A 57,671-nucleotide genomic window follows, 5' to 3' on the forward strand; every position below is an offset into this window, starting at 1 on the left:
CAAAGAGAAAGTTAATAATAATTTAGAATTCATGAGTAGTTGTAGATCATTAATAAGGGTAATTATGGGGGTTGACCAAAGACAAATATAGAGTATGTAGAATCTTAGTTTGTTAATTAGTAGTTAAAAGGAAAAGATGAAAAGTTAATCTTTCTTGATGTAGTTTTTATTAGTTACTTTTGCCAAAATTTTAAGAGAAATATGTTATCAGTATCTAATTTATCGGTTCAATTTGGAAAGAGGGTTCTTTTTGATGAAGTGAACACTACTTTTACACAGGGCAATTGCTACGGAATTATAGGAGCAAATGGAGCAGGAAAATCTACATTTTTAAAGATACTTTCTAGAAAATCTGAACCTACTTCGGGTCACGTTCATTTAGAACCTGGCAAGCGTATGTCTGTGTTAGAACAAAATCATAATTTATACGATGAGCATCCTGTTTTAGAAACTGTGTTAAAAGGAAATCAGCCTTTATACAAAGTTAAAGCAGAAATGGATGCGCTTTACGCGGATTATACCGATGAAAATGCTGATAGAATAGGGGAGCTACAAGTAACCTTCGAAGAAATGAACGGGTGGAACGCAGAGAGTGATGCAGCTTCTTTACTTTCAAACTTAGGTATTAAAGCAGATTTGCATTATTCCCTTATGAAAGACTTGGATGGTAAGCAAAAGGTACGTGTGTTATTAGCACAAGCACTATTTGGAAATCCAGATGTCTTGATTATGGATGAGCCTACCAATGATCTAGATTATGAAACTATTTCTTGGTTAGAACATTTCTTAGCAAATTATGACAATACGGTAATTGTTGTTTCTCACGACCGTCACTTTTTAGATGCGGTTTGTACTCATATTTCAGATATCGATTTTGGTAAGATCAATCATTTTAGCGGTAACTATTCATTTTGGTATGAGTCTTCACAATTAGCAGCAAGACAACGTTCCCAACAAAACAAAAAAGCCGAAGAGAAAAAGAAGGAACTTCAAGAATTTATTCAGCGTTTTAGTGCCAACGTAGCAAAATCTAAACAAGCTACTTCGCGTAAAAAAATGATTGATAAATTAAATATTGAAGAAATTAAGCCTTCTAGTAGAAGATATCCTGCTATTATTTTTGAAAGAGAAAGAGAAGCTGGAGATCAAATCTTAAATATTGAAGGTTTAGAAGCTTCTATAGAAGGGGAAACCTTATTTAAAAATATAGATATTAATCTTAATAAAGGCGATAAGGTAGTTGTTTTCTCTAGAGATTCTCGTGCTACTACTGCTTTTTATGAAATTATAAATGGTAAACAAGAAGCTGTAAGTGGGAAATTTCAATGGGGAATTACTACAAATCAATCTTACTTACCTTTAGATAATGCAGCATTTTTTGAAGAAGATCTTGCTTTAGTAGATTGGTTAAGACAATATGCAAAAACAGAAGAAGAAAGAGAGGAAGTTCATATTAGAGGTTTCTTAGGTAAGATGCTTTTTAGTGGTGAAGAAGCCTTAAAAACAGCTAAAGTACTTTCTGGAGGAGAAAAAGTGCGTTGTATGTTAAGTAGGATGATGATGATGCGTGCTAACGTATTAATGTTAGACGAGCCTACGAACCACTTAGACTTAGAGTCAATTACAGCTTTTAATAATTCGCTTAAGAACTTTAAAGGTACCATTATGTTTACCACTCACGATCACGAGTTTTCTCAAACAGTTGGTAATAGAGTTGTAGAATTAACTCCAAATGGAGTAATAGATCGTTACCTTACATTTGATGAGTATATGAGTGACCCAAAGATTAAAGAGCAAAGAGGTAAAATGTATAGCGTTAATGCTTAATAATTTATTGATAGACTATAGTTTTATTACAGCGATAATTCCGCGAAAGCGTTATTTGTAGTATAAAGAACATTTTCATCTATAATTTTAAAATATTATAGGTATTAAATAAAAGTCATTTTTTAAAAAACCTTTCTATTCAATTAGAAAGGTTTTTCTATTTTTAGAAAAAATTAAGAAAAATGCAACAGCTACCCAAAGGGAACAAAAAATTATTAAACGCTTGGGCGTTTTATGATTGGGCTAATTCGGTTTACAACTTGGTGATTTCTTCAGCGGTGTTTCCTATTTTTTATGGGGCATTAACTATTCTAAAAGATGAAGATGGAAATGTAATTACAGATCAAGTAAGTTTTTTAGGTTTTGAATGGAACAATGACACGCTTATAAGTTATGTGACTGCTTTTGCTTTTTTGACAGTCTCAATCTTGAGTCCGTTTTTAAGTGGAATTGCAGATTATGTAGGAAATAAGAAAAGCTTTATGAAGTTTTTCTGTTATCTGGGAGCTATCTCTTGTATTGGTTTATTTTGGTTTAATCTTGAGCATTTATGGTTTGGGTTATTGTGTTATTATTTAGCATTGATTGGTTTTTGGGGAAGTATTGTTTTTTACAATTCTTACCTTCCAGATATTGCTTTTCCAAATCAACAAGACAAGATAAGTGCTAAAGGCTATTCTTTAGGATATATAGGAAGCGTTATTTTATTACTGATTTGTTTAGCGATGATCTTAATGTATGAAACTTTTGGTTTCGAAGATAAAGGCTTGCCAACTCGACTTTCTTTTATCCTTACAGGAATATGGTGGATTGGTTTTAGCCAGTATACCTATTACTATCTTCCGCAAGGAAATAAAAAACAAAAACTGACAAGGAATGTAGTTTTTAATGGTTTTAAAGAGCTAAAACAAATCTGGATTAAGATTAAAGAAAATTTACAGTTAAAAAGGTACCTATATGCCTTTTTCATGTATAGCATGGCAGTACAAACGATTATGCTTATAGCCACTTATTTTGGTATTGAAGAATTAGATTGGGGAGCGCAAGATGCAACGACTGGATTAATTATTAGTATTTTACTAATACAACTGGTGGCTGTTCTAGGGGCAACTGTAACTTCGAGATTATCTTCTAAATTAGGGAATATTAAAGTTTTGATTGGTTTAAACCTTATCTGGATAGCCATCTGTGCTTTTGCGTATTTCGTAGAAACTCCTGTTCAATTTTATATTACTGCTGCTTTTGTAGGTTTGGTGATGGGGGGAATACAATCTTTATCTAGATCTACATATTCAAAATTATTACCTGAAAATGCTATAGATACAGCTTCTTATTTTAGTTTTTATGATGTTTCAGAAAAAATAGGAATTGTTATAGGAATGCTTTCTTATGGTTTTATTGCTGAAAAAACAGGAAGTATAAGAACTACCATTCTCTTTTTTATTGTGTTTTTTGTACTTGGAGTAATATTTCTTTTACGAGTTCCAAAACAAAGTGTTAAAATTAAATAATTTTAGTTAAGTTTGTCTTTCCCAAATAAATAATATTAGAATGAAGAATATGACCCTATTTAGACCCCTTTTTTTGCTATTGGCTATTGTATCTTTTGTTAGTTGTGATAATGAACCTCTAGAAGGTGAATTTGAAGCGAGTACACCAAATAATAATAATCCACAAGCAAATTTTCAAGTAGATATTGATGGCGAAACTTTTATAGCAAATCAATCTCAAGTGGTTACTCAAAATGGAGTCACTCTTATAACAGGAATTAAAACTAACGGATCTGCGGTAACTATTACTTTAGCAGGAAATGGAGATGGTACATATACATTAGATTCGGGACTGGCTTCTGCAGGTTATGCTGTAGCTGGAGAAACACCTTATCTTATAGATGATCAGCAAAGCGCTACAGTTGAAATTACTGATTATGATACAACGGTAGGTATTGCTTCTGGAACATTTTCATATACGGTTACTCGTACAATCAATGATGAAAATGGAGAAGAAATTACCGAAACGTTAAATCTAACCAACGGAGAATTTACAAATGTTCCTTTGAGTACAGATGAAAATCCGAATCCAGGGGACACAGAATTTTTTATTAATTTCACTGTAGATGGAGATGATTATTCTTTTGAAGCTTCTACTATAGATTCATTAAAAAGATTGGTAAGTGGTGACAACGAGAACCCAGATGCTTTTAAAGGAATTTCTTTATGGATGCCTTTAGACGTAGCAGAGGGAACATACGATATTATTGATACTACTGGTTCAGACTTGGAAGCTTATACAGCAGAGTACGATTCAGCTTCAGATAATTTATACTTAGATGCAACTGCAGGAACCATAGAAATTACAGAGTTAACTAATGAGTATATTAAAGGAACATTTAATTTTTCTGGAGTAGATGAATCTGGTAACGAAATCGTGATTACAGGTGGTGAATTTACAGCACCTATTCCTTAAAAAATAATATTAATAGATACAAAAAAGCTCCCAATTTGGGAGCTTTTTTTATGAGTCAAATAAAGCTTTCATTAAAGTATTTATGCCTTTAAAAATTAAAAAAATAGCTCCTCCGCAGGCTATAATTCCTAAAATAAGTACGGCGATATATAAAGGGTGTTCTCTATTATTAAATGCGCTATATAAAATAGAAGGACCTAAAAAAATAAGTGGCATTGCGCCAGCCAAATACCTTAAACCTTTAAATAGTACCTCTTTGTTAGTTCTTTTCATTTTCTAATATATTTTCAACAGCTCGTCTCACACTTCCGTGGAAACGTAATTGTTCATTTGCTATTTTATATGTTGCTTGTGTAGCTTCCATAATCATTTTAATCCCTCTTTCAACTAGTTTGTCATTACTAAGTTGCATATCTACCATTTTATTGCCTTTCACACGACCTAATTGAATCATACTGCTAGTAGAGATCATATTTAAAACTAATTTTTGAGCAGTTCCTGCTTTCATTCGAGAGCTTCCTGTGACAAATTCTGGTCCTACTACAACTTCGATAGGGAATTTTGCTACCAAAGATAACGGACTTTTAGCATTACAAGTGATACAGCCGGTAATAATGTTTTGTTGATTACACCATTCAACCGCTCCAATTACGTACGGAGTTGTGCCTGAGGCTGCAATTCCTATAAGAATATCTTTGGAGGAGATTTGATGTTCTTGCAAATCGAGAATTGCTTGTTCTTTACTGTCTTCAGCATTTTCTACAGCATCTCTTATTGCTTTATCGCCACCAGCAATAATACCAACCACCAAATCTTTAGAAACTCCAAAAGTCGGTGGACATTCGCTGGCGTCTAGAATTCCTAATCTACCACTTGTACCTGCACCTATATAAAATAACCTACCTCCATCTTTTAGTTTTAAAACTACCTGTTTAGTAAGTTCCTCTATTTGGGGTAAAGAATTTTCTACTGCTAGTGGGACAGTTTGATCTTCTTGGTTAATTTTAGAAAGCAAATCACCTATTGGCATTTTTTCAAGGTCGTTGTGATTGCTGTTTTTTTCTGTGGTCTTAATGAAATTTTCCATTTTAAGTTTATTAATAAGCTTTACAATTCCTGTTTGTGATAAGGATTTGATTGTAATAAATTTCTATTAATTTGAGAACAAAGATAAGTTTATTGAGTTAGTTAGAAGAGGGGATTTTATTATTATATAAGCTTAAAAATCTATTTCATGAATCATAAAGAAATGATAATTTTAAATGCCTTAAATCTGAAAACTAGAAGAAATTCTGAGTTTAGTTGTAGTGTAAAGCATTAGTTTTATTGAGTTTTTGTTTTTTATGTATCTGTAAATAAGGTTTTTATGTGATTTTTAATTTTTTGGTAAAGTTTAACATTTGGTTTGTTCTGTATTTAATAAATGTTGTATCTTTGCACCGCAAAATTAAAGGCTGTCATAAGACATATACAAGTCCTTTAGAAACAAGTTGATTTGAAGAAAAAAATCGCAAAAATATCAATACTACCAGCAATAGGAGCATTGATTTTTTTAAGTTTTTCGAACAAAGAAGAAGCTATAACTGCAAGTGTAAGCACTACGAATTTACCAGAAGCTTATACTGTAAAAATGAACAATGAAATTTTGAACGAGGTAGAAGAAACAATTTTCTATCCTGTTCTTAAAAAAAGTTACCTAGGTTTTAAAGAAGCTGTAGCTTTTAAAGAATCTAGAGGGGATTACCAAGTGATTAATCAATTTGGTTATCTAGGGAAGTATCAATTTGGTATCGGTACACTCAACCTTATCGGTATTTATGATGCCGAAGCGTTCTTAAACAATCCAGAATTGCAAGAAGCTGCATTTTATGCAAACGCATCTCGAAATAAATGGATTTTACGTAAGGATATTGCAAAATATGTTGGTAAGACCTTAAATGGTATAAAGATTACCGAATCTGGTATTTTAGCAGCAGCACACCTAGCAGGTCCAGGAAGTGTAAAGAAATACTTAAGAAGTGGAGGAGTGCAAGGTTTTTCTGATGCTTTTGGAACCAGTATAAAATACTACCTTAATAAATTTAAAGGTTACGATACTTCTTTTGTTTCTCCTAATAGGAAAGCGAAAGCTAAAGTAAAAAGAAAATTATACGAAGGAGTTTTATAATTATTCCTTTTGAAAAATAAATATAGCCGGTTTTTTATGTAAATCCGGCTTTATTTTTTTCCACTCGGCTATAGTTTTCGTTTTAATATATTCACTTTTTTGAGTTACTTCACAACCAATACATAATTTGGTAGAAGGATGAAGATTCTGTTTTAAATCTTCAAAAAACTTTTCATTTCTATAGGGAGTTTCAATAAAAATTTGCGCCTGATTTTGCTCTAAAGAAATTCTTTCTAAGCGCTTAATATGCTGTTTCTTTTCATTTTTATCTATAGGTAGATATCCGTGAAAGGCAAAATTTTGTCCGTTTAGCCCGCTACTCATCATTGTAAGTAAAATTGATGATGGTCCAACGAGAGGAACCACTTGTATCTCTTTTTCATGTGCAATTCTCACTACTTCTGCACCAGGATCTGCTATACCAGGACATCCAGCTTCGCTTAATAACCCCATATTAATTCCGTCAAGGCAAGCGTTTAAAAAACTAGGAATCTCAGAAGATTCAGTATGTTTATTTAAAATCCAAAATTTAAGATTAGGCTGAGATTTATTCGGACTTATTTGTTTTATATATCGTCTTGCTGTTTTTTCATTTTCGGCAATAAAATAATCTAATTCTTCTATTTTGTCCTTTACGGAAATAGGCATGGTTTCGGCGTGAGCATTTTCACCTAATGGAGCAGGAATTAAAAATATTTTACCTTTTTGAGTATTTGTCATTGTATATTATTGAACGATAAATTTATTTACTTGATGCTTACCGTCGAGGTAAGTAGATTTTATAAAGTAAGCTCCAGAAGCGAACTCTACAGATAATCTTGTGTTTTTCTTGTTAGAGTATATGGTTTTGATAACTTTTCCTGTAAAGGAAATAACCTCAATTTTTTTAATTATTTCCTGCGCTTCAATATTTATAACACCTTGTGTAGGAATAGGGTAAATGTTTATTCTCTTTTGATGAGAAATGTCTACGGAAAGGTTGTCATCAACTATTTTGTAAATGGTACCTGTACTTAATCCTGCGATATAGAGGTTGGATTGACGGTCGGTTCCAAAAGTAGAAAAGCCATTTCCTGAGAATGGGCCAAAATAGGTGATATTCCCCGTGGTGTCTACCGTTCCTATTTCGTCGCTACAAAAATCAGCGAAAAGAAATTTTCCGGTTAAGTTAGGAAACTCACTTCCTCTGTATACATAACCTCCTGTAACGGAGCATTTACTTAGGCTGGTGGCTGTATGAGAATATTCAGCGAAAGGAAACTCCATCGTGCTCTGGGGATCACATCCTGTTGTATTGAAATTGCTTGAAGCCTCGTAGCATCGCCATCCGTAATTTATCGCTTCCGCGGAAGCAGACTTATTAATTTCTTCAAATTGATTTTGTCCAACATCAGCAATCCAAATATCTCCTGTAGTTTCGTCAAAAGAAAATTTCCAAGGATTTCGTAATCCGTAGGCATAAATTTCATCCATGACATTGGGATCATTTACGTAGGGATTATTAGAAGGAATATAAGGTGCTGCAACATCTACATCAAATCTTAAAATTTTACCCAATAGAGAATTTAAATTTTGTGCATTCCCGTTGGGATCGCCACTGCTTCCACCGTCGCCAGTAGCAACATATAAAAAACCATCATCTCCAAAAGCAATACAACCCCCATTATGATTACTAAAAGGCTGTGTAATTACTAGCATTACATTTTCTGAAGCAGGAATAGCTTCATCGGGATCTATAGAGCTTGTTTCAAATTGAGAAAGCACCGAATCCCCAGAAGGATTGGTGTAATAAATATAAAACAATCTATTATTTTGGTAGTTGGGGTGAAACGCTAAACCTAAAAGTCCGCGTTCTCCTCCCGAAGAAATTTGCGAGGAAATATCTAAAAATGGATTTGAATTTGTGGATCCGTCGTCATTCAAAATTTTAATAACTCCGTTTTGCTCTACAATAAAAAGTCTGTCGTCCCCTGCATTTTGAATATTTACGGGAGAGTTAAAGCCTGTAGCTATTTGTTGAATATTAACATCTTCTTGTGCAGCAACCCAACCAAAAGATAACACGATAAAAAATAAGTAAAATTTTTTCATGATAAAGGTTTTATGGTTTGCTTAAATTTACGAAAAAAGAAACCTATTATTAACTAATTTCTTTAGCAATAATAGAAGTTGCTTCGTCGAGCATTTCGTAAACATTCTTAAAACCGTGCTCCCCTCCGTAATAAGGATCAGGAACATCTACATTTTCATGAGGGAAAATTTTGTTGAGGATAAGCTCTACTTTTCGCTTGTCTTCATCATTGCGAGCTAATTTGATAACATCATCATAATTAGAATTATCCATAACGAAGATATAGTCGAAAGTGTCAAAATCTTCTTTAGTAAACTGTCTTCCTTTTTGTTGAGAAATATCTAATTTATTAGTGCTGGCAATGGCTATAGAGCGCTTGTCTGGACTATGACCTATGTGATAATCTGAGGTTCCTGCAGAATCTACTTGAATCTTTTCTTGATCTACTTTAGAAGCCAGAAGTCCTTCTGCAAGTGGAGACCTGCAAATATTCCCTAAGCAAACCATCAACACTCTAGTTTTCATTTTACAACGTAAGTTTTTTATTAAGATCTTCTACAAACTTTTTAAACTGCTTATCTGTAGTAGAAAGATTATTTACAGTTTTACACGCATGTAATACGGTAGCGTGGTCTCTTTTTCCTATTTGTGTGCCAATACTAGCTAAAGAAGCTTTAGTTAATTTTTTTGCAAAGAACATAGCTAACTGTCTAGCTTGAACAATATGTCTCTTTCTTGTTTTTGACTGAAGCGTTTCTACATCCATTTGAAAATAGTCACTAACTACTTTTTGAATGTATTCTATAGAAACTTCTTTTTTGGTGTTCTTAACGTAATTCTCAACGATTTTTCTAGCCAAATCGATGGTGATATCTTTCTTGTTAAAAGAAGAGTGAGCGATTAATGAAATTATAGCTCCTTCTAGCTCTCTAATATTCGTTTTAATATTATTAGCTAAATACTCTACAATATCTTCAGGCATTTCTACACCATCACGGTAGAGTTTGTTTTTAATAATAGAAACACGTGTTTCAAAATCTGGATGTTGTAATTCCGCCGAAAGGCCCCATTTAAAACGAGATAATAAGCGTTGCTCAATATCTTGCATATCTACGGGTGCTTTATCACTCGTTAAAATAACTTGCTTACCATTTTGGTGCAAATGGTTGAAAATGTGAAAAAAGACATCTTGTGTTCCTGCTTTACCAGATAATAATTGAATGTCATCTACGATAAGAACATCTATAATTTGATAGAAGTGAATAAAATCATTTCTATTATTTTTCTTTACGGATTCTATGTATTGCTGCGTAAACTTTTCTGCAGAAATATATAAAACAGTTTTCTCTGGATATTTGTCTTTTACTTCAACACCAATGGCGTGAGCTAAATGAGTTTTACCTAATCCTACACCTCCAAAAATTAATAAAGGATTAAATGATGTTCCTCCTGGCTTGTTAGAGACAGCCATACCAGCATTTCTAGCCAATCGGTTAGAATCTCCTTCTAGAAAGTTATCAAAACTATAATTAGGATTAAGTTGAGAGTCAATTTTTACATTTCTTATTCCCGGAATAATAAATGGATTTTTTAACTCTGGACTTTTATTTCTTAACGGACTGTCAATATCTTGTGAAGAAATTTGTGTACGTTGTGAACTAGGAATCTTTTCGGTAAAAGGTTGTTTATTACCGTAAGTATTTTCCATTCTAATCACATAGACTAGTTTGGCATTTTCACCGAGTTCTCTAGTAAGAGAAACTTTTAAAAGTTTTACATAATGCTCTTCTAACCACTCGTAAAAAAACTTAGAAGGTACTTGAATACTTAACGCATTATCAGTTAATTTAACCGCTTTAATAGGTTCAAACCACGTTTTGTAGGCTTGTGGAGTAATATTATCTTGAATAAATGAAAGACAATTTACCCAAACTGATTGCGCAGTTTCACCCATAGTTTTTTTTAATTTTATTAGTTAGTGTATATAAATAATGAAAATGAATACTTCTTTAATAAGTTTTAAAGACTCTCATTTTGGAGGAACAAATATGTGAACAAAAAAGGTAATAAAAAAACAAAATAGCTCTTGAATTTACCGTTTTTTTTTCTCATACTTAAATTCTTTTTAAACTTACAAAAACTAATTCACTTAATTCGAAAATTAACATGAAAAGCCATTCAACACATATAAGAGTTCGTTACGCAGAAACAGATCAAATGGGGGTAGTGCATCACGGTAATTATGCGCAATACCTAGAGTTAGCAAGGTGTGACTGGTTAGAGCAATTTGGCACTTCTTATAAATCGATGGAAGAAAGCGGAGTAATGCTGCCGGTTTATGAGATGAATTTTAAGTTTAAACGTCCTGCAAAATTTGACGATATTTTAAGGGTAGAAACTACCTTGATAAAGATGCCCGAGGTGAAGATTGAGTTTAACTATAAAATCTATAATCAACATCAAGAATTGTTATCAACAGCGTATACAGTTTTAGTATTTGTAGATATTAATTCTAGAAAACCTATGATGTGTCCAAATTATATTTTAGAAAAATTAAAAGCTTAAAAATTATTCTACTTCTTTAATTTTAATTCCGTAAATACTATCAAATTTTTTAAATATTGCTTCGGCTTCTTTTTCTCTTATTAAAAGATAGATTTTACAGTCAAGTTCTAAGATTTGATTTTTTACGTGCAGGCCTTTTTCTTTAATTACTCGCATGACTTTATTCATATTGGGATAATCAAAAGAGATTTCATATTCCACATCTATGGTTTTGGTTAAAATGTTCGAATTTTCCAAAGCCATTTGAGCGGTGGTTTTGTAAGCATTGATTAGTCCGCCAACACCTAGCTTGGTACCACCAAAATAACGTACCACAACAACTAAAATATTGGTGACTTCAAAAGATTGTAATTGTCCGTAAATAGGCATTCCTGCAGAGTTTCCCGGCTCGCCGTCATCATTAGCTCTATAATGTTCATAGTTTTTGCCTAATTGCCAAGCATAACACCAATGTCTAGCTTGGTGATGTTTTGTTTTAAGATCCTCGATATGTAGTTTTACCTCTTCTTCGGTTTTAACCGGAAAAGCATATCCGAAAAATTTACTGCCCTTGTCTTTAAATAAAACTTCTTCGCTTGGTTGGTGAATGGTTTTGTAAACGTCTTTTTCCAAATCTATTGTGTTGTTAAGGCTACTAAAATAATACTAACAACTGCCAAGGCAATGCCAATCCAGTTTTTTCTTAAAATCTTCTCTTTAAATAAAGCAATTCCTAATAAAGTAGAAAGCATTACAATGGCGACATTATTGATTAAAAACACTGTCGAGCTGTCTAAATTTCCGCGTAAAGCTTGTATGAAAAAGTAGACTGAATAGTAATTAGGGATTCCTAAAGCTATTCCGCCAAGAATTTCTTTATAAGTGAACTTAATTTTCTTTATGAAAAAATGGTAAATAGAAATAAGAATCCCCAACGATGCAGCAACAATAAATAAGGTCATTGAGAAAAGCGCCACATCATCATGAGCAACATAGTTTTGCTCTAAATACTTAATTCCTGTTTCTATAATACCGCTTCCAAAAAATACCAATACAGGAAAAATTAAAGTATTTTTTTTAAATGTAATTCCCTTCCTTGTTTTTACTGATGCAAGGTAGACCGCTACTAATGCCAGAATAATTGCTAAAATTTTTAAAACACTTGCAGATTCTTTATAGTAGAAAATAACAAAAATAATGGGGATAGATAAACTCATTTTACTCGCCACCGAAACAGCCGAAAGTCCGTTAATCTTAGTCGTTAATGCCATAAGATTAAAAACTACAATAAAGAGAAAACCTAAAATAAGTGCACCCCAAAACCAATCGGCATTAATGATGGTTTGTGCATCAAAACTTTTAGAATGCCCCAAATATCCAGCAACGACCGCAGTTAAGTAATTGATCACAATCGCATAAGAAATGCGAATATCGAACTTGTCTAATAACTTAAAAGCAACATAAATGAGGCTTGAGGATAAAATACTTAATAAAAGATATATCAAAATAAATGTTGATTAGTTTTGAATAGAGAGGTTACATCTTCTGTCTCAGGATTGATATTCCACACATGAAAACCTAGAGATTTTGCTGCATCTGTATTCTCTTTGGTGTCGTCAATAAATAAAACTTCTTCAGGTTTTAATTGATGTTGGTCTAAAACAAATTCATAAATATTGGCATTTGGTTTTCTCAAGTTGATTTCGTGAGACAAATAAAATGCATCAAAGTAGCTTTTAAATTCTTCGTAAAAATTCACGTGTTCTTTAATCCACGAAATATGTAGCTCATTGGTGTTGCTCAATAATATTAATTGAAATTCTCCTTTTTTCTTCAGTTCTTTAAGAAACTCTAATCGCTGTAAAGGAAAGTCTAATAAAATAGAATTCCATGCCGTTGTTATCGCTTCCGCGGAAGCGTTATTATCCTTAAGGTTAGTGTGGTAGTAAGAAATAAAATCTTGTGAAGATAATTTCCCGACTTCATAAGCTTTGTTTTTTTCAATTTGTTCAGGCGATAACTTCGTTATTCCAAATTGTGCTAAATGCTTTAAAGTAGCAGGTTTATCTAAATTGATAAATACGTCGCCAAAATCGAAAAGTAGCGTTTTAATCTGCTTCATAAAAAGTTACTGTATTGTCTTGTAAGTTTATTTTATTATTGATTTTACCATTTATTTTTGGCGCAGAAATTCCGTTTTCCCAAGAATTTAAATTTTTGGTAACTCTTGCTTCATCCCAGTAATTTTTATTGATGAATTCCTGTAGAGTTTTGGCGCCGCCTTCAACAATAAGACTCTGAATTTCCTTACGATATAAAAAATCACAGATTTGCGAAATAAGAGGTTGATTAAAATCTAAGGTCTCAAACTCAATAAATTTCTTGTTTTCTTTTTTTAAAGCTGTGAAAAATACGGTAGGTGTTTCTTGAAGGTATAAATGACTTTGAGTAGGGATTTTTAAATCTTTATCAATAACCAATCTTAAAGGAGATTTTCCTTTCCAAAGTCGGGTGTCTAATTTTGGATTGTCTTTAATAGCGGTTTGCGTTCCTATGAGAATAGCTTGTTCTTCGCTTCGCCATTTATGCACCAACTGTTTATTGTAGCGATTACTTATCCAAACAGGCTCTCTTTGATTTTGAATTAAAGGAGCTAAGAAACCATTTGATGTTTGTGCCCATTTTAAAATGATAAAAGGACGCTTTTGTTGGTGAAATGTAAAGAAGCGCTTATTTAAATCTTGGCATTCTTTTTCTAAAACCCCAACAACTACATTGCAACCTGCTTGTATTAATTTTTGAATTCCTCTTCCCGCAACTTTTGCAAAAGGATCTATCGTCCCAATAACTACGTTTTTAATACCGTGAGCAATGATCAAATCGCTACACGGAGGAGTTTTACCAAAATGGCTACAAGGCTCTAGACTTACATAAATCGTTGCTTTTTTAAGTAAGGATTTATCTTTAACAGAATCTACCGCATTTACTTCGGCGTGAGGTTCTCCAGCTTTTTGATGCCAACCTTCTCCAATAATCTGATCTTTATAAACAATTACGCTACCTACCATTGGGTTGGGATAGGTGTTCCCTAGTCCATTTTTAGCCAGCTGAATGCAGCGTTTTATATATTTTTCGTGTATTTTCACGTTTCAAAAATAGCATGAAAAATCAAGAATGGAACACCTAAAAATAAGACCTATACAAAAAGAGGACAATCCCTTTGTAGCAGAGATGATTAGAGCGGTGTTAATAGAAAATAATGCTCCTAAAACAGGAACCGCTTACGAGGATGAAAATCTTGATATCTTGTATGGAACTTATCAAAATGAAAAATCTGTTTATTTTGTTTTAACCGATGGTGTTAAAATTTATGGAAGTGCAGGAATTGGTTCTTTAGAAGGAAGCAACGAAATTTGCGAACTTCAAAAAATGTATTTTCTGCAAGAGGTGAGAGGTAAGGGTTTGGGAAGTGAAATGATAAAATCTTGCTTAAACTTTGCTGAGGAAGTGGGTTATAAAAAATGCTACTTAGAAACCCTGCCTACCATGCAAGCTGCTCAAAAACTTTATAAAAAAAGTGGCTTCAAATATTTAGATACACGTTTAGGGAATACAGGTCACTTTAGTTGTACCACTTGGATGCTTAAAGAATTCTAAAATGACTTTACAAGAATTAAAATTAAATTTCTTTACGGAATTAAACACATTGTACCCTGCTACTGAAATTGAAAGTTTCTTTTATTGGCTTACACAAGCTTACTTAAAGCTTTCGCGATTAGAAGTGGCATTACAGCCCGAATATAAAATTGAGGAAATCGCTATAAAGAATTTTCAGCAAGCGACGCTACAGTTAAAAAAATTCGAGCCAATTCAATACATTGTTGGAGAGACAGAGTTTTTTGGTTTTCCGTTTAGGGTAAATCCTTCAGTTTTAATTCCGCGCCCAGAGACTGAAGAATTAGTGGCTTGGATTGTTGAAGATTTTAAAAACAACAAGAATTCATTAAAATTATTAGATGTAGGAACAGGAAGCGGTTGTATTCCTATAAGTTTAGCTAAAAGTTTGCGGCAGTTAGAAGTTACTTCAATAGATGTTTCCGCGAAAGCGATAGAAACCGCCAAAGAGAATGCAGAGGTAAATGAGGTAGAAATTACTTTTTTAGAACAAGACATCTTAAAAGTAGAAAAATTAGAAGAAAATTTTGATATTATAGTCTCTAATCCGCCTTACGTGCGTGAATTAGAAAAGGAAATGATGCAAGAAAATGTTTTGGAACACGAACCAGGTTTGGCCTTATTTGTATCGAATGAAGATCCTTTAATTTTTTACCGAAAAATAAGTGAACTGGCTTTTGATTCATTGTCTGAGGAAGGGATTTTATACTTAGAAATAAATGAATATTTGGCAAAGGAAACGGTGCAATTAATAAACGAGATTGGATTTTCGTTTGTAGAAGTAAAAAATGATATTTTTGGAAAAGCAAGAATGATTAAAGCTAGTCGTACTAGTAATTAAAAGTTTAAAGTATGGGAACTTCGAACAGTTCAAAATCAAATAATTTTATAAAAAGTATTGCTGTTTTTTGCGGAAGTAGTGATAGCAATGACGAATTTATTTATAGTCAAGCCTATGAATTAGGTAGATCTTTAGCTAACAAGGATATAGATTTGGTTTTTGGCGGAAGCAAACTAGGGCTTATGGGACAGGTCGCTAAAGGAGCTTTAGAATATGAAGGAATTGTTTTTGGAGTAATTCCAGAGTTTTTGAAAACCAAAGAGATTGTACACCGCAACTTAACCGAGCTTATAACGACAAAAGATATGCATGAGCGTAAGCTTAAGATGCATGAAATGAGCGACGGTTTTATTATGTTGCCTGGTGGTTTTGGAACTCTAGAAGAGTTTTTTGAAATTGTGACTTGGGCACAATTAGGCTTGCATAAAAAACCCATAGGAATATTAAATACCGAAGGTTATTATAATGATCTTCTTATGATGTTTAATGCCATGGTGACCAAAGGTTTACTGAAAAAAGAAAATTTAGATTTGATTATCGTATCAGATGCGGTAGAGGTGCTTTTAGATAAAATGCATAAATATCAATCCACACACGAAGCAAATTGGCTAACTAAGGAAGATCAAACTTAAAATAAAATTCATTTACGCATTTACATATATTTTTAATTAGCATTTTTATGAGCACCACCGAACAGCAAATAAATGAATTAAGGCTAGCCTTACATCAACATAATTATAATTACTACACTTTGGATAAGCCAGAAATTAGTGATTATGAATTTGATCAACTGCTAGAAAAACTGCAAGAGCTAGAAACAGCTCATCCAGAGCTTATGGATGAAAATTCACCTACTCAACGTGTAGGAGGTGCTATAACTAAGAATTTTCCTACGATCGTTCATGAAAATAGAATGTATTCATTAGCCAACTCATATTCTAAAGAAGATCTAGAAGATTGGGAAAAACGAATAGAAAAACTAAGTGATGGAGAAGTAGAATATACTTGTGAGCTTAAATATGACGGGGCGTCAATTAGTTTAACTTATGAGAACGGTGAATTGCTTAGAGCAGTAACGAGAGGTGATGGAAATCAGGGAGATGAGATTACAAATAATATTAAAACCATAAAATCTGTTCCGTTAAAACTGAAAGGGGATTATCCGCAAAAATTTGAAATTAGAGGAGAAGTAGTTTTACCTTACGAAGGTTTTGCACAATTGAATGCAGAACGAGTAGAAAACGGGGAAGAACCATATGCCAACCCTAGAAATACAGCCTCTGGAAGTTTAAAGCTACAAGATAGTAGTGAGACAGCAAAAAGACCGTTAGACTGCTTATTATATAGTGTTATTGGAGAAGATTTGCCTTTTACATCTCAATTTGAAAGTTTACAGAAAGCGAGAGAATGGGGGTTTAAAGTTCCTCAAGAGGCTATTTTGGCTTCTAGTATGCAAGGTGTAGATGAATTTCTTCAATATTGGGATATTCATCGTCACGAATTACCTTATGAAACCGATGGGGTAGTGATTAAAGTCAATAATTTGCGTCAACAAGAAGAGCTAGGCTTTACTTCTAAAGCGCCAAGATGGGCAATGGCTTATAAGTTTAAGACAGAGCAAGAAGAAACCATTTTAGAAAGTATTACTTATCAAGTAGGAAGAACAGGAGCTATCACTCCAGTTGCAAATTTAAAACCCGTGCAATTGGCGGGAACTACTGTTAAAAGGGCATCTTTACATAATGCCGATCAAATAGAAAAATTAGATATAAGAGTTGGAGATGCGGTATATGTTGAGAAAGGCGGAGAAATTATTCCTAAAATCGTAGGAGTAAACTTTAATAAGCGTGATGCATCTTCCAACCCTACGCAATATGCTACAAATTGCCCTGAATGTGAAACAGAATTGGTTCGTCAAGAAGGTGAGGCACAACATTATTGTCCGAATGCTACAGGTTGTCCTCCGCAGATTGTAGGTCGTATTCAACATTTTATTTCGCGCAAAGCGATGGATATTGAAGGACTTGGTGGAGAAACCGTGGCGTTATTAGTGAAAGAAGGTTTAATCGAGAATTACGCCGATTTATACGACTTAAAGAAAGAAGAAGTTCTTCCGTTAGAACGTATGGCAGAAAAATCTGCAATAAATTTAATCAACGGGATTCAGCAATCAAAAGAAGTTGTCTTTGAACGCGTTTTATTTGCACTCGGAATTAGGTATGTGGGCGAAACTGTAGCTAAAAAGTTGGCTAAATACTTTAAAACAATTGACGCTTTAGCGGAAGCTTCGCAAGAAACGCTGGTGAATGTAGAAGAAATAGGGGAGAAGATCGCAGAAAGTGTGGTTCATTTCTTTGAAGTTGAGGAAAATAGAAATACTATTGAAAGGCTTAAGTCTTTTGGAGTTCAGTTAGCCATCTCTGAAGAAGAGTTAGAAGGATTAACCGATAAATTACAAGGAAATACTTTTGTAATTTCTGGAGTATTCCAAAAAGTTTCCCGGAAAGAGCTTAAAAAGTTAATAGAAGACAACGGTGGGAAAGTGACGGGTTCAATTTCGGCTAAAACCAATTACTTAGTAGCCGGAGAAAATATGGGTCCGAGTAAGCTCGCTAAAGCGGAAAAAGTTGGCACTCAAATCATTTCTGAAGATGATTTTTTAGAAATGGTTCATTAGATATTTTCAGCATTATGCAGACTGCTTTTCTTTTATCAGAAAAGCAGTGAATAGAACACCTATTCCAAGTCCATTGATAAGACCTTTTACTATATCTGAAAAATTAAAGTACTGAGCTAAAATTTGTGAGATTGCCATAATTAAGATTCCGGCTACGATCACAAAAATTTTTTTTCTTTTGATTGGCATGAGGATAATTATTAAATATGTTTAAAATTAAAAATTTATACTAAAATACTAGCTCCTTTTCCGTTAATTTTATTGGAGTGGTCAAGATAAAAATCTATTCTGCCTAAATTAATCCCAGCCCAGCCTACTTGATTAACAAGTACGTCTTTACCTTCAGCGTTTTTAGTTACGGTAGGTTTATCTAAAAATGTATGGGTGTGACCACCAATAATAAGATCGATATTTTTAGTTTTAGAGGCAAGCTTTAAATCATCAATTTTATCGTGGATGTAGTGATAACCTAAATGCGAAAGACAAATCACCAAGTCACATTTTTCATTTTCTTTAAGCTGTTTTACGATATCTTGAGAGATTGAAACGGGATCATTATATTCTGTTTCTTTATACATTTTTTTATTGACCAAACCTTCTAATTGTATTCCTACACCAAAAACCCCAATTTTCACTCCGTCTTTAATAAAAACTTGATATGGTTTTATTTGTCCGTCAAGGACAGTATTAGAAAAATTATAATTAGCATTAAGTAAACTAAACTCAGCATTTGGGAGTTGGGCATTTAAGCCATCAATACCATTATCAAAATCATGATTTCCTATGGTTGCAGCATCGTAACCTAATTTGCTCATCAATTTAAACTCTAATTCTCCACCGTAAAAATTAAAATAAGGAGTACCTTGAAAAATATCTCCAGCATCTAAAAGTAAGGTATTAGGATTCTCTTTTTTTATCTTTTGAATAAGTGTATAACGCTTAGCGACACCTCCTTGTCCAGGATTCTTGTCATCATCTAAAGGAAAAGGGTCGATATGACTGTGAACATCGTTGGTGTGAAGAATGGTGATGTGTTTCGCTTCCGCGGAAGCGAAAGAACTACTAAGTAAAGCCGTACCTGCAATTCCAGTAAACACTCCCGCAGCAGTAGTTTTTTGTATAAAATCTCTTCTTTTCATGTGATTTACTCTTTTATGAAACGTTCATCACGAACGGGTTGAATGGTGTCGTACTTTTTGAAATAATCTATAAAAATATTACGTAATTTATAGTCTATAAAAGTCTCGCTTTCTCTCTGTGAGAAAAACTTCATATTATCTCCACCTTCCATTAAATAATCATTCGTAACAATGTAATAGGTTTTACTAGGATCTATTTTTTTTCCCTGTACTCGAGCAGTTTTAATTTGATTTTTAAAATTTAAGATCAATTGCATTCCAGAAATAGGATGTGCTCTTTTACTGCGAGACAGGTATTCAAACATTTTTAAAACTTGCCTTCCTTTTAACGCTACGACTACAGCTTCATTTTCAAACGGCATAATATTATAAGCAGTTTGGGTGGTGATATCGCCGCGATTAATTTTAGAACGTATTCCGCCGTGATTTAACAATACACCATCTATCGTGTTTCCTGTACGTGTTTTGAATATAGGATTAGCAAACTCCATCACGGCATCTGCCATCATATTTCCAATGGCGGTGTTGTATTCTCCATCAGATTTTGATAGTGTTTCTCCAGTATAGGATAAAACCATATTCATTTCACCTTTAATCCTATTTTTATAAGGATCGATAAAAGACTTAATCTCTTCGTCTTCGGTTAAAGATTTTTTTACAGAAAGTTGCTTTCCTTCAATTTTAGAAACCTGTAGTGGGTCGGAAGAATTGTTTTTTTCTTCTCCACAAGAGGAAAAAGATAAAAGAGTGATTCCGTAAAGGAGTAAAAGAAAATTTTTCATCTATAATTTTTTACAAATATAAAGATAGCATTTAAAGCTAAAGTTAATTTAAAGGTTCCTTTTTATAAAAATATTAAAGAATAGATGTAACATTTGAAAATAAGTGAAGTCTTATTAACAAAACCATACTACATGAAAAAAATGATTTATACTGCGGCTTTGGCTTTTGCACTCTTCTCGTGTAAAAGTACAGCAGTAAAGACTTCTGAGAATGAAACTATTGTGACTAATATCGACTTAGTAGATGTACAAGACGATAAAGTGATGGTAAGTGTTAATCCTGGAAAAATTGATAAGGAGAGCATTGTATTTTACATTCCTAAAACTGTTCCTGGTACTTATTCTACCGATAACTATGGGAAGTTTATAGAAAATGTAAAAGCTTACAATTATAAGGGAGAGGAATTAACAGTTACAAGTATAGACGAAAATTCTTGGCAAATAGCAAATGCGACGAGCTTAGATAAAATTACCTATTGGGTAAATGACTCTTTTGATATCGCAGGTGAAGAAGGAGTTTTTTCTCCAGCAGGAACAAACATTGCTGCTAATGAAAACTTTATGCTTAACCTTCACGCATTTGTAGGTTATTTTGACGGAATGACAGAAACACCGTATCAATTAACGGTAAAAAGACCTAATAATTTAGTGTCGGGTACTTCTTTAAAATCTAGCATCGTTTCAAAACCTGAAGGTGATGCTACGATAGATGAATACTCTGCAGCACGTTATTTTGAAATTACCGATAATCCAATTATGTATTCTACTCCCAATCAAGTAGATTTTCAGTTAGGAGATATGAAGGTGATTTTAGATGTGTATTCTCCTAATGGGGTTTATACTGCCGAACAAATTAAACCTAATATGTCTAAAATCTTAGAAGCTCAAAAAAGCTTTTTAGGAGATATAGACAATACCAATATGTATGCTATTTTATTGTATTTAGCAGACATGCAAAAAACCGATGCTAAAGGTTTTGGCGCTTTAGAACATCATACTTCAACTACGGTAGTTTTGCCCGAAACAATGCCTCTACAAGCGTTAAACGAATCGATGAAAGATGTAGTTTCACATGAGTTCTTTCATATTATCACTCCGTTAAGTGTACACTCAAATGAAGTGCATTATTTTGATTATAACAACCCAAAAATGTCTAAGCATTTATGGATGTATGAGGGAGTTACTGAGTATTTTGCTAATTTATTTCAGGTAAATCAAGGATTGATCGAAGATGCAGCTTTCTATGAAAGAATGGTAGAAAAAATAGCTAGTTCTAAAAATTTTGATGATACCATGCCTTTTACGGTAATGAGTGAAAATATTTTAGATGAAAAGTATGAAAAGAGCTATTACAACGTATACCAAAAAGGAGCTTTAATAGGAATGGCTTTAGACATTCGTTTAAGAGAATTAAGTAATGGAGAGTCTGGTATTTTAGACTTGATGAAAAAATTGAGTGCGAAATACGGAAAGGAAAAACCATTTAATGACGATGAGTTGTTTAATGATATTGTAGAGTTAACTTATCCAGAGGTAAGAACATTTTTAACTACGTACATTAGCGGAACGACTCCAATCCCTTACGAAGATTTCTTTGCTAAAGTAGGAGTAGAGAAAAAAGAGCAAGAGGTAAAATCGGGTTATTTCCTTAACGGACAAGTTCCTTTTATTGATGGAGATGCAGAAACCAAAGAACTTTTTATTCGTAAAAATATAGCTCTTAACTCATTTCTTGAAGAGATGAAGTTAGAAGGTGGTGATATCATTAAATCAATTAATGGTACTGCTTATACTATAGATAATGCATATGCATTAATTATGACTTCTCAAGCTTGGAAAGATGGTGAAGAGCTTAAAATGGTTATAGATAGAGACGGGGAAGAAATGACTTTAACAGGGACAGTGAAACCAGCAACGATGATGAAAACTTCTTATGAATCTTTAGATTTACCAGACTCAGATGCTCGTAAGCAATTACGTGAAGCTTGGTTAAGAGGATAATAAATATTAGAAATTGATAAAAGCGGTAGAAATACCGCTTTTTTTGACCATAAATTTGAGCAAACAAAGAATAAATTTACCTTTGCAAACAGTTATTGCACAAGGTGAGAATATGGAGCTCTGTGCGTCTTTGTATGATAAAAGGAATAAAAAAGTTTAATGTAAAAAAAAATATAGAGAAGCATTTTTCTTTACGGAAAAATGAACCTTTAATAAACCTTAATCGTATAGGTTTAATAGTAGATGCCAATTTTAATGAGCAGCGTCTTATAAAAGTATTATCCACTACTTTTTCTTTAAATTCTAACCAATTGAGCACTATAGTTTTTAAAGAAAATAAGGGCAAAGAAATTGAGGGTGCTTTTTTTACAGAAAAAGATATTGATTGGCGAGGAGTTTTTAAAAAAGAGAGTGAAGTAAAATCGTTTTTAGCACAAGATTTTGATTTACTAATTAATTATTTCTCTAGAGATAATTTAGCATTACTTTTGGTTGCAGCTTCCGCGGAAGCAAAATTAAAAGCAGGTTTTTCTCATCAAGAAAAAAGATTGAATGATATGGAGATTTTGGTGCAAGAAGAGGAACCAGGTTTATTTGTCAAAGAATTAAAAAAGTATACAGATATAATTATTAAATAATGGAAAAGTTTGTAGGAACAGGAGTTGCATTAATCACCCCTTTTAAAGAAGATAAGTCGGTAGATGTTGAGGCTTTAAAAAAGGTGGTGAAGTTTCAAATAGAGAATAGTGTAGATTATATTGTTGTTTTAGGGACAACAGCAGAAAGTGCGACACTAACCAATGAAGAAAAAACCTTAGTAAAACAAACGATAATTGAAGCTAATAATGGTGAATTGCCATTGGTTTTAGGAGTAGGAGGAAACAATACTACTGCGTTAGTTGAGCAGCTTAAAAACGAAAACTTAGAAGGTTTTGATGCTATACTTTCGGTTTCTCCATTTTATAATAAACCCACTCAAGAAGGAATTTATCAGCATTTTAAACACGTAGCAGAAAACTCTCCTTTGCCTATAATTTTATACAATGTCCCAGGAAGAACGGCGAGTAATATGTTGCCTTACACCGTGGCAAGATTAGCCAGTGATTTTGATAATATTATTGCGATTAAAGAGGCGGCAGGAGATATTGTACAGGCGATGGAAATGATACAGCAAACACCAAAAGATTTCTTAGTGATTTCTGGAGATGATATGATTACGCTTCCTATGATTTTAGCAGGAGGAGCGGGAGTAATTTCGGTGATAGCCGAAGGGTTTCCAGAAGATTTTTCTAATATGGTCGCATTAGGGTTAGATAGAAAAGTAGATGAAGCTTATGAAATTCATTATAAAATAGCACCTGCAATAGATATGATTTTTGAAGAAGGTAACCCAGCAGGAATCAAATCGGTTTTCAAAAAATTAGGCTTAACTACCGATGAGGTAAGACTTCCGTTAGTGAAAGCTTCAGAAAGTTTACAGTTAAGATTAGCTGAATTTATAGATAATAATTAATAATTAGCGCAAAACAATATTTCTGATAAATTAGAGTTTTTTTAATACGTTAGAAAGCAGTACTTTTGCAAGATGTTTTATAGACTTATGAGAAAATTAATGTTCCTTTTACTTTTGGTATCTAGTTTCTACTCTTGTAGTGAATACCAAAAAGCCTTAAAAAACGATGATGTTAAAACCAAATATGATATGGCTGTAAAGTTGTATGATGAAGGGGTTGAACAGGGTAAAAAAGGAAAAATTAAAAAATCTCTTAGGTTAACAGAGCAAATTTTACCACAATATAGAGGAAAGCCGCAAGGAGAAAAAATTTCTTATATGCACGCTAACTCTTATTATTTGTTAGAGGCTTATTTTGATTCGGGGTACCAATTTGAGCGTTTCACTAAATCTTATCCTAAAAGCGAAAAGATAGATGAAGCTTATTTTAAAAGTGCGAAGAGTTATTACTATGTTTCTCCTAGGTTTAGTTTAGATCAAACTGAAACATATAAAGCAATTGATAAGTTTCAAGATTACATCACGCGTTTCCCTGACGGAGAAAATTTAGGAAATGCAAATGAGTTATCATCAGAGTTAAGAGAAAAGTTAGAGAAAAAATCATACGAGATATCTAAACAATATCATCATACTGAAGATTATAAAGCAGCAATGGCCTCTTTTGATAATTTTATAGAAGCTAATCCAGGTTCTATATTTAGAGAAAAAGCTTATTTCTATAAAATGGAATCTGCTTATTTATTAGCGATCAACAGTTACAAGTACCTTATTAAGGAACGTTTGTTGACGGCTAAAGAATACCACGAAAATTATAAAAAATATTTTCCTCAAGGAGAGCTTTCTGAAGAAGCGAATATAATTCTTGAAGATATTAATAACAGATTAGAAAACTATAACAGTTAATACTTTAACAAATGGATATAAAAAATGTAAATGCACCCGTAAGTACAACTACTATCGATAAAAATTTAGTAGATGCGCCTACAGATAATATCTATGAGGCAATTGCTATCATGTCTAAAAGAGCAACTCAAATTAATACTGAAATTAAAAAAGAGCTTTTAGAGAAGTTAGACGAATTTGCTACTTACAACGATAGTTTAGATGAAATTTTTGAAAACAAAGAGCAAATCGAAGTTTCAAAATTTTATGAAAAATTACCAAAACCACATTCATTAGCTGTACAAGAGTGGTTAGATGATAAAGTTTATTACAGAGATACCAAGAGCGATAACGCATAATCTATGATATCCTTAAACGATAAAAAAGTACTCATAGGGGTAACTGCAGGAATTGCAGCCTATAAAATAGCTTTTTTAGTCCGTTTATTTATAAAAGAAGGAGCAGAGGTTAAAGTGGTTATGACTCCAAAAGCTAAGGAGTTTGTAACCCCTTTAACCTTATCTACGCTCTCAAAAAATGACGTTATAATTTCCTTTACAGATAAAGAATCTGAGGTTTGGAATAATCACGTAGATTTGGGTTTATGGGCAGACTTTATGCTCATAGCTCCTGCCACAGCCAATACACTTTCAAAAATGGCTCATGGGCAAAGCAATAACTTTTTATTAGCGACTTACCTTTCAGCTAAATGTCCGGTTTATGTTGCTCCTGCAATGGATTTGGATATGTATAGACATCCATCCACCAAAAAATCTTTAGAAAAATTGAATATCTTTGGTAATGTAGTAATTCCTGTAGGGAATGGTGAACTAGCTAGTGGCTTGAGTGGAGAAGGAAGAATGGCAGAACCAGAAGAAATCATTAGTTTTATAAAAAGAGATATTGCAAAACAACTTCCGTTAAACGGAAAAAAAATATTGATTACCGCCGGTCCTACATACGAAGCTATAGATCCTGTACGTTTTATAGGCAATCATTCTAGCGGAAAAATGGGGTATGCCATAGCTGAAGAAGCAGCAAAGCTAGGAGCAGAGGTAATTTTAGTTAGCGGGCCTAGCTCACTCCAGTTGAAGAATGATGGTATAAATAGGGTAGATGTGGTTTCTGCTAAAGAAATGTATGATGCAGTACATTTATATTATAAAGAAGTAGATGTGGCTATTGCTGCAGCAGCAGTTTCTGACTATAGGCCAATAACTAAGGCTACTCAAAAAATAAAAAAATCTGATCCTAAACTTACATTAGAATTAGAGAAAACTCAAGATATTCTATTGTCTATGGGGGAGAAAAAACAACATCAGTTTTTAATAGGTTTTGCATTAGAAACAGAAAATGAGGTAGAAAACGCTAAAAAGAAATTACAAAAAAAGAATTTAGACTTTATTGTATTAAATTCGTTACAAGATAAAGGTGCGGGGTTTCAACAGGAAACTAATAAGGTTAGAATTATAGACAAAGATAAAGTCCAATCTTACGAGTTAAAGTCAAAAGAGAAAGTGGCTAAAGATATTCTCAAAGAATTAGTAGATAGATTAGTATGAAAAATATTTTAATATATTCTTTATTGATGTTGTTTTCTTGTGTGTTAAGTGCGCAAGAACTTAATTGCTCGGTTACTGTAAATGCAGAGCAAACTGGGAAAACGCAATTATCTATATTTAAAACTTTAGAAACTTCGGTGAAAGAGTTTATGAACCAGAGTTGGACAGATCTAGATTTGGATGACGATGAGAGAATACAATGCAGTATTTTTATTACCATAAAAGAATATAATTCAGATAACTTTACCGCTACAGTTCAAGTTCAATCTTCGAGACCTGTATATGGAAGTTTGTATTCTACTCCTGTCTTAAATTTTAAAGACAACGATTTCAATTTTAATTATACAGAGTATCAGCCATTGCGATATAGTGAAAATACCTTCAATTCTAATCTAATTTCTAATTTAAGCTTCTATGCTTTTACTATTTTAGGTTTAGACGCAGATACTTATGCGTTACAAGGAGGAGAAGATTATCATCAAGAAGCTAAGCAAATTGTGAATATTTCTGCACAAACAGCAGGTGGTGGTTGGACAGCAAATGATGGAAATCAATCTAAATACAAGCTTAACGCGGATATTATATCGAGTAACTTCACTAAATATAGAGAAGCATTATATGTATATCACCGTCTAGGATTAGATGTGATGCATAGTGATGTAGAGGCAGGGAAGAATAGTATTGTAGATGCTATTCAGTTATTAAGAGACGTTAACAATAACCGACCAAATTCTGCCCCTATGCGAGCTTTCTTTGATGCTAAATCATCAGAAATTGAAAGTGTATTTACTGGTGGGCCTTCGGTAGAAGTAAATAAGGTTGTTGAAAATTTGCGAAGAATATCTCCGCTTTATAATAAAAACTGGAATAAGATTAAATTCTAAAATTCTGTTTTGTTTTTGATGTATCTCATCAATTTCTCTTGTATATTTACCCTAAAATTAAAGAGGATTTGTTAACTAATTTATCGATTAAAAACTTTGCTTTAATTGAAGATGTTTCTCTACAGCTTCAAGATGATTTTACTATAATCACAGGGGAAACCGGTGCTGGAAAATCAATACTATTAGGTGCTTTGTCTCTACTTATTGGGAAACGTGCAGACATTACTTCTGTAAGAAACCCTGATAAAAAATGTGTGGTTGAAGGGCATTTTAAAATATCTGTTTATCAATTAGAGAACTTCTTTGTAGATAATGATTTGGACTATGAGCCAGAAACTATTATTAGAAGAGAGATCTTACCTTCTGGTAAATCTAGAGCTTTCATAAATGACACTCCCGTTACCTTGCAAAAATTAGTATTGTTGGGAAATCAACTCATAGATATTCACAGTCAGCATGAAACTCTGTCTTTAGGAGAGGTGAATTATCAATTTAAAATTATAGACGATTTAGCAAACCACAAGACGACATTAGTTAGTTATAAGCAAAAATTAAATTCTTATAAAACACTTTTAAAGCAATTAGAAGAATTGAAAGCTTCCCAAAAAGAGGCCAAAGCAGCTTACGATTATAACCTTTTTCTGGTTTCAGAACTTCAAGAAGCTAATCTTAAAGAAGGAATTCAAGAAGAATTAGAAGAAAAGTTTACAGAACTTAATAATGTAGAAGAGTTAAAGGAAAACCTTTCGGCTTCTTCTTTTCATTTAGAACAAGAAGAAATTGGAGTTTTAGCTGTATTAAGAGATGTGAAAAATAAACTTTCACGTTTAGAAAATTTCAGCGAAAGCTATAAAGAAATTTTTCAGCGAGTAGAGAGCAGTTTATTGGAGTTGGAAGATGTTACGGAAGAGATTGTTAGATTAGAAGGTAAGATTGAAGATGATCCAGAAGAGTTAACTTTGGTTAATCAAAAACTTCAGCAAATTTATAATCTTCAGCGTAAGCACGACGTAGAAACAGTTGAAGAGTTACTTGCCTTACAAAATGATTTGGAGAAGAAAGTAGCAAGCTCTGAAAATGCAGATGAAGAGTTAAATGTATTGGAACAAAAAATTGAAGCTTCCAAGCAAGAAGCTTTAGCTTTAGCTCAACAGCTTTATAAAACTAGAAAAAAGGAAATTCCTACTTTTATAAGCAAGATGCAAGCTATTTTGGCAGAAATAGGAATGCCAGATGCAAAGCTAAAAATTGAAATCTCACTTCAAGAAGAATTTAACGCTCACGGAATAGATAAAATGAACTGGCTATTAGCAGCCAATAAAGGAGGAAGTTTTAAAGATATTAAAAAAGCAGCTTCAGGCGGAGAGCTTTCTAGAATTACTTTGGCAGTAAAAAGTATATTAGCATTTTATGGTAAATTACCAACCATAATATTTGATGAAATAGACACGGGAGTTTCGGGAGATGTAGCTCAAAAAATGGGTAATATTATGCTAAAAATGAGTCAGGAGATGCAAGTCATCGCTATAACGCATTTGCCACAAATTGCAGCAAAAGGAAAACAGCATTTAAAAGTTTATAAAGAAACTAAAAAGAAAATAACCACAACTAATATTGAGCAGTTAAGCGAAGAAAATAGAATTTTAGAGCTTGCAGAGATGCTTGGCGGAAAAGAAAAGTCTAATTCGGCAATTGCTCACGCAAAACAATTATTGAACTAATCTAGTTTTTATATATTTACCACCACTAAGAAAAAACAAAATCATGTCATATAACTTATTAAAAGGAAAAAGAGGAATCATATTCGGAGCATTAGATGAAAATTCAATCGCTTGGAAAACCGCTGAAAAAATAAACGAGCAAGGAGGAACTTTTGTATTGACAAATGCGCCAATTGCTATGAGAATGGGAAAAATTAAAGATCTTGCAGAAAAGACGGGATCAGAAATTATTCCTGCTGATGCTACAAAAGTAGAAGACTTAGAAAACTTAGTAGAAAAGGCAACAGAAATTTTAGGAGGTAAATTAGATTTTGTACTTCACTCTATAGGGATGTCTGTAAACGTGCGTAAAGGAAATCATTATACAGATATGAATTATGATTTTACCACTAAAGGTTGGGATGTTTCGGCAGTCTCATTTCATAAAACCATGCAGGTTCTTTATAAAAAAGACGCTATGAATGAGTGGGGAAGTATAGTAGCTTTAACTTATATGGCTGCACAACGTGTCTTCCCAGATTATAATGATATGGCAGACAATAAAGCATATTTAGAATCTATTGCGAGAAGCTTTGGTTACTTCTTCGGTAAAGACAAAAAGGTAAGGGTAAATACAATTTCTCAATCTCCAACACCAACTACTGCGGGACAAGGAGTGAAAGGTTTTGATGGTTTTATCGCTTACGCGGAAAAAATGTCTCCTTTAGGAAATGCCACTGCAGATGAGTGTGCCGATTACACGTTAACACTATTCTCAGATCTTACTAAAAAGGTTACGCTTCAAAATTTATTCCACGACGGAGGATTTTCGAATATGGGTGTAAGTCAGCAAGTAATGGAGGCATTTGTAGAGAAAGAATAAGAAAATATAAAATATTTTAAAAAAAAACCGCTTTTAAGCGGTTTTTTTTGCTTTTAACCTAATATCTATTTAATTTATTAACAAGTGAACACTTATTTAACATTAGTTTTGTATTTTAGAGAGTTGTTTAACTAAAATTATATTTATGAAAAAAATTACACTATTTGTATGTTTACTTTTGGCCTCTTACATGGGATGGTCGCAAGTTTATGTAGAAGAAGATTTTTCTGGTGGCGACTTGCCCACAGGATGGACGAACAATGATATAGAAGGATCCGGTCAAGACTGGGAGTTTGATAACCCTGGTGCACAAACTATTAATTTACCAATGTCTGCACCTGTTGCGATATTAGATAGTGATAATTATGGGACAGGAGGAGTACAAGAAGCTGCGTTGGAAACCCCCGTTTTTGATGCAAGCACAGCTTCTGCTGTAGAATTAAAATTTGACCATTTCTTTAATGAAGCATCTTTTACTGATGGCCTAGGTTATGTAGAGGTTTTTGATGGAAGTTCATGGGTTCAGGTAGCTAATTACTCAGATGATACTGCTAATCCTGCTTCAGAAAGTATTGATATCTCAGATCATGTGGTAGGAATAGCTAATGCTCAAGTTAGATTTAGGTATACGGGAAGCTTTGCTTATTGGTGGATAATTGACAATATTTATGTTGGGGCACCTCCTACTTGTCCAGCACCTTCAGAAGTAATTACAGAAAACGTTACTTCAAGTTCAGTTGATGTTTCATGGACATTAGGAGGTGAAGAAACTGAATGGGAAGTTATTTATGGATCACCTGGTTTTGATCCAGAAACAGAAGGAACTACAATTGTTGATAATGATGGAACATTAGGTGTAAATATTCTTAATTTAGACTCACAAACAGAGTATAATTTTTACGTTAAAGCTATTTGTGCAGTAGACGATGAAAGCGATTGGGTAGGACCTTTAGAATTTACTACATTGGCAGAAGCTCCTATTAATGATGAGTGCGATAATGCAATAGCATTAGCGGTAAATGGAGATTTAGCTTGTGGTGAGGTTACGGCTGGTACAACAGCAGGCGCTACAGCATCGTCTCAAGAAGATGATGTAACAGGTACTCCAGATAATGATGTGTGGTTTAGTTTTGTAGCTACAAGTGAAGCACATCGTATATCTCTTACAAATGTTACTGCTGTTATTGGCACTTTTACCGATATGGGAATGGGGCTATACAATGGAATGACAGGTTGTGAAGATCTTGTATTTGTAGATGATTCAGACCCAAACACTTTAAATGCTTCTGGTTTAACGATAGGAGATACTTATTATGTACGCGTATATGGTTGGAGTTTAACAAATACAGCTCAAACTAATTTTGATATTTGTGTAGGAACTACACCACCACCACCACCAGCTCCTATCAATGATGAGTGTGATAATGCAATTGTATTAACGGTTAATGAAGACTTTTCGTGTGGTGTGGTAACTTCAGGAACAACTGCAAGTGCTACAGCATCGTCTCAAGAAGATGATGTGGTTGGAACCCCAGATAATGACGTATGGTTTAGTTTTGTAGCTGCAAGTGAAGCACACCGTATCTCTCTTGCAAATGTTACTGCTGTTATTGGTACTTCTATCGATATGGTAATAGGATTATACAATGGTACGGCAGGTTGTGAAGATTTAGTATTTGTAGATGACTCAGATCCTAATACTTTAAATGTATCAGGTTTAACCGTGGGAGATACCTACTATGTCCGTGTATTTGGATATTACGCTTCTTCTTCTTCAAGTTTTGCTCAAGCCAATTTTGATATTTGCGTAGGAACGCCACCACCACCACCATCTAATGATGCTTGTACAGGCGCTATTGCAATTAGTTCTTTTCCATATAATAATTCACAGGATGCATCATCAGCAACCAACAACGATGGTTTTATTAGCGAAGGAGATTGTGGTAGTTCTAATGATGGGGTTTGGTATACTATCTTAGGAGATGGAGGAAATTTAACTATAGAAGTAACAGAAACTTCATCTTGGGATTCAAAAGTTTCGGTTTTCACAGGAAGTTGTGGTGAATTTACTTGTGTAGATGATGTAGACACTGGAAATGATGTAGAGGTTTTAACTTTCGCATCTGAAGAGGGAACTATCTATTATGTTAATATAGCATATTGGAGTGGTTTTTCAGATTCTCCTGAAGGAGCTTTTGATATTTCAGTAACTACAGATGTTGTAGTAGACGAAACAGTAGATTGTGGTCAAACTCAAATTAGCAATGCTTTTGAAAATGGTCTTTTTATGGAAGAAGGAGGGCAAATGTTAGCTAATGATTTTATTGTTTCTGCTAATACAATTAATTTTACGGCAAATAACATTACTGCAAATATTTTATCACAAGGAGGTATTGCATCTATGGATGTCATCTTTTTTGAAGATAATGAAGGTCTTCCAGGAGCAGAGATTCAAACTTTTGAAGATGTAATACCAGCGTCTCAAGATATTATAGGAGAGGCTTTTGGTTTTGATGTTCACGAGGTTGTGTTAGATTTGCCAAATGCAGTAGATTTTGCTGGTGACGGCGCTAATGATATTACTTATTGGGTACAATTAGTTGGTGTGCCAACAGTTGCAGATACTCAATTAGCTTGGGAAAGTACCTCGGTAAATACTATTGGTAATTTTAATGCATTTATGAATGAAGAGGCAACAGTTTGGACAATAGGAGAAGACGATGGTGTTTTTAGTATAACTGGACAATGTGAGGTTGCAGACGGTTGCTTGTTACCAGAGAATTTTATGGCGACTAATGTTACAGAAAGTAGTTTAGATCTTACTTGGGTAGAATTAGGTGATGCCGAGCAGTGGACTATAGAATATGGAGAAATAGGATTTGAGTTAGGTGAAGGTGAGGTAATTATTGATAACGATGGTAATCCAGGAATAACCATATCTGGCTTAATGAATTTAACTAGTTATGATTTTTATATAACTTCTAATTGCGATGGTGATGATAGTAATACGGTTGGACCACTAACTGTGGCAACTATAGATACTTATTGCCAGCCAGAAATTTCCTTTTCAGTTGAACCAATCACTGCAGTTACAATTGCTAATATCAATAATGTAAGTGATGCTGTATTAGATGCAAGCCCAGCTTATGAAGATTTTACAGATGTGGTAATAGAATTAAATCAAGAAGGTATTTACACCATTACTTTAGAAGGTAATACAGGTGGTAATTTTGAAAACTTCTTTACTGTATTTGTTGACTGGAATCAAAACGAAATTTTAGATGATGCCTCTGAGGTTTATGAAATAGGTTTTATTGAAAACTCTACTGGTTTAGATGGTCAACAAGCTTCTGCTATTATTGAAGTGCCGGCAGACGCTATATTGGGTGAAACTCGATTAAGAGTTTATAAAAACTATAGTACATCTGTAATTGATCCTTGCGCAATTAGTAGTTTTGGCCAAGTTGAAGATTATACTGTGAATGTTTCTGAAGCCAATGTTGAAGCTTGTGAAGCTCCTTCAGATATTGTGATTAGTGAAATATCTTCTACTTCTGCAGGTATAATTTGGACAGAGAATGGTTCTGCTACGCAGTGGGAGATCATTTATGGTGCTCCAGGATTTGATCCAGAAATGGAAGGTACTAGTTTAATTGATAATGATGGAGATTTAGGAGAAACTATTAACGGTTTAACTGCTGAAACAGAATATGATGTTTACGTAAGAGCTATTTGTGCTACAGGAAATACAAGTGACTGGTCAGCTTTACAAACATTTATTACTTCAGACTTATCTATTAAAGGAGAAAACTTTAGAAACTTCTCTTACTACCCGAATCCAGTAAAAAATCTTTTAACATTAGAAGTAACGGGAGAGCAATTAGAAAAGGTATCTGTATATAATTTATTAGGTCAAGAAGTAATTTCAGTACAACCTAATTCATTGAAAACTAATTTAAATTTAGAAAAATTAGCAGCAGGACCTTATATGGTAATGATAACTATTGGTGGAGAATCAAAAACAATAAAAGTTATCAAAGAATAAATTTAATATATAATTAAATTAAAATTAAAACCCAAAGCTTATGCTTTGGGTTTTTTTTGTTAAGTTTGTCCCATCCCCCAAAATCTTAATACAAGTTATTTAATATAAAAGGGTTATGAGAAAAATTACTTTTTCTATTTTACTTATTTTGGCAACAACTTTATTTGTGAATGCTCAGATAAATGTTAGTCAAAATTTTAACTCGTCTACTGCTTATACAGATGGATGGAGTGATGATGGTGCCTTTGCAATAACACCAACAGGTGCTTGTGATGGTAACAGTGTTAGAGATAATTTATGGGTTGATAGTATTGAGGGAGAGCTATATTCACCCCAGGTAGATAATTTATCTAGTGGGACAACGATGGATATTAGTTTTGATTACAAGGTTGTTAATTTTGTATCTTCAGGTATTCCCATTACTGCTACTCAACCAGGTTGGGGTAGTATAGATGTAGAATATACTTTAGATCAAGGAACGACTTGGGTAAATTTAGTAACCATTGATGATAGTAATCATGTGACAAGCGCCAGTTGTGAGACAATTAGTTTGACGATTCCTGCAGCAGATATTCCATCAGGATCAGATTTCCAGTTGAGATTTATCTCACGTTGGCTATCAGGAGATTTCTATGTTTATTTAGATAATATTTCTGCTAAACAAACAGTTACATCAACTCCTAATTGCGATGTAGTTATGACTTCTCCCGCAAATGGAGAAATTAATGCCGCTACAACAGGTTTAATAACTTGGAATCCTGCGACAGGAGGAGTAGTAGCTTATAAATTTAGCATGGGAACAGCCTCTGGAGCAACAGATATGGTTAATCAGGCTTTAGTTGAAGGAGGAGATACTTTTTATAATGTTGGAGCACTTACACAGGGAATGACGTATTATGTCTCTATAATTCCTTACAATAGTTTGGGAGATTCATCGTGTACTGAGTTTCAATTTACCACCTTCGATGTTCCTGCTAATGATGCTTGTGTAGATGCTTTTGATGCCTCTCCATTGCCATACACCAATTCTCAGAATGCTTTTGGTGCTACTAATAATGATGGTTTTATCGCTAATTGCGGATCAGGAATGAATGATGGAGTATGGTATACCGTTATCGGAAATGGTGAAGAAATTACCATCACCGTAACTGAAACTTCTATGTGGGATTCTGAGTTGGGAGTTTATACAGGAAGCTGTGGTAATTTTACTTGTTTAGACTTTTCTGATTCTTCTAATGATACTGAAGAAGTTACTTTTACATCCGTCATTGGAGAAACCTATTATATAAACGTAGGAGATTTTAGTGGGTTTATGGATAATGATGAAGGTGCTTTTGATATTAGTATCACTTCATCTCCATTATGTTCTTTGCCTTCAAATATCCAAATTGATAATATTACAGATACAACAGCTCAAGTCTCTTGGACAGAGAATGGAACTGCTACTGAATGGCAAGTTGTTTATGGACCCGTAAATTTTGATCCTACAATTGAAGGAACATCAGTATTTGATAATGACGGAGTATTAGGAATAGGAATTAGTGGTTTGGAAGCAGAAAGCACTTATGATGTATATGTGTTTGCAGTATGTGGTGATGGTTTAAGTACATTATTAGGACCAACATCTTTTACCACCGAAGAGTTATCAGTTGAATCTCAAAATTTTGCTGGTTTTAGTTTTTATCCAAATCCTACGAATTCTATAATTAATTTGAAATCGAATTATCAAATTGAGAAGTTAACACTTTACGATATATTAGGAAAAAAAGTTAAACAATCAACCCCTAATAGTCTAAATACCGTGATTAATCTAGCTCAATTAAATTCAGGAGTTTATTTGCTTCAAGTAGAGATTAATGGTGATTCTAAAACCTATAAAGTGATAAAGAAATAATTTAGATATACTACATTAAATAAAAAGTCCCAAGATAATTTCTCTTGGGATTTTTTGTTTATGTATTTTAGCCGGATGAATGTAAATTACTCATTTATTATCCCTGTTTATAATAGGCCAGAAGAAGTAGAGGAGCTATTAAAGTCTTTTGCTGATTTTACAACTAAAATTCCTTTTGAAGTAGTTTTAGTAGAAGATGGTTCAACAATATCTTCAAAGCCCATTGTAGAAAAATTCGTTGATCGTTTAGATATATCTTATTTTGAAAAGGAGAATTCAGGCCCTGGAGATTCTAGAAATTATGGAATGAGAAAGGCAAAAGGTGATTTTTTTATCATTTTAGATAGCGATGTAATATTACCAAAGGACTATTTAAATCAAGTTGATGATTATTTAAATCATAATAATGTAGATTGTTTTGGAGGGCCAGATGCAGCTCATCAAACATTTTCTTCAATTCAAAAGGCAATTAATTTTGGGATGACTTCATTTTTAACTACTGGTGGCATACGCGGTAAAAACAAATCAGTTAAAGAATATGAGCCAAGAAGCTTCAATATGGGGATTTCTAAAAAAGCTTTTTTAGCTACTAAAGGATTTGGGAAAATCCATCCAGGTGAAGATCCCGATTTAGCAATAAGAATTAAAAACAAAGGTTTTAAAACTGGTTTCATTGAAAAGGCATTTGTTTACCATAAGCGAAGAATTGATTGGAATAAATTTTTTATTCAAGTTAATAAATTTGGTAAAGTAAGGCCAATATTAACATCTTGGCATCCAGAAACATCGAGTATAGCCTTTTGGTTTCCTATTTGTTTTATTTTTTCAATCTTTTTTGCAACAGTTTTCGTATTGCTGAGTTTATATCTCCCTATTTTATTGATATTCATCTATTTGTTTTTAATATTTTTCTTTTCAAGTATTGAGAATAAAAGTATATACATAGGTTTTTTATCTGTAATGGCAGTTTTAATACAGTTTTATGGTTATGGTATTGGCTTTTTAAAATCTACCTACTATATTAGATTACTAAAGAGAAATCCAAAAAAGGTTTTTCCTGAATTATTTTTTGAATGATGTTTAAAGAGCAAGTACAACGTTTAAATAAAACTACCTTTAAAAAGACCAATTTTAAAGCATTCTTTTTTTTCTTTATTTTTGCTTTATTGATTTGGTTACTTATTCAGTTTTCTAAAACCTATACCAAAGAAATCTCGGTTCCTATTCAGTTTACAGAAATTCCTAAAGATAAAATTGTAAATAAGACCAAGGGAACTATCAAAATGAGAGTGACAGAAAACGGTTTTGGTCTAGCTTGGTTATCCATAAGAAATCCTAAGATAATTAGTTCTTTAAAAGATCTGTCTGTCACGAAAAATAATATCACCTTTCTAACAGAAACTCATGAGTCAGAAATTTTATCAAAACTTCGAATAAATTTTGAAAAGGTTCATTTTATTACCAAAAAAATAAATATTCCATTTATTCAAAAGGAAACAAAAAAAATTCCTGTTGTTCCAATTATTGATGTGAGTTATGCTCCAGGATATAACTCAGATGAAAAATTAGTAATTCAACCTGATTCAATTAAAATAAGTGGTGCCAAAAAGATTTTAGATTCTATTCAATTTATTTCTACTCAAAAGATAACTTTAAAGGAAGTAAGTTCCAATAAAAATGGCAAGGTGAAAATTGATACAGCCCAGTACTCTAATGTAACTTATTACCAAAATGAAATAAATTATCAATTAAAGACCAAAAAGTTTACAGAAGGAAGATTAAATATTCCTATTGAAATTTTGAATGCTCCAAAAGATGCTTCAGTAAGTATATTTCCAAAAGAGGTTATAGTTATATATACAGTTAGTCTTGATAGCTTTGAAGAAGTTTCAAAAAATGATTTTTTAGTAATTTGTGATTTTAATGATTTAAGTGAAAATCAAAACTTTCTAATTCCTAAGATTAAAAAGAAACCTAGTAATGTTACTGCCACACGATTAAACATTAATAAAGTTCAATTTGTTTTAAAAAGATGAAAATAATAGGACTTACGGGAGGAATAGGTAGTGGTAAAACCACAGTAGCAAATTTCTTTAAAGAATTAGGAGTACCAGTCTATATTGCCGATGTTGAAGCAAAGAAAATTATGAATACTTCTGCAAGTATTAAAAAGTCTTTGATTTCTTTATTCGGAAAAAAATCCTACTTAAATAATGAATTGAATAGAAAATTCATTGCATCCAAAGTATTTAAGGATAAAAATTTGCTTCAAAAGCTAAACGACATTGTTCATCCAGAGGTAGAAAAACATTTTAAATTTTGGAAAGCTAATCAAGATCAACCTTATGTTATCTATGAAGCTGCTATAATTTTTGAAAATAATGCTCAAAGCAAATTTGACTATACAATTTTAGTTACTGCTCCTCAAGATATTAAAGTGAAACGAGTTTTGAATAGAGATAACGCTACAGAGCAAGAAGTTAAGAGTAGAATGGAAAATCAATGGGATGATTCTAAAAAAGAAAAACTAGCAAATTTCATAATTGAAAATATAGATTTAGAAGATACAAAGTCACAAATTTATCAACTTCACACTAAGCTCTTAGGCCTTGCTACGGCTTAAAAAAATCATATGTTAACATTTGGTTAAACCAGTTTATCTCTAAATGTTAAAATCTTACTTTTGGGGACATGAAAAAGAAAGTATTCTTATTTCTTGTTCTTTTAATGAGCCTATCATTAATAGGAATAATATTTGTTCAAGGCTACTGGATTAAGAATACGGTAGAAACTAATGAAGAGCAATTTTCATTTAACGCAAAGCAAATTCTTATTAATGTAGTTGAAGATATTGAAAGTCAAGAAATTGATAAATATTATGTGCAATATGCTATCCTAGCAGACTCAGCTAAACCTAGTAGTGCAAGGCTTAGTGAGCTTTTTCAAATTAAACAGGATCAGCTTACCAACGAAACATTTTTTTACTCTAATAGTGTTTTACAAGAAGACTATAAACTCTCATCTTCATTTTTAAGTGAAGAGAAAGATAGTATAGATTTTAAAAAGTTAGTTAACCGAAAGGTAACAAGAATTGTTAGAAATGATGAGATTGATGGTTCAGAACAACTTTCAGCACAAGAAAAATTTGAAAGAATTTCTAGGTTAGAAGATAACGAGAAATTTCTCTTATTAGAAGCTATAAAAGAAAAAGCTGCAGAACTTCCTATTTATAAAAGAGTTGATACCACTCTCATAAAGAACTTAGTTTCGTCTGAATTAAAGACTAGAGATATTGAGTCTAATTTTGAAATAGGAATATACAGTGATGCTTTAGCTACAAAAATCAAGACTGAAGATTTTGTGCTTAATTCTCCTGCTACTTATGGCATTCCTATTTTTAAATCAGAGAATACCAATTATAGACTTTTTATCAACTTTACAGGGAAGAAAAAAGAAGTGTTGTCTTCTATTGCTTTTATGGCAACATTAAGTATAGTTTTTACACTTATTATTATTATCGCATACTTTAGTGCATTATCGCAATTAATTAAACAGAGACAAATCTCCCAAATTAAAACCGATTTTATTAATAATATGACTCACGAATTTAAAACGCCTATTGCTACAATTAACTTGGCTTTAGATTCGGTTAAAAATCCAAAAATTTCTTCAGATCCAGAAAAAGTACAACGTTACATGAGGATGATAAGAGAGGAAAATAGGAGAATGCATGCGCAAGTAGAGAATGTTCTTCGCATATCAAAGCTAGAAAAGAACGAACTTAATATAAAGAAAGAGCGACTTAAACTACATGAATTGGTTGAAGATGCTATTACTCATATAGAATTAATAGTAGATGATAGAGAAGGTTACGTACAAACACATTTTGGTGCCTTAAAATGTTCTATTCTAGCGAACGAATCTCATTTTACCAATGTTATCGTCAATATATTAGATAATGCTGTAAAATATTCTGATGGGAAACCCAAGATCGATATCTATACAGAAAATGTAAAAAACTATGTTATCCTAAAAATTAGAGATCAAGGGAAAGGAATGAGTAAAGTTGTTCAGAAAAAAGTTTTTGAAAAGTTTTTTAGGGAACATACAGGTGACGTACATGATGTAAAGGGTCATGGTTTAGGTTTAGCCTACGTAAAACAAATACTTACAGATCATCACGGGGAAGTGAGTGTTCAAAGTGAAAAAGGAAAAGGAAGCACATTTATAATTAAATTACCATTAATATCTTAAATATATGGAAACTGAAAGCAAGAAAATTTTATTAGTAGAGGACGATCCAAACTTTGGTATTGTTCTTAAAGATTATTTAGCGATGAATGACTATGATGTTACTCACGCTAAAAATGGGATGGAAGGATTTGAAAAGTTTAAAAAAGACGATTTTGATCTTTGTATCTTAGATGTAATGATGCCTTATAAAGACGGATTTACACTAGCGAAAGAAATTAGAGAAAAAAACGAAGAAGTGCCTATTATTTTCTTAACCGCTAAAGCGATGAAAGAAGATGTATTAAAAGGTTATAAAGTAGGAGCAGATGATTACTTAAATAAGCCTTTTGATAGTGAAGTACTTCTTATGAAGATAAAAGCTATTATGCAGCGTAAAGCTACAGATAGTATTGCAGATAGTAAGCAATTTGAATTTCAAATAGGTGGTTTTCATTTAAATTCTAAGTTGAGATTTTTAACTTTCAAAGAAGAAGAACCATCTAAATTATCTCCAAAAGAAAATGAACTTTTAAGGTTGTTAGCTTTGCATGAAAATGATTTAATGCCTAGAGAATTAGCATTAACTAAGATTTGGAGAGATGACAATTACTTTACATCTAGAAGTATGGATGTATATATCGCAAAATTGCGTAAGTACTTAAAGAAAGATGAGAATGTAGAAATCTTAAATATTCACGGGGAAGGGTTTAGACTTGTGATCAGGAATAAAGAAGAGGAAAGCAAATAAATTTGCAATTTAAAGCTCTTCAGTTTCAAAAATTTACTAGTAGCATTTAGCTACTAGTAAATTTTTTGTGTTATAGACTCAATTATTTTTTCTGGAAGGCTATCATAAGAAAACCAAATTGTGTTTTCATCTTTTTTAAACCAAGTAAGTTGTCTTTTAGAAAATCTTCTCGTATTCTTTTTAATTTCACTTATTGCAAATTCTAGACTCCACTCTCCATCAAAGTAATTAAATAATTCTTTATAACCTACTGTATTTAACGCGTTTAAATTCCGTAAAGGATATAATTTTTTTGCCTCTTCTATAAGTCCGGCCTCGATCATGAGATCAACTCTTTTTTCTATACGTTCATAAATTAATGGGCGAGGAGCGTCTAAGCCTATTTTAATGATATTAAAGTCTCGTTTTTTATCCGAATGGTTTAAAAAACTAGAATAAGGCTGTCCAGTTCCTAAACAAATTTCTAAGGCTCTAATGACTCTTTGCGGATTAGAAATAGCTACATTTTTATAGTGAAGAGGATCTAAATTTTTTAGCTGAAGCTGAAGTGGTTCAATCCCTTCTTTATTTAATCTCTCGTTTAAACCTTCTCGAATTGCAGCACCTACTTTAGGAAAGTGGTCTAAACCTTTATTTACGGCATCAATATATAACCCGCTTCCGCCAACTAAAAATAGAATTTTATGTTTTTTAAAAAGATCTTTTAATTTATTAATAGATTGCTTTTCAAAATCTCCTACAGAATAATTATCGTGTATAGAAATGTGTTGGATAAAATGATGAGGAGCTGCAGCTAATTCTTCCAAGGAAGGCACCGCTGTACCAATATTCATTTCTTGGTAAAACTGTCTAGAATCTGCTGAAAGTATTTCAGAAGAAAAATGCTTTGCTAATGCAATACTTTTTGCAGTTTTCCCAATGGCAGTTGGTCCTACAATACTTACTAAATAGGGCTTATTTTTCAACATTTAAAGAATATCCGCAGTTATGACAATAGTGGGCATCGTCTAAGTGTTTACTTTCGTTACAATTATAACAAGATTGAGTGTTTACTCTTGGTACTTTTTTAAAGTTTTTTGAGTATTCGGCACTTACAATTCCTGTAGGAACAGCGATAATACCATAACCTAAAATCATAATAAGTGATGCAATAAATTGACCTAGCGGAGTTATAGGGTGGATGTCACCAAACCCAACAGTGGTCAATGTCACAATACACCAATATATACTAATAGGTATACTCGTAAAACCACTAGCTTCCCCTTCAATTATATACATAGCTGTGCCCGCTATTAATGATAAAATAACTACAGCAAAGAGAAAGACAAAAATTTTAGCTCTACTTTCTTTTAAAGCACTAGCTAATTTATTTCCTTCTCCTATATATCTGCTTATTTTTAAAATTCTAAAAACTCTTAATAATCTTAGAGCTCTAACAGTAACTAAAGCTCCACTTCCTACAAAAATGAGAGAAAGGTAAAGAGGTATGGTAGATAGAAAATCTATAATTCCGTAAAAACTAAAAATATAATTAGAAGGCTTTTTAATGGAAACGATTCTAAGAATATATTCAATGGTAAAAAGTATAGTTACTACCCATTCTCCGTAAAATAGAAAGTCATAAATCCAAGGGTTTAAACCTTTTATACTTTCAATCATAACAAAAATGACACTCAAGAAAATAAAAACAAGTAAAACGACATCAAATAATTTTCCTGAAGGCGTATCTGCCTCATAAATTACTTCATGCAACTTCTCTTGCCAGGTAAAGTTTTCTTTTTTATTCAATGAATAGAATTTTAAATTATAATAAGATTATAGGTAATGTAAAGTAAAACTTAATACTCAACAACTTTTATATTTTTATTTCTTCTCATATAGCTTTGTATAATATGTTGTGCATCTCTATTATTTTGCATAGGAGAAATAATATTTTTCAAAATATCTATATGATTAATCTGATGATTAAGATTTGCATATCCAAAACCTTGAAATTTCCCTTCTTCAATAAGCAAAATACTTTTCTCTCCAGTTTCTCTCCCTCGATCAATAAGTACCATATTTTTATTGAGATAACTAAAACGTTGTAAAACCTCTTCAACTTTTTCGTTATAAGAAACAGTAGATTCTTCTGAAACGCAAGCTCCTTCACAAGATTTTATAGAATAGTTAAAACAACTCGTATCAGTTTTATAAATTCCTGTAAATTTTTGACACAGTCCATAATTCTCTGTCAGCATTTCCATAAAATTTTTAGCCTGTTTTAAAGTGGTAAAAGTAGTTATAGGATTTTCTACCAGAGAAGATTTCATGATTTTTAGCTCTAAATAACCTTCTTCATTTGTAAAAGAGGTAACGGCATAATTAAAAATATCTTTCTTTAAAGCTCGATTGTATTTGGGCTTATTCTTTTTGATTTCGTCATTTTCTTTTAATAATGCTAGAAGTTCATTACCAGTAAGCTCATAAGAAACTGCAGCAATATCGTGGCGCATTTTCTTAGCTTTATGACTCTCGTTTGTAAAATGCTGATTTAATCTTTTTCGAATGTTTCTGCTTTTTCCAATATAAATAATCTCACCTTCTTCATTATGCATATAATAGACTCCGGTGCTAGAAGGAACATCATCTAAAATCCTTATCAATTTCGTATCTAATTGATTCTTGGGTATTTTCCTAACCGATTTTTTTATAATTTCCTTTTCAGAGTCTTTATTCAGTAATAATTGAAACAACTTAACAGTTGCCAGAGCATCTCCGCTCGCTCGATGTCTATCTGTAATAGGGATTCCTAAGCTTTTTGTAAGTTTTCCTAAGCTATAAGAAGGTTGATCTAATATAAGCTTTTTAGAAAGCTCTACGGTGCAAATAGTCTGTCTCTCATAGGTGTAACCTAATCGTCTATATTCTAACTTTAAAATTCTATAATCGAACTTCGCATTGTGGGCAACGAGTACACAATCTGTAGTGATTTCAATAATTCTTTTTGCCACTTCATAAAACTTAGGTGCATTACGAAGCATGTCATTATTAATACCTGTAAGACCAACCACAAAGGGCTGTATAGGGCGTTCTGGATTTACAAGGCTTATAAACTGATCTACAATTTCGTGTCCATCAAATTTATAGATAGCAATTTCTGTAGTTCCTTCTTCATTATATTTACCTCCCGTGGTTTCTATGTCAACAATTGCGTACAACTATAAATTTTGTTTTAATTATAATTCCGTTTTCCAAATATAGAACTTCCTATTCTCACCATATTACTACCATTATCAATGGCAAGTTGATAATCACCACTCATTCCCATAGATAAAGTTGTTAATTGAGGAAAATCTTTAGAAAACTCATCCATTTTCTCTTTTAGATAAGCAAATTCACTAGTTATCTTCTGTTTATCTTCCGTTAAGGTTGCCATTCCCATTAAGCCAACAATTTTCACATTTTCCATTTGCTGGTAGGCATCAGAATTTAAAATTTTTAAAGCTTCGTCTGCTTCCATCCCATATTTACTATCTTCTTCAGCTATTTTTATTTGAAGCAAACATTCAATTACGCGATTTTCTTCTTTTGCTCTTTTTTCAATTTCTTTAAGCAACTTCATTTTATGAACCGCATGTATAAGACTTACATAAGGGGCCATATATTTTACTTTGTTGGTCTGTACATGACCAATCATGTGCCATTCAATATCTTTAGGAAGAGCTTCATGCTTATCTGTCATTTCTTGTATTTTGTTTTCTCCAAAAATACGCTGACCTGCATGGTACGCTTCTAAAATATCTTCATTCGGTTTGGTTTTAGAAACTGCTATTAAGCAAACATCTTTAGGCAAACTTTCTCTATATTCTTTTATTGTATCACTTATGTTACTCATAGAATTAATATTCATAAATGGTAATTCCGCTTCTTAATTTGGGTTCTATATAAGTAGATTTTGGTGGCATGGTTAAACCTTCATTCGCAATATTTTTCATTTCTTCCACACTTGCAGGAACCATTCCAAAACCAACTTTAAAGGCGCCGCTATCTACTAATCCTTTTACGTGAGGCATTCCTTTTTTTCCGTGAGCGTAATCTAAACGTTGATCATTTCTAGGATCTTTAATCCCTAAAATAGGTTCTAAAACAGTTTTGTATAAAACTTGTGCATCTAAATGAGAAAGGGAATTTTCTATTTTAAAATTTAGCTTTCTTAAATGTAAAGAATAAAACTCACCATCTAAGTACATGCTAAATTGATGTTTCTCTAGTGGCCTATAATAAGTACTTTTTCTATTCTGAATTCTAAACGAGTTATCTAATTTAATTAAGAACTCTTCTTTAGATAATCCGTTAAGGTCTTTAATTAATCTATTAAATTCTAAAATCTTAAGGTTGCTTTCTGGGATAATGTAACTCATAAAATAATTATAAGGTTCATTCCCTGTATGTTGAGGATTTTTTTTCCTTAATTCTTCATAAAGTTGGTAGGCAGAGGCACTTCTATGGTGGCCATCTGCAATATAAAGATGATCCATACTGCTAAATTCTTCTTGAATTCTCTTCAGTAAAATTTCATCATCTAAAGTCCATAAATAATGAGTATCTCTATACGTAGTGGTAAACTCATATTCAGGTCGGTCTTGTGTAACTTCTTTAATAATTTCAGCTAAAGCGGAATTATCTGGATGGGTTAATAAAACAGGTTCTGCATTAAATCCTACAGTCTCCAAATACTCCTTAAAATCATCTTCACGATGTGCAATCGTTTCTTCGTGACGCTTAATGAGATTGCTTTTGTAACTATCTAGGCTTGTTGCGGCTACAATTCCTGTAAAAACGTGCTTTTCGCTATCAATTAAGCGGTAGATATAATAATTAGGTTTTTCATCTTGAATAAAGATATGATCTTCCCTAAATTCTTGATATCTATTTTTTACCAGTTCATAACGATCTGGACCCGAAATTTCTTTGTGGTATTTATAACCAGGATTTACAATATGTAAAAATGAAAACGGATTGTTATCTAGACGCGCTTCCCTTTCGGCCTGAGTGTAATGATGATAAGGCCTAGAGGAGATAAGACCTACTTTATCTCGTGTAGGTCTTACCGCTCTAAAAGGAGTTACTTTTGGCATAAAATTTTATTTGAATTGAGCCGAAACGTGTTCTGCTTTTCTGCTTTCCGAGTAATCGTAAAAACCTTCGCCAGATTTTACACCTAATTTTCCTGCTTGTACCATATTTACTAATAATGGGCAAGGTGCGTATTTAGGATTCTTAAAGCCATCGTACATCACTTCTAAAATGCTTAAACAAACATCTAAACCAATAAAATCGGCTAGTTGTAATGGTCCCATGGGGTGAGCCATTCCTAATTTCATTACCGTATCAATTTCTTCAACACCAGCAACTTGATTGTATAGCGTTTCAATAGACTCATTAATCATTGGCATTAATATACGATTCGCCACGAAACCAGGATAATCATTCACCTCTGTAGGAACCTTCTTTAAAGCTTTAGAAAGATCCATAATAATTTCGGTGGTCTCATTTGAAGTGTTGTAACCTCTAATGATTTCAACCAATTTCATAATAGGCACAGGATTCATAAAGTGCATCCCAATAACTTTATCTGCTCTTTTGGTTACCGAAGCAATTTTAGTAATAGAAATTGAGCTTGTATTAGAAGCTAAAATCGTATTGGTATCACAAAACTTCTCTAGATCTTCAAAAATCTGAAGTTTAAGTTTTTCATTCTCTGTAGCAGCTTCAACAACAAGTTCAACATTTTTTACACCTTCTTCTAAAGAAGTATGTTTAGTAATATTCTCTAAAGTGTTGCTTTTATCGCTTTCGCTGATTTTTTCTTTGGCTACCATTCTATCTAAATTTTTAGTAATGGTGGCAATACCTTTAGAAAGGCTATCTTCAGAAATATCTATTAAATTAACTTTATAACCAAATTGTGCAAAGGTATGGGCAATTCCGTTTCCCATAGTTCCTGCTCCAATAACAGCAATATTCTTCATGTGATTGTATATATTTTAATTAGAAAAACTTTCAATAACTTGTTTAGCAACTTGTAAAGCTTTTGTTCCTTGCTCTAAAGTAACTTTTGGGGTGGTATTATTATTAATCGCAACGGCAAAAGTTTCTAACTCATCTAGAATGGCGTTATTTTCTTCTACGTCTGGATTATCAAAATAAATTTGCTTTTTAATGCCTTCAGCATTTTGAAGAATCATATCAAAATCTCCTGGATTTTCTGGAGCTTCTTTCATTTTCACTACTTCACAATTCTTTTCTAAAAAGTCTACAGAAATATAAGCATCTCGCTGAAAAAAACGTGCTTTACGCATTTGCTTCAATGAAATTCTACTAGCTGTAAGGTTAGCCACACATCCGTTTTCAAATTTGATACGAGCGTTACAAATATCTGGGGTTTCACTAATCACAGAAACTCCGCTGGCATTAATTTTTTTTACATCAGATTTTACGACGCTAAGAATAGCATCAATATCATGAATCATTAAATCTAAAACAACGGGAACATCAGTCCCACGTGGGTTAAATTCCGCTAGACGGTGAGCTTCAATAAACATAGGCTCATCAATCATATGGGACACCGCTTGGAAAGCAGGATTAAAACGCTCCACATGACCTACTTGACCCTTTACTTGGTGCTTTTTTGCAAGCTTTACCAAATCTTCTGCTTCTTCAACCGTATTGGTAATGGGCTTTTCTATAAACACATGTTTACCAGCCTCGATCACTTTTTTTGCTGTTTCGAAGTGAGAAAGGGTAGGAGTAACAATATCAATCACATCGGTTTGCGCAATAAGTTCTTCTATAGAATTGAAAACAGTGTATCCAAATTCTTGAGAAATTTTTTGTGCATACTCGGGATTACTATCGTAAAAGCCAATTAAATTATAGTGTTCTGATTGATTTAATAAACGCAGGTGAATTTTTCCTAAATGTCCTGCCCCTATAACTCCAACATTAAGCATATGGTCTGGTTTTTCACAAAAATAGCATTTCTTTTACAGAAGTGGTATTAAATTTAGTAAATACATGTTTCTACTTGATATTTAACTATTTAATTTAAATCAATAAGTTTTTAGTAAATTTAGAGAACCAAAAAACTAGCCATTATGAGAACATTTTTACTTTTTCTTTGCGGAATTTTTACGATTTCCATTTCCGCGCAAACCACCAGCATTCCTGACCAGGGTTTTGAACAAGCTTTAATCGATTTGGGAATAGATTCAGATCAGACTCTCAACGGGCAAGTATTGACTAGCGACGTCGCTAGTGTCACGAGTTTAGATTTCTCTGATGAAATAAATGGATTTTATTATATGCAAAATATTGATGGCATAGAAGATTTTAGTTCACTTAAGTTTTTGAATCTTTCTGAAGTTGGTTTAATGTATTATAATTCTTCATTAGACTTATCTTCATTAACAATGTTAGAAGAATTAAATTTAGGTGGATATGGTGATGTACAGGTAAATTATATTAAAAAAGTACTTTTGACTAATAATCCTAATTTAAAAACAATTTACGGTGATCTTGAAACTATAAACTTAACAGGTAGTGATACTTATATATCTAATCTAACGTGTTCACTTGGGCAATATTTTCCTGATGCAAATGAAATAAGTTTTGTTTGTGTAGAAGTAACAAACCCTGTACAAGCTGAAAACGGACAAGGTATTTATAGTACTTGGAATATAAGTAGTTATGTAAATTTCTCCGAGGATTGTAGTTTAAGTGAATCAAACTTTAAAGAAATTAAGATTCAGTTATTTCCCAATCCTACAACACAACAATTTCAATTAAAAACGAATGAAGAAATTAAAAGTTTAACGGTTTATTCCCTTAACGGAAAAGAAATCTTGAAATTTCAAAACCAAAATACTTATGATGTTTCTCAACTTCCTGCAGGGATATATTTTGTAAAGATGGAAACCTCAAAAGGTACGGGAATTCAAAAACTCATTAAAAATTAAGAGGTTAGGAAAACCTAAGTTTTAAAAGAGATTTTCTTTGATTTATAGCTAAGAATTCAAGAGATTTTTGGCTATTTTTATGCAAAATTTGGCGCATTGAAAGATACTTTTAGACATCAAGGAAAAAGACAACATTTGGTTGAGATTCTTAAAGAAAAAGGAATTACAGATAAAAAGGTTTTAACGGCTATTAATAAAATACCAAGACACTTCTTTATGGATAGTTCTTTTGAAGATCATGCTTACCAAGACAAGGCTTTTCCCATTGCTGCCGACCAAACCATTTCACAACCTTATACGGTAGCTTTTCAAAGTGAGTTGCTAGAAGTAGAGAAAGGAGACGAAATTTTAGAAATAGGTACAGGAAGCGGATATCAAACTGCTGTATTATGTGAACTCGGCGCCAAAGTTTACAGTATCGAACGTCAGCAAGAACTTTATAAAAAAACCAAACTCTTTCTTAGTAAATTAGGCTATCGTCCTAAGTACCTCACGTTTGGTGACGGCTACAAAGGTTTGCCTTTATATAAACCTTTTGATAAAGCCATTGTTACAGCTGGCGCTCCGTATGTACCCAATCCATTATTGGCACAATTAAAAATAGGAGGTAGGTTAGTAATTCCCGTAGGAACCGATAGCCAGGTGATGACACTTTTTATACGTAAATCTGCTAAAGAATTTGAGAAAAAAGAGTTTGGTGAATTTAGATTCGTACCCTTGTTAGAAGATAAAAATTAATACACTCAGCTATTTGATTAGTCTTATGATATTTGGGTAAAGATTATCAGTTTTTCCTTTGTTGCTTTTAATTGCGAATACGATGGGTAAAGCAATATTTATTAGGTAAAGACCAATAAATACCGAAAATATATATTGACTATAACCGTAATGCATGATTTTCAATAAAGTGAAAACAAAAATATTAGCAAAGAAAATTACCGACCATACAATCTGAAAATTTAATAGGTTAGCGCCAATACTCTTCAACCCAATAACTTCATTCTTTTTATTGAGCCACAAAATTACTGGAAGAATAATATTTCCTAAAGGAATTGCTAAAAACGCTAATACCGAAAGATGAAAAATTACAAGGTAGCTTTTATCCTCTTTTTTACCATAATCTAAAAGGTCTTCTGCATTAATCTCAAGAACATCACAAATTAAATGGAGAGTTTTTCCGTGAGGCTGGCTTTCGTTATTTTCTATTCGTTGAACTGTTCTAACACTTATTTTCGCAGATTCGGCTAATTCTTCCTGGGATAAGCTTTTTCTTTTTCTTACTTCTTTAATCTTTTTACCAATTTCTTTCATAGCTAGTTTCATTTAAATACCTCTCAAAATTAATTATGAAAGTTCCCATTTGATAACGTTGTTTAGGTAACATTTTTATGACATTTTTGTCAAATTGCTTGTGTGTAATGCTTTATCTGGTATTACAAGTAAGTTTTATGAGATTTTATTTATAAGTCAAGAAATTAAAATTCAGCTAATTTATAAAGTGTCTCAAATGGGATCATGATTTTTTGTTCTTCTTCTTACCTTTTTCAATTTTTTCACTGGCCCAATCTTCTTCATCTTTTGAAGATTTTAAATCTTGCTGTTTCCATTCAGCTCTGGGCGTATAATTAAGTTTTGCATACATGGGAAAATGATCTGATCCAATATTTTTTTCTCTTGCCATTTCTACAAGGGTAAAATCACTTGTATGAAAAATATGGTCTAAGGGCCAACGCATTAAAAGATAATCTGCATTATAGGTATTAAAAAAACCTCTTCCTCGACGTGGATCCATTAAACCACTTATTTTTTGAAACAGTTTTGTTGTTCTAGACCAAGCCACATCATTAAGATCGCCAAATACCAATGTTAATTTGGCATCTTTATCAATTTCTTTACCCATTAAAAGTAATTCTGCATCTCTATTGGTAGAGGTTTTACTTTCGGTAGGACTAGGAGGTCTAGGGTGTAAGCAATGAATATTAGCTTCTTTGCCATTAGATAATTCTATCTTTCCGTGTATAGAAGGAATGTCATCTTTAATTAAATATTTTACCTCTATATCTTTTAAAACCAGTTTAGAGTACAAATGCATTCCATATAAATTGTCTAATGGTATTTTTACAGAATGTGGATATTCTTCATCGAAAATGCTTAAAGCCTTCTCCCACTTTTTATCAGATTCTAGAGTTAAGAAGACATCAGGATTACGAGATTTAATCAAATTAATCAATTTGTTGTAATCTCTATTTGTGGTGAGTACGTTACTTACTAAAATACTTATTTGATTATCGTTTTCTTCTCCGCTGTATTTTATTACCTGCTTTTTCCAGAATATAGTATATGGTAATATGAGCCAACATTGGTATGCTAAATTAAGAAAAAGAACAATTAAAATAAGAAGAGACCACCAATTTGAAAATGAATAAAAAAATAAAGCAAGAATTATATTGACAACAATAAGAACTGAAATCTGAATTCTAGGAAAGTCGAACCCTCGTACCCACCAGTAGTCTATTTTTGTGACAGAAGCCAAGGTAGGAATGCAAATCAAAATATTAAATATGATTACGACTATTTCCATATAATTCATAAATAATACGTTTTTATAAAAGTAAAGAATATTTAGCTAAATACATTTTCAAAAGAAAATCTTATAATGGTTAAAAACTAAGTCCAAACATAAAAGCTCCATTTTGCCAACCTCCTTGGTAAGGTTTTACATAATCTACCCGTAAAAATCTAAACTTACCAATTCCTAAATTATCAATACCTACGCTAAATTCGGTATAAGGTTTATTTTGGCTAGTGATTAGAGAATGTGCACCAACAATCATATTAAAATTGAGTTGATTAAGTCCAGGTATTTTTCCTAAAATCCAACCGTTAAAATTATGTTCTAAATGAGCTTCTGCATAATCATCATTGGTGCTATGAGAATAGTAGGGAAGCAAATTAAATTTTGCTAAGGCATTATCTAAGTTAATCCTGGTTTGGTTTCCACGGAAGTGTTGAAAATCTACTAAAGAAATTTCATCGGCATCAAAGAATTTTCCTGCTCTCAAATTATAACTCAACTCTCCTTTGTTTTGTAAACTCAAGGTTTGGCTCGCCGAAATTTTTATCAAATCAAAATTATATTTTTTAATATCTGATGCAAAACCTTTTTCGTATCCTAACCAAAGTGTAGGATAATCTTCGTTGGTTACATTGTACTTTCCGTCGGGATAATTATAATATTCTTGGCCAAAATTGATTCTGGCATTCAGCTTCAATTTGGCAATCGTATGCTCTTGAAAAGAAGCAGAACCGAAAGCTTGTGGAGCCAATGGATTGTTAGAAGTATAACCTCCATTATCATTATTTACAGAAACATGGTCGGTGCTATTAAAAAGCGGACTCCTTTTTTCTGCGCTTAAAGCGGAATAGAAACGGAAACCATTAAATAACTCTTCAGAATAAGTGGCTTCAGCAAAGAGCTTGTCATAAAGTTTTAAATAGTTACGTTCAAACAAAATATTAGCGACATCGTTAACATACAGTGGTAAAGGATCGGTGTCGTTAATTTGGGTAGCTTTTATTCCTCCGCTAATACTAATATAAGCTTTAGACTTATTGTTAAGTAAGCTTGTAAAGCCACCACTAACCCGGTAACGCTCATCGCTTACGCCATAACTCATATCGCTAAACAAGTTCCAATAGGTGTTTTCTTCTTTGTTTCTTTTGGTAAAGTTAAGGTCTAAATTTACGTTCCATCCTTGAACGGTGTTGTAATGCAACCCGTTTACAGGACCACTAATGCTAAAACGATAATTTTTATGAGAATTTTGATAACTGTAACCAAAAAGCGGATCGGTAACCGAAAATTTATTTCTTACGCCGTCAATAGAATCTTTATATACTTTAGAGTTTTTACGCTCTTGAATACTATCTTTCCTTACATAATCGTTCAGTTCTTCATCGGTTAAAGGAATAGGGCGAATGCCTTGCCAAAATAGAGAGTCTTTTTTATTAGCTTCTCCTTCAAAACTCATGATTTCTCGGCTAAAAGAATCATCATCAAACTGCGGTTTAAAATTATGGTTGCTATAAACAGCAGTAAAACGACCATCACCAGTGATTCCAAAAATTCCCCACGTAAAGTCTACGGTTTGAGAAATTTTCACCCATAACTGGTCATTTTTATTGTATTTAAAATTTTGTTTAAAACTTAGCGTATCAATGGGTGTAATTTGCATCGCTTTGCCCGTCGTGTTGAGGTCTACACCATAAATCTCCCAATCGTCTTCAATTATATAAATAAAACCAGAAAAAATACGATCGTTCTTACGCTTAGGGGTAACTTTTATTTTATTGATCAAGTTTCCTAGCTCATCATAGAAAACGCCATCTAATTGATATTCGTAATAATTAAAAGCATAATCAGCGATAGGAGAAACGATTTCTGTATTGAGTTCTATCGTGTTGTTATAAAAATTAAAATTGGCTTCGCGGGCGCTATTTAAGCTAAAGCCGTTATCGTCACCGCTGACTTTAGAAGCCACTATTTTTTCGTGAAATTTATCTGGTGCTTTAAATTTGATTTTAGAGATCGTTTCCGATAAGTAAACAATTCCGCTTCGGGTAGAATCTAATCCACCACCAAGATCCCCAACTTCTGCTCCAAGTATTTTTTCGGGAGCATTTTGTATTTTCCAAAGTCCGCGAGAGTAGAAATCTGCAGTATAAGCTTCTGTTTTGGCTAGGTTTTCTTCTCTGTATTCAATCGCTTTTTTAATGACGCGAATAGCTGGGTTTTCTCCCGATTTAAGAATTACTTCATCTAAGCTTGTAGATTCTTCCGCTAAGGAAACATTTAATACAAATGGAAAACCGGTAATGTCTACTTCTTTTTCTAAGGTTTTAAACCCTAAAAACTGAAAAACAAGGGTGGTTTTTCCAGTTTGCTCATAATCGAGCATATAATTTCCTTCGTTGTTAGTTGTAGTCCCTTTGTAGGTGTCTTTAATGTAAATATTTACGTAGGGAATAATTTCGCCGGCTTCATCGGTAACTTTACCTACGAGTTGAGAAAATCCAGAAAATGAAATAAATAAAAAGGCTAGGAGTAAAAGTTTTTTCAAGAAGAATAGGTGTTTAGTTATACTCTTTTTTAATTCGGTCTAAGCGTCGTTTACTTTCTCTGTCCTTAATCGTTTCTCGTTTGTCGTGCGTTTTCTTACCCTTACAAAGTGCAATAGATAGTTTTGCAAAACCTCTATCGTTAATAAATAGACGAAGTGGAATAATAGTTAAACCTGTTGAGGTCACTTGCTTTTCTAGCTTTCGTAATTCATTCTTATTAAGTAGTAATTTGCGTTCACTTTTAGGAGCGTGGTTAAAATGTGTGGCGTGAGAATATTCTTCTACATGCATATTAATCACAAATAACTCCCCGTTATGAAATTCACAAAAGCTTTCGGCAATTCCTGCTTTACCAGCTCTTATAGACTTAATTTCGGTACCCGCTAATTTAATCCCGGCAGTAAACTTATCGAGAATTTCGTATTGAAACTTAGCTTTCCTATTTTTTATATTGATGTTGTTTTTACTCATAGCAATCGCTAAAATAGGAAGCTTTTTTTAAATAAACATACGCTATTAACTTAAAGACCTCATAAAATTAAAATTGTTACAATTTTAACGACTTAAAATTACCCCTATAATGAAGTTGTGTATATTTGCAATAAAATTGAAAACCTCATGAAATACGCATATATTTTCATTCTATTTATTGTATTAGTAGCTTGTAAAAATGAAACTAAAGAATCTTCTGTTGAAGAAAAAATAGAGAAAAAAGAACTTACAACAGAAAGTGTATCTAAAGCTCAAAGCGTTTTGAACAAAGTAATAGAGCAAGCAGGAGGAGAAAAGTATGAGACTTCGGCTATAGAATTTCGCTTTCGCGGAAAAGAATACGTAAGTGTTCGTAATTGTGGAATGTACGAACTTCAAAGGAATCAAATTAGTAAAGCTGGCGACACGATAAAAGATGTAGTTTCTAATATGGGTTTTGAAAGATTCGTGAATCGAAAAAAACAAAATCTGCCAGATTCTTTATCGAATAGATATAGTAATGCTGTAAACTCAGTTCATTATTTTGCTCAACTTCCCTTTGGTTTAAATGACCCTGCTGTTAAAAAAACTTATTTAGATACAGTAAAAATCAATCAAACTGCATATCATAAAATAAAAGTACAGTTTACTGAAGAAGGAGGAGGAGACGACCATGATGATGTCTATATGTATTGGGTTAACCAAGAAAAAAATACCATAGATTATCTAGCTTATTCTTTTGAAGTTAATGGAGGAGGAATGCGTTTTAGAAAAGCAATTAATCCTAGAATCATCAACGGAATTCGCTTTGTAGATTATGAAAACTATGCTCCCAAAGAAGCTAATCTAAATGTGATAGATTTAGATGAGGCTTATGAAAATGATCATCTTAAAAAAGTGTCAGAGATCATTAACGAAGATATTCAAGTGGTATTAGGAAAAGAAAAGTGTAATTAAAGCGGGTGCTGAGTTAACTTACTTTTTTTCTTTCCGTTTTTTGAAACTACGACTTTATAAAGGTTACTATTGTTATTGTCATCAATATCTTTATACTTTGTTTCACCTAAAATAAGGTTGACGAATTTTGGAGTTGTATCGCTGTGGCCTACTACTAAAACCGTCTTTCCTTGAGTTTCTTTTTGAAAACTAATATCATTCAATTTTTCTACAGGATATAATTTAACCTCTTGCGAGAATAGATTTGCCGTAGGAGTAGCAGTTTGTATCGTACGCTTAAAATCGCTACTGTACACTAAATCAATTTTTTTATCCTTTAATACTTTAGCCCAATTTTCGGCTCTTTGCTGTCCTTTTTCGGTAAGTGAAGGGTCTTTAGAGTCTGTAGATCGGTCTTTTTCTGCGTGTCTTATAAAATAGTATATGGTTTGAGTAGCACTTTCTTTTGCTTCCGCGGAAGCGATATTAGCTTCTTTAGTTGAAGAAGGTTTTTGCTCTTTACAAGCAAAAAAGAGAGTAAGTAAAAGAATAAATGAATATTTCATAACGCTATTTTTTTATAATCTCGAACCACAAAAGCTGATTGAGTTGTGGCATAAAACTATTAAAGTTATTATCTGCGATTAAAAGTAAAGTTTTATTTCCGTTTTCTAAAGTAGGACCGTAACAAAAACCTTCTAAATTGTCAATACTTTTACTAGGGAGTTGATCTCTAATATCATCTAAATCTAAAACTAGATTCTTTTCTACGTGTTGCTTTCGTAGTTTTCTAAGCGATTCTTTTTCTAAAGTGTTAGTATTATGAAGTAACACATATTCATAAATGACCACACGATGAGACTTTTTTCCTTTACCAGCAGAAAAAGCTCTTTCTAATACCAAAAACCTATTTTTTGCTAATGCCATTATGCTGGTTAAACCATTAAGAGAAAAAGGAATATTAGGTATTTTTTTTATTCTTCCTAGTGGATAAGAAAATTGTTGTTGAGGTTTTGTATTTTCAAAATCATAATAAGTAAATCGTACTGGAGATTTTGTTTGGTAAAGTTTAGGCTTAGGACCATCGGCTTTTAAAGGAAGTTCATTAGCTACCCAAAACCCTTTTTTATCTGTACTCACGGTAATTGCTTCAAAAACTCCATTATTTCTTGGTCGTGAAGTACTATTAACTGTAAAGTGAGACGATATTTTATATTTACTTACAAACTTTCCTTTTTCGTTAAACTTAATAATAGAAGGATTTTTCTTATTATCAATGCTTCCTTCGCTAACGATTATAAACTCATTATTTGTGGGATGGATAATCAAATCTTCTGTGTCTAAAAATGTTTTACTAAGTAGAGGGTTATTTTTATCTAATAGAATCACCTCATTAAAACTAAGACTATCGATTTGCTTAACAGAAGTAAATAAATGTGTTTTGTAAATTCTGGGAGTTTTAGGATCGTCGCTAATTAAATAATACGCATTATTATTTTGTTGAATGCCAGATAGACCTCCTATGACGGTATTTTCTAATTGAGAATCTGCAGGTATAATATACTCATCTAAAAGTTGAAGCTTTAGGGAAGGAGTTTTACTTGGTGGTAAAGAGGCACAACTGGTTAGAAGAAAGAGGGTGGTAAAAAAGAAAATGTAAGCTAATTTTCCTTTAGAATTGTTAAATAACATACTGTTAAGATAATGATAGGAGTTTGTTGGGACAAACTGAATTGATTAAGCTTTAAATTTATAGTATTATAAACCACGAAAAAACTTAAGTTATGAACAATCAAGAATTAGAAGGAAAATGGAACCAAGTAAAAGGAGATTTTAAGCAGAAGTACGGTAAAGTAACCGACGATGATGCTACTTACTCTGAAGGGAAGTTTGATGAAATGTTAGGTAGATTACAAGAAAAAACCGGAAAGACAAAAGAAGCATTGCGCGACGAGATCGAAAAATGGTAAAACCAAATTGCTATGAAAAAGGAAAAGCCTCATTTTTAAATGAGGCTTTTTTTTATATTCTAATTAGAGATTATTCAGCGCCAATCCCTACTAATTCTACATCAAAAAGTAAAATAGAATTTGGAGGAATAGGACCATTTCCTCTTTCTCCATATCCTAAGTAAGGAGGGATGATAAGCTTTGCTTTTTCACCAACTTTTAATAAACGAATTCCTTCGTCCCAACCTGGAATAACTTTTCCTACGCCTACAGGAAATACTAAAGGTTGATCTCTATCATAAGAAGAATCAAATTTAGTACCATCTGTTAGCATACCTGTATAGTGTACTCTTACTGTTTGTCCACGTTCTGGAGTAGCACCAGATTTTTTGCTTTTAATAATTTTATAACGCAATCCACTTTCAGTTTTAGTGTAACCTTCAGACATGTCGTTGATTTCGTTATCAATTACTTCTTTAGCTTTTGCTTTTTCCGCTTCAGCTTTTTCTTGAGCAATTTTTTCAGCTTTTTCAGCTTCTTTTAATTGTGCATCAAATACTTTTGGAGCATCGAAAGATTGAGCATCACTACCTTTTCTAACAATGTTTACTTCATTCATTACAACAGGATCTACGGGTTTATCTCCAGCTTGTGTTTTAA

57 protein-coding genes (2 of these 57 running past the window's edge) are annotated in these 57,671 nt (G+C 32.7%); 29 read left to right on the top strand and 28 right to left on the bottom strand.

All coding sequences use genetic code 11. From position 1 onward, the window contains the following. Window positions 1-33, bottom strand: partial view of a TlpA family protein disulfide reductase gene (locus LX95_RS08450; RefSeq protein ID WP_111541002.1) — the 5' portion only. It extends 1,392 nt beyond the left edge of the window; the window shows 33 of its 1,425 coding nt (coding positions 1-33); its start codon is at window positions 31-33; the stop codon falls past the left edge of the window. Window positions 34-201: 168 nt separating this feature from the next. Between LX95_RS08450 and LX95_RS08455 the strand changes: the two genes are divergently transcribed. The 3 genes from LX95_RS08455 to LX95_RS08465 all read left to right on the top strand — a co-directional run bounded on the left by LX95_RS08455 (window position 202) and on the right by LX95_RS08465 (window position 4,293). Continuing rightward, a complete protein-coding gene (locus LX95_RS08455) occupies window positions 202-1,827 on the top strand; it encodes an ABC-F family ATP-binding cassette domain-containing protein (RefSeq protein ID WP_111541003.1) in 1,626 nt (541 codons plus the stop codon). 182 nt (window positions 1,828-2,009) lie between these two features. Further along, complete coding sequence (locus LX95_RS08460) at window positions 2,010-3,338, top strand: MFS transporter (protein WP_111541004.1); 1,329 nt, start codon at window positions 2,010-2,012, stop codon at window positions 3,336-3,338. Between the two features lie 40 nt (window positions 3,339-3,378). Next, complete coding sequence (locus tag LX95_RS08465; protein WP_146240768.1) at window positions 3,379-4,293, top strand: DUF6252 family protein; 915 nt, start codon at window positions 3,379-3,381, stop codon at window positions 4,291-4,293. Window positions 4,294-4,341: 48 nt separating this feature from the next. On the opposite strand, the gene LX95_RS08470 is transcribed toward LX95_RS08465, so the two are convergent. Further along, window positions 4,342-4,566 (bottom strand): DUF6095 family protein, encoded by a 225-nt coding sequence (locus LX95_RS08470; RefSeq protein WP_111541006.1) that lies wholly within the window; start codon window positions 4,564-4,566, stop codon window positions 4,342-4,344. Next, window positions 4,553-5,380 carry an N-acetylmuramic acid 6-phosphate etherase gene (gene murQ / locus LX95_RS08475; RefSeq protein ID WP_111541007.1) on the bottom strand — a complete coding sequence of 276 codons (828 nt, stop codon included), beginning with the start codon at window positions 5,378-5,380 and terminating at the stop codon, window positions 4,553-4,555. Before murQ ends, LX95_RS08470 begins: the two co-directional genes overlap by 14 nt. Window positions 5,381-5,788: 408 nt before the next feature. Between murQ and LX95_RS08480 the strand changes: the two genes are divergently transcribed. After that, window positions 5,789-6,460, top strand: a complete 672-nt coding sequence (locus LX95_RS08480; RefSeq protein ID WP_111541008.1) for a peptidoglycan-binding protein LysM — start codon at window positions 5,789-5,791, stop codon at window positions 6,458-6,460. Here LX95_RS08480 and LX95_RS08485 read toward each other — a convergent pair whose 3' ends face one another. From LX95_RS08485 to dnaA, 4 genes are read right to left on the bottom strand one after another with little or no spacing between them, the layout of a single operon-like run. After that, on the bottom strand, window positions 6,461-7,180 hold the full coding sequence (locus tag LX95_RS08485) for an SAM-dependent methyltransferase (RefSeq protein WP_111541009.1): 720 nt from the start codon (window positions 7,178-7,180) through the stop codon (window positions 6,461-6,463). A gap of 6 nt (window positions 7,181-7,186) precedes the next feature. Further along, the gene (locus LX95_RS08490) at window positions 7,187-8,551 is read right to left on the bottom strand and encodes a PQQ-dependent sugar dehydrogenase (protein ID WP_111541010.1); all 1,365 of its coding nucleotides are present in this window, start codon (window positions 8,549-8,551) and stop codon (window positions 7,187-7,189) included. Between the two features lie 49 nt (window positions 8,552-8,600). Next, entirely contained in the window at window positions 8,601-9,056 is a 456-nt protein-coding gene (locus LX95_RS08495) for a low molecular weight protein-tyrosine-phosphatase (RefSeq protein WP_111541011.1), read from the bottom strand. Window position 9,057: 1 nt separating this feature from the next. Then, window positions 9,058-10,485 (bottom strand): chromosomal replication initiator protein DnaA, encoded by a 1,428-nt coding sequence (dnaA, locus tag LX95_RS08500; RefSeq protein ID WP_111541012.1) that lies wholly within the window; start codon window positions 10,483-10,485, stop codon window positions 9,058-9,060. Between the two features lie 212 nt (window positions 10,486-10,697). On the opposite strand from dnaA, the gene LX95_RS08505 reads away from it, so the two are divergent. Then, on the top strand, window positions 10,698-11,096 hold the full coding sequence (locus LX95_RS08505; RefSeq protein WP_111541013.1) for an acyl-CoA thioesterase: 399 nt from the start codon (window positions 10,698-10,700) through the stop codon (window positions 11,094-11,096). A 3-nt stretch (window positions 11,097-11,099) separates the two neighbouring features. On the opposite strand, the gene LX95_RS08510 is transcribed toward LX95_RS08505, so the two are convergent. Genes LX95_RS08510 through ribD form a run of 4 tightly spaced genes read right to left on the bottom strand, consistent with a single transcriptional unit; the run spans window position 11,100 to window position 14,221 of the window. Beyond that, window positions 11,100-11,714 (bottom strand): IMPACT family protein, encoded by a 615-nt coding sequence (locus LX95_RS08510; protein WP_111541014.1) that lies wholly within the window; start codon window positions 11,712-11,714, stop codon window positions 11,100-11,102. Beyond that, window positions 11,711-12,580, bottom strand: a complete 870-nt coding sequence (locus LX95_RS08515) for an EamA family transporter (RefSeq protein WP_111541015.1) — start codon at window positions 12,578-12,580, stop codon at window positions 11,711-11,713. Before LX95_RS08515 ends, LX95_RS08510 begins: the two co-directional genes overlap by 4 nt. Continuing rightward, window positions 12,577-13,197, bottom strand: a complete 621-nt coding sequence (locus LX95_RS08520; protein ID WP_111541016.1) for an HAD family hydrolase — start codon at window positions 13,195-13,197, stop codon at window positions 12,577-12,579. The genes LX95_RS08515 and LX95_RS08520 overlap by 4 nt, the downstream gene beginning before the upstream one ends. Beyond that, the gene (gene ribD, locus LX95_RS08525; RefSeq protein WP_111541017.1) at window positions 13,184-14,221 is read right to left on the bottom strand and encodes a bifunctional diaminohydroxyphosphoribosylaminopyrimidine deaminase/5-amino-6-(5-phosphoribosylamino)uracil reductase RibD; all 1,038 of its coding nucleotides are present in this window, start codon (window positions 14,219-14,221) and stop codon (window positions 13,184-13,186) included. The genes LX95_RS08520 and ribD overlap by 14 nt, the downstream gene beginning before the upstream one ends. A 28-nt stretch (window positions 14,222-14,249) precedes the next feature. Here ribD and LX95_RS08530 point away from each other — a divergent pair, with 28 nt between their 5' ends. Genes LX95_RS08530 through ligA form a run of 4 tightly spaced genes read left to right on the top strand, consistent with a single transcriptional unit; the run spans window position 14,250 to window position 18,268 of the window. Next, window positions 14,250-14,732: a GNAT family N-acetyltransferase gene (locus LX95_RS08530; protein ID WP_111541018.1), complete on the top strand. Its 483-nt coding sequence runs from the start codon at window positions 14,250-14,252 to the stop codon at window positions 14,730-14,732. 1 nt (window position 14,733) lies between these two features. Further along, on the top strand, window positions 14,734-15,591 hold the full coding sequence (prmC, locus tag LX95_RS08535) for a peptide chain release factor N(5)-glutamine methyltransferase (protein WP_111541019.1): 858 nt from the start codon (window positions 14,734-14,736) through the stop codon (window positions 15,589-15,591). Window positions 15,592-15,602: 11 nt separating this feature from the next. After that, window positions 15,603-16,223, top strand: coding sequence for an LOG family protein (locus tag LX95_RS08540; RefSeq protein ID WP_111541020.1), 621 nt, complete (start codon window positions 15,603-15,605; stop codon window positions 16,221-16,223). Window positions 16,224-16,270: 47 nt separating this feature from the next. Beyond that, a complete protein-coding gene (gene ligA / locus LX95_RS08545; protein WP_111541021.1) occupies window positions 16,271-18,268 on the top strand; it encodes an NAD-dependent DNA ligase LigA in 1,998 nt (665 codons plus the stop codon). Window positions 18,269-18,280: 12 nt separating this feature from the next. On the opposite strand, the gene LX95_RS14595 is transcribed toward ligA, so the two are convergent. The 3 genes from LX95_RS14595 to LX95_RS08555 are packed head-to-tail and all read right to left on the bottom strand — an operon-like array spanning window position 18,281 to window position 20,189. Next, window positions 18,281-18,457, bottom strand: coding sequence for a hypothetical protein (locus LX95_RS14595; RefSeq protein WP_170116595.1), 177 nt, complete (start codon window positions 18,455-18,457; stop codon window positions 18,281-18,283). Between the two features lie 35 nt (window positions 18,458-18,492). Then, window positions 18,493-19,407, bottom strand: coding sequence for a bifunctional metallophosphatase/5'-nucleotidase (locus LX95_RS08550; protein WP_111541022.1), 915 nt, complete (start codon window positions 19,405-19,407; stop codon window positions 18,493-18,495). A 5-nt stretch (window positions 19,408-19,412) separates the two neighbouring features. Further along, window positions 19,413-20,189 (bottom strand): 5'-nucleotidase C-terminal domain-containing protein, encoded by a 777-nt coding sequence (locus LX95_RS08555; protein WP_111541023.1) that lies wholly within the window; start codon window positions 20,187-20,189, stop codon window positions 19,413-19,415. 132 nt (window positions 20,190-20,321) lie between these two features. Between LX95_RS08555 and LX95_RS08560 the strand changes: the two genes are divergently transcribed. The 16 genes from LX95_RS08560 to LX95_RS08635 all read left to right on the top strand — a co-directional run bounded on the left by LX95_RS08560 (window position 20,322) and on the right by LX95_RS08635 (window position 40,534). Continuing rightward, window positions 20,322-22,190 carry a M61 family metallopeptidase gene (locus LX95_RS08560; protein ID WP_111541024.1) on the top strand — a complete coding sequence of 623 codons (1,869 nt, stop codon included), beginning with the start codon at window positions 20,322-20,324 and terminating at the stop codon, window positions 22,188-22,190. A 134-nt stretch (window positions 22,191-22,324) separates the two neighbouring features. Then, entirely contained in the window at window positions 22,325-22,828 is a 504-nt protein-coding gene (locus LX95_RS08565; RefSeq protein WP_111541025.1) for a DUF6913 domain-containing protein, read from the top strand. After that, window positions 22,828-23,703 carry a 4-hydroxy-tetrahydrodipicolinate synthase gene (gene dapA / locus LX95_RS08570; RefSeq protein ID WP_111541026.1) on the top strand — a complete coding sequence of 292 codons (876 nt, stop codon included), beginning with the start codon at window positions 22,828-22,830 and terminating at the stop codon, window positions 23,701-23,703. The genes LX95_RS08565 and dapA overlap by 1 nt, the downstream gene beginning before the upstream one ends. An 87-nt stretch (window positions 23,704-23,790) precedes the next feature. Beyond that, complete coding sequence (locus LX95_RS08575) at window positions 23,791-24,606, top strand: outer membrane protein assembly factor BamD (protein ID WP_111541027.1); 816 nt, start codon at window positions 23,791-23,793, stop codon at window positions 24,604-24,606. Window positions 24,607-24,617: 11 nt separating this feature from the next. Further along, window positions 24,618-24,944, top strand: coding sequence for a DNA-directed RNA polymerase subunit omega (locus LX95_RS08580; RefSeq protein ID WP_111541028.1), 327 nt, complete (start codon window positions 24,618-24,620; stop codon window positions 24,942-24,944). A 3-nt stretch (window positions 24,945-24,947) separates the two neighbouring features. Beyond that, window positions 24,948-26,147, top strand: a complete 1,200-nt coding sequence (gene coaBC / locus LX95_RS08585; RefSeq protein ID WP_111541029.1) for a bifunctional phosphopantothenoylcysteine decarboxylase/phosphopantothenate--cysteine ligase CoaBC — start codon at window positions 24,948-24,950, stop codon at window positions 26,145-26,147. Beyond that, window positions 26,144-27,031, top strand: a complete 888-nt coding sequence (gene porD, locus LX95_RS08590; protein ID WP_111541030.1) for a type IX secretion system protein PorD — start codon at window positions 26,144-26,146, stop codon at window positions 27,029-27,031. Before coaBC ends, porD begins: the two co-directional genes overlap by 4 nt. A 68-nt stretch (window positions 27,032-27,099) precedes the next feature. Further along, the gene (recN, locus tag LX95_RS08595; protein WP_111541031.1) at window positions 27,100-28,752 is read left to right on the top strand and encodes a DNA repair protein RecN; all 1,653 of its coding nucleotides are present in this window, start codon (window positions 27,100-27,102) and stop codon (window positions 28,750-28,752) included. A gap of 43 nt (window positions 28,753-28,795) precedes the next feature. Beyond that, complete coding sequence (locus tag LX95_RS08600) at window positions 28,796-29,614, top strand: enoyl-ACP reductase FabI (protein ID WP_111541032.1); 819 nt, start codon at window positions 28,796-28,798, stop codon at window positions 29,612-29,614. Window positions 29,615-29,759: 145 nt separating this feature from the next. Continuing rightward, window positions 29,760-33,659, top strand: a complete 3,900-nt coding sequence (locus LX95_RS08605) for a fibronectin type III domain-containing protein (RefSeq protein WP_111541033.1) — start codon at window positions 29,760-29,762, stop codon at window positions 33,657-33,659. Between the two features lie 115 nt (window positions 33,660-33,774). Then, complete coding sequence (locus LX95_RS08610) at window positions 33,775-35,553, top strand: T9SS type A sorting domain-containing protein (protein ID WP_111541034.1); 1,779 nt, start codon at window positions 33,775-33,777, stop codon at window positions 35,551-35,553. 60 nt (window positions 35,554-35,613) lie between these two features. After that, a complete protein-coding gene (locus LX95_RS08615; RefSeq protein WP_245924754.1) occupies window positions 35,614-36,630 on the top strand; it encodes a glycosyltransferase in 1,017 nt (338 codons plus the stop codon). Further along, window positions 36,627-37,589 carry a YbbR-like domain-containing protein gene (locus LX95_RS08620; protein ID WP_146240769.1) on the top strand — a complete coding sequence of 321 codons (963 nt, stop codon included), beginning with the start codon at window positions 36,627-36,629 and terminating at the stop codon, window positions 37,587-37,589. Before LX95_RS08615 ends, LX95_RS08620 begins: the two co-directional genes overlap by 4 nt. Further along, the gene (gene coaE, locus LX95_RS08625; RefSeq protein WP_111541036.1) at window positions 37,586-38,176 is read left to right on the top strand and encodes a dephospho-CoA kinase; all 591 of its coding nucleotides are present in this window, start codon (window positions 37,586-37,588) and stop codon (window positions 38,174-38,176) included. The genes LX95_RS08620 and coaE overlap by 4 nt, the downstream gene beginning before the upstream one ends. Window positions 38,177-38,244: 68 nt before the next feature. Next, window positions 38,245-39,807, top strand: coding sequence for a sensor histidine kinase (locus tag LX95_RS08630; RefSeq protein ID WP_111541037.1), 1,563 nt, complete (start codon window positions 38,245-38,247; stop codon window positions 39,805-39,807). A 4-nt stretch (window positions 39,808-39,811) separates the two neighbouring features. After that, window positions 39,812-40,534, top strand: coding sequence for a response regulator transcription factor (locus LX95_RS08635; RefSeq protein ID WP_111541038.1), 723 nt, complete (start codon window positions 39,812-39,814; stop codon window positions 40,532-40,534). Window positions 40,535-40,587: 53 nt separating this feature from the next. On the opposite strand, the gene miaA is transcribed toward LX95_RS08635, so the two are convergent. From miaA to LX95_RS08670, 7 genes are read right to left on the bottom strand one after another with little or no spacing between them, the layout of a single operon-like run. Continuing rightward, the gene (gene miaA / locus LX95_RS08640; protein WP_111541039.1) at window positions 40,588-41,502 is read right to left on the bottom strand and encodes a tRNA (adenosine(37)-N6)-dimethylallyltransferase MiaA; all 915 of its coding nucleotides are present in this window, start codon (window positions 41,500-41,502) and stop codon (window positions 40,588-40,590) included. Continuing rightward, entirely contained in the window at window positions 41,489-42,322 is an 834-nt protein-coding gene (locus LX95_RS08645) for an ion transporter (RefSeq protein ID WP_111541040.1), read from the bottom strand. The genes miaA and LX95_RS08645 overlap by 14 nt, the downstream gene beginning before the upstream one ends. A gap of 50 nt (window positions 42,323-42,372) precedes the next feature. Next, a complete protein-coding gene (locus tag LX95_RS08650; RefSeq protein WP_111541041.1) occupies window positions 42,373-43,734 on the bottom strand; it encodes an exonuclease domain-containing protein in 1,362 nt (453 codons plus the stop codon). Window positions 43,735-43,748: 14 nt separating this feature from the next. After that, entirely contained in the window at window positions 43,749-44,411 is a 663-nt protein-coding gene (locus tag LX95_RS08655; RefSeq protein ID WP_111541165.1) for a YggS family pyridoxal phosphate-dependent enzyme, read from the bottom strand. 4 nt (window positions 44,412-44,415) lie between these two features. Beyond that, window positions 44,416-45,654 (bottom strand): DUF1015 domain-containing protein, encoded by a 1,239-nt coding sequence (locus LX95_RS08660; protein WP_111541042.1) that lies wholly within the window; start codon window positions 45,652-45,654, stop codon window positions 44,416-44,418. 6 nt (window positions 45,655-45,660) lie between these two features. Further along, a complete protein-coding gene (locus LX95_RS08665; protein ID WP_111541043.1) occupies window positions 45,661-46,548 on the bottom strand; it encodes a 3-hydroxyacyl-CoA dehydrogenase family protein in 888 nt (295 codons plus the stop codon). Between the two features lie 15 nt (window positions 46,549-46,563). Next, complete coding sequence (locus tag LX95_RS08670) at window positions 46,564-47,529, bottom strand: Gfo/Idh/MocA family oxidoreductase (protein WP_111541044.1); 966 nt, start codon at window positions 47,527-47,529, stop codon at window positions 46,564-46,566. Between the two features lie 144 nt (window positions 47,530-47,673). Here LX95_RS08670 and LX95_RS08675 point away from each other — a divergent pair, with 144 nt between their 5' ends. Continuing rightward, window positions 47,674-48,534 carry a T9SS type A sorting domain-containing protein gene (locus tag LX95_RS08675; protein ID WP_111541045.1) on the top strand — a complete coding sequence of 287 codons (861 nt, stop codon included), beginning with the start codon at window positions 47,674-47,676 and terminating at the stop codon, window positions 48,532-48,534. A gap of 96 nt (window positions 48,535-48,630) precedes the next feature. Beyond that, a complete protein-coding gene (locus LX95_RS08680) occupies window positions 48,631-49,272 on the top strand; it encodes a protein-L-isoaspartate(D-aspartate) O-methyltransferase (protein ID WP_111541046.1) in 642 nt (213 codons plus the stop codon). 9 nt (window positions 49,273-49,281) lie between these two features. On the opposite strand, the gene LX95_RS08685 is transcribed toward LX95_RS08680, so the two are convergent. The 4 genes from LX95_RS08685 to smpB form a co-directional block, all read right to left on the bottom strand. Then, window positions 49,282-49,857 (bottom strand): helix-turn-helix domain-containing protein, encoded by a 576-nt coding sequence (locus LX95_RS08685; RefSeq protein ID WP_245924744.1) that lies wholly within the window; start codon window positions 49,855-49,857, stop codon window positions 49,282-49,284. A 190-nt stretch (window positions 49,858-50,047) separates the two neighbouring features. Further along, window positions 50,048-51,124, bottom strand: coding sequence for an endonuclease/exonuclease/phosphatase family protein (locus tag LX95_RS08690; protein ID WP_111541048.1), 1,077 nt, complete (start codon window positions 51,122-51,124; stop codon window positions 50,048-50,050). 70 nt (window positions 51,125-51,194) lie between these two features. Further along, the gene (locus LX95_RS08695) at window positions 51,195-53,654 is read right to left on the bottom strand and encodes a DUF5686 and carboxypeptidase regulatory-like domain-containing protein (protein ID WP_111541049.1); all 2,460 of its coding nucleotides are present in this window, start codon (window positions 53,652-53,654) and stop codon (window positions 51,195-51,197) included. 13 nt (window positions 53,655-53,667) lie between these two features. Further along, window positions 53,668-54,126 (bottom strand): SsrA-binding protein SmpB, encoded by a 459-nt coding sequence (gene smpB, locus LX95_RS08700; protein WP_111541050.1) that lies wholly within the window; start codon window positions 54,124-54,126, stop codon window positions 53,668-53,670. A gap of 147 nt (window positions 54,127-54,273) precedes the next feature. Between smpB and LX95_RS08705 the strand changes: the two genes are divergently transcribed. Next, on the top strand, window positions 54,274-55,083 hold the full coding sequence (locus tag LX95_RS08705; RefSeq protein ID WP_245924745.1) for a DUF6503 family protein: 810 nt from the start codon (window positions 54,274-54,276) through the stop codon (window positions 55,081-55,083). Here LX95_RS08705 and LX95_RS08710 read toward each other — a convergent pair. Together LX95_RS08710 and LX95_RS08715 are read right to left on the bottom strand one after the other, a co-directional pair. Further along, entirely contained in the window at window positions 55,080-55,628 is a 549-nt protein-coding gene (locus LX95_RS08710; protein WP_111541051.1) for a phosphoglycerate mutase family protein, read from the bottom strand. The genes LX95_RS08705 and LX95_RS08710 overlap by 4 nt on opposite strands. 4 nt (window positions 55,629-55,632) lie before the next feature. Further along, window positions 55,633-56,754: an esterase-like activity of phytase family protein gene (locus LX95_RS08715; protein ID WP_111541052.1), complete on the bottom strand. Its 1,122-nt coding sequence runs from the start codon at window positions 56,752-56,754 to the stop codon at window positions 55,633-55,635. Between the two features lie 92 nt (window positions 56,755-56,846). On the opposite strand from LX95_RS08715, the gene LX95_RS08720 reads away from it, so the two are divergent. Continuing rightward, the gene (locus LX95_RS08720) at window positions 56,847-57,032 is read left to right on the top strand and encodes a CsbD family protein (protein WP_111541053.1); all 186 of its coding nucleotides are present in this window, start codon (window positions 56,847-56,849) and stop codon (window positions 57,030-57,032) included. A 70-nt stretch (window positions 57,033-57,102) separates the two neighbouring features. On the opposite strand, the gene LX95_RS08725 is transcribed toward LX95_RS08720, so the two are convergent. After that, window positions 57,103-57,671 carry the 3' portion of a peptidylprolyl isomerase gene (locus LX95_RS08725; RefSeq protein ID WP_111541054.1) on the bottom strand. It continues 514 nt past the right edge of the window, so the window shows 569 of its 1,083 coding nt (coding positions 515-1,083); its start codon lies off the right edge, out of view; the stop codon is at window positions 57,103-57,105.

Source organism: Mesonia algae (genome assembly GCF_003253545.1).
Lineage (GTDB): Bacteria > Bacteroidota > Bacteroidia > Flavobacteriales > Flavobacteriaceae > Mesonia > Mesonia algae.

Coding starts and splice junctions, on each gene's coding strand:
- dnaA (WP_111541012.1), bottom strand. CDS start 10,485: ATGGGTGAAACTGCGCAATCAGTTTGGGTAAATTGTCTTTCATTTATT.
- LX95_RS08465 (WP_146240768.1), top strand. CDS start 3,379: ATGAAGAATATGACCCTATTTAGACCCCTTTTTTTGCTATTGGCTATT.
- LX95_RS08520 (WP_111541016.1), bottom strand. CDS start 13,197: ATGAAGCAGATTAAAACGCTACTTTTCGATTTTGGCGACGTATTTATC.
- dapA (WP_111541026.1), top strand. CDS start 22,828: ATGGAAAAGTTTGTAGGAACAGGAGTTGCATTAATCACCCCTTTTAAA.
- LX95_RS14595 (WP_170116595.1), bottom strand. CDS start 18,457: ATGCCAATCAAAAGAAAAAAAATTTTTGTGATCGTAGCCGGAATCTTA.
- LX95_RS08600 (WP_111541032.1), top strand. CDS start 28,796: ATGTCATATAACTTATTAAAAGGAAAAAGAGGAATCATATTCGGAGCA.
- LX95_RS08610 (WP_111541034.1), top strand. CDS start 33,775: ATGAGAAAAATTACTTTTTCTATTTTACTTATTTTGGCAACAACTTTA.
- LX95_RS08485 (WP_111541009.1), bottom strand. CDS start 7,180: ATGACAAATACTCAAAAAGGTAAAATATTTTTAATTCCTGCTCCATTA.
- smpB (WP_111541050.1), bottom strand. CDS start 54,126: ATGAGTAAAAACAACATCAATATAAAAAATAGGAAAGCTAAGTTTCAA.
- coaBC (WP_111541029.1), top strand. CDS start 24,948: ATGATATCCTTAAACGATAAAAAAGTACTCATAGGGGTAACTGCAGGA.
- LX95_RS08470 (WP_111541006.1), bottom strand. CDS start 4,566: ATGAAAAGAACTAACAAAGAGGTACTATTTAAAGGTTTAAGGTATTTG.
- coaE (WP_111541036.1), top strand. CDS start 37,586: ATGAAAATAATAGGACTTACGGGAGGAATAGGTAGTGGTAAAACCACA.
- LX95_RS08685 (WP_245924744.1), bottom strand. CDS start 49,857: ATGAAACTAGCTATGAAAGAAATTGGTAAAAAGATTAAAGAAGTAAGA.
- LX95_RS08505 (WP_111541013.1), top strand. CDS start 10,698: ATGAAAAGCCATTCAACACATATAAGAGTTCGTTACGCAGAAACAGAT.
- LX95_RS08665 (WP_111541043.1), bottom strand. CDS start 46,548: ATGAAGAATATTGCTGTTATTGGAGCAGGAACTATGGGAAACGGAATT.
- LX95_RS08460 (WP_111541004.1), top strand. CDS start 2,010: ATGCAACAGCTACCCAAAGGGAACAAAAAATTATTAAACGCTTGGGCG.
- LX95_RS08575 (WP_111541027.1), top strand. CDS start 23,791: ATGAGAAAATTAATGTTCCTTTTACTTTTGGTATCTAGTTTCTACTCT.
- LX95_RS08670 (WP_111541044.1), bottom strand. CDS start 47,529: ATGCTTAATGTTGGAGTTATAGGGGCAGGACATTTAGGAAAAATTCAC.
- LX95_RS08550 (WP_111541022.1), bottom strand. CDS start 19,407: ATGAAAAGAAGAGATTTTATACAAAAAACTACTGCTGCGGGAGTGTTT.
- ligA (WP_111541021.1), top strand. CDS start 16,271: ATGAGCACCACCGAACAGCAAATAAATGAATTAAGGCTAGCCTTACAT.
- LX95_RS08615 (WP_245924754.1), top strand. CDS start 35,614: ATGTATTTTAGCCGGATGAATGTAAATTACTCATTTATTATCCCTGTT.
- LX95_RS08660 (WP_111541042.1), bottom strand. CDS start 45,654: ATGCCAAAAGTAACTCCTTTTAGAGCGGTAAGACCTACACGAGATAAA.
- LX95_RS08655 (WP_111541165.1), bottom strand. CDS start 44,411: ATGAGTAACATAAGTGATACAATAAAAGAATATAGAGAAAGTTTGCCT.
- miaA (WP_111541039.1), bottom strand. CDS start 41,502: ATGTTGAAAAATAAGCCCTATTTAGTAAGTATTGTAGGACCAACTGCC.
- prmC (WP_111541019.1), top strand. CDS start 14,734: ATGACTTTACAAGAATTAAAATTAAATTTCTTTACGGAATTAAACACA.
- LX95_RS08555 (WP_111541023.1), bottom strand. CDS start 20,189: ATGAAAAATTTTCTTTTACTCCTTTACGGAATCACTCTTTTATCTTTT.
- LX95_RS08630 (WP_111541037.1), top strand. CDS start 38,245: ATGAAAAAGAAAGTATTCTTATTTCTTGTTCTTTTAATGAGCCTATCA.
- murQ (WP_111541007.1), bottom strand. CDS start 5,380: ATGGAAAATTTCATTAAGACCACAGAAAAAAACAGCAATCACAACGAC.
- LX95_RS08455 (WP_111541003.1), top strand. CDS start 202: ATGTTATCAGTATCTAATTTATCGGTTCAATTTGGAAAGAGGGTTCTT.
- LX95_RS08715 (WP_111541052.1), bottom strand. CDS start 56,754: ATGTTATTTAACAATTCTAAAGGAAAATTAGCTTACATTTTCTTTTTT.
- LX95_RS08620 (WP_146240769.1), top strand. CDS start 36,627: ATGATGTTTAAAGAGCAAGTACAACGTTTAAATAAAACTACCTTTAAA.
- LX95_RS08560 (WP_111541024.1), top strand. CDS start 20,322: ATGAAAAAAATGATTTATACTGCGGCTTTGGCTTTTGCACTCTTCTCG.
- LX95_RS08690 (WP_111541048.1), bottom strand. CDS start 51,124: ATGAATTATATGGAAATAGTCGTAATCATATTTAATATTTTGATTTGC.
- LX95_RS08605 (WP_111541033.1), top strand. CDS start 29,760: ATGAAAAAAATTACACTATTTGTATGTTTACTTTTGGCCTCTTACATG.
- LX95_RS08635 (WP_111541038.1), top strand. CDS start 39,812: ATGGAAACTGAAAGCAAGAAAATTTTATTAGTAGAGGACGATCCAAAC.
- LX95_RS08495 (WP_111541011.1), bottom strand. CDS start 9,056: ATGAAAACTAGAGTGTTGATGGTTTGCTTAGGGAATATTTGCAGGTCT.
- LX95_RS08705 (WP_245924745.1), top strand. CDS start 54,274: ATGAAATACGCATATATTTTCATTCTATTTATTGTATTAGTAGCTTGT.
- LX95_RS08580 (WP_111541028.1), top strand. CDS start 24,618: ATGGATATAAAAAATGTAAATGCACCCGTAAGTACAACTACTATCGAT.
- LX95_RS08710 (WP_111541051.1), bottom strand. CDS start 55,628: ATGAAATATTCATTTATTCTTTTACTTACTCTCTTTTTTGCTTGTAAA.
- LX95_RS08530 (WP_111541018.1), top strand. CDS start 14,250: ATGGAACACCTAAAAATAAGACCTATACAAAAAGAGGACAATCCCTTT.
- LX95_RS08675 (WP_111541045.1), top strand. CDS start 47,674: ATGAGAACATTTTTACTTTTTCTTTGCGGAATTTTTACGATTTCCATT.
- porD (WP_111541030.1), top strand. CDS start 26,144: ATGAAAAATATTTTAATATATTCTTTATTGATGTTGTTTTCTTGTGTG.
- LX95_RS08720 (WP_111541053.1), top strand. CDS start 56,847: ATGAACAATCAAGAATTAGAAGGAAAATGGAACCAAGTAAAAGGAGAT.
- LX95_RS08490 (WP_111541010.1), bottom strand. CDS start 8,551: ATGAAAAAATTTTACTTATTTTTTATCGTGTTATCTTTTGGTTGGGTT.
- LX95_RS08540 (WP_111541020.1), top strand. CDS start 15,603: ATGGGAACTTCGAACAGTTCAAAATCAAATAATTTTATAAAAAGTATT.
- LX95_RS08565 (WP_111541025.1), top strand. CDS start 22,325: ATGATAAAAGGAATAAAAAAGTTTAATGTAAAAAAAAATATAGAGAAG.